General features: G+C 69.3%; 53 protein-coding genes and 2 pseudogenes (1 of these 55 cut by a window edge). 29 read left to right on the top strand and 26 right to left on the bottom strand.

The features are described 5' to 3' along the window. Positions 1–257: 257 nt before the first annotated feature. Complete coding sequence (locus ABT186_RS11350) at positions 258–851, bottom strand: hypothetical protein (RefSeq protein ID WP_351924681.1); 594 nt, start codon at positions 849–851, stop codon at positions 258–260. Positions 852–1,474: 623 nt separating this feature from the next. On the opposite strand from ABT186_RS11350, the gene ABT186_RS11345 reads away from it, so the two are divergent. The 4 genes from ABT186_RS11345 to ABT186_RS11330 all read left to right on the top strand — a co-directional run bounded on the left by ABT186_RS11345 (position 1,475) and on the right by ABT186_RS11330 (position 4,802). Beyond that, a complete protein-coding gene (locus ABT186_RS11345) occupies positions 1,475–1,738 on the top strand; it encodes a helix-turn-helix transcriptional regulator (RefSeq protein WP_310770139.1) in 264 nt (87 codons plus the stop codon). A gap of 158 nt (positions 1,739–1,896) precedes the next feature. Beyond that, positions 1,897–2,781, top strand: coding sequence for a DUF6083 domain-containing protein (locus ABT186_RS11340; RefSeq protein ID WP_351924679.1), 885 nt, complete (start codon positions 1,897–1,899; stop codon positions 2,779–2,781). Beyond that, entirely contained in the window at positions 2,778–3,308 is a 531-nt protein-coding gene (locus ABT186_RS11335) for a hypothetical protein (RefSeq protein WP_351924677.1), read from the top strand. The genes ABT186_RS11340 and ABT186_RS11335 overlap by 4 nt, the downstream gene beginning before the upstream one ends. 24 nt (positions 3,309–3,332) lie before the next feature. Further along, a complete protein-coding gene (locus ABT186_RS11330; protein WP_351924675.1) occupies positions 3,333–4,802 on the top strand; it encodes a UvrD-helicase domain-containing protein in 1,470 nt (489 codons plus the stop codon). 51 nt (positions 4,803–4,853) lie between these two features. On the opposite strand, the gene ABT186_RS11325 is transcribed toward ABT186_RS11330, so the two are convergent. The 7 genes from ABT186_RS11325 to ABT186_RS11295 form a co-directional block, all read right to left on the bottom strand. After that, positions 4,854–5,147: a helix-turn-helix domain-containing protein gene (locus ABT186_RS11325; protein ID WP_351924673.1), complete on the bottom strand. Its 294-nt coding sequence runs from the start codon at positions 5,145–5,147 to the stop codon at positions 4,854–4,856. A gap of 326 nt (positions 5,148–5,473) precedes the next feature. Further along, complete coding sequence (locus ABT186_RS11320) at positions 5,474–6,307, bottom strand: SDR family oxidoreductase (RefSeq protein ID WP_351924671.1); 834 nt, start codon at positions 6,305–6,307, stop codon at positions 5,474–5,476. Continuing rightward, positions 6,294–7,565 carry an NAD(P)/FAD-dependent oxidoreductase gene (locus ABT186_RS11315; RefSeq protein ID WP_351924670.1) on the bottom strand — a complete coding sequence of 424 codons (1,272 nt, stop codon included), beginning with the start codon at positions 7,563–7,565 and terminating at the stop codon, positions 6,294–6,296. Before ABT186_RS11315 ends, ABT186_RS11320 begins: the two co-directional genes overlap by 14 nt. After that, positions 7,562–7,780 carry a ferredoxin gene (locus ABT186_RS11310; RefSeq protein ID WP_351924669.1) on the bottom strand — a complete coding sequence of 73 codons (219 nt, stop codon included), beginning with the start codon at positions 7,778–7,780 and terminating at the stop codon, positions 7,562–7,564. Before ABT186_RS11310 ends, ABT186_RS11315 begins: the two co-directional genes overlap by 4 nt. Next, positions 7,777–8,316: an aromatic-ring-hydroxylating dioxygenase subunit beta gene (locus ABT186_RS11305; RefSeq protein ID WP_351924668.1), complete on the bottom strand. Its 540-nt coding sequence runs from the start codon at positions 8,314–8,316 to the stop codon at positions 7,777–7,779. Before ABT186_RS11305 ends, ABT186_RS11310 begins: the two co-directional genes overlap by 4 nt. Further along, the gene (locus ABT186_RS11300; RefSeq protein ID WP_351924667.1) at positions 8,313–9,695 is read right to left on the bottom strand and encodes an aromatic ring-hydroxylating oxygenase subunit alpha; all 1,383 of its coding nucleotides are present in this window, start codon (positions 9,693–9,695) and stop codon (positions 8,313–8,315) included. Before ABT186_RS11300 ends, ABT186_RS11305 begins: the two co-directional genes overlap by 4 nt. A 179-nt stretch (positions 9,696–9,874) precedes the next feature. Next, the gene (locus ABT186_RS11295) at positions 9,875–10,831 is read right to left on the bottom strand and encodes a LysR family transcriptional regulator (RefSeq protein WP_351924665.1); all 957 of its coding nucleotides are present in this window, start codon (positions 10,829–10,831) and stop codon (positions 9,875–9,877) included. A 207-nt stretch (positions 10,832–11,038) separates the two neighbouring features. On the opposite strand from ABT186_RS11295, the gene ABT186_RS11290 reads away from it, so the two are divergent. From ABT186_RS11290 to ABT186_RS11260, 7 genes are all read left to right on the top strand, one after another. After that, complete coding sequence (locus ABT186_RS11290) at positions 11,039–11,971, top strand: VOC family protein (RefSeq protein WP_351924663.1); 933 nt, start codon at positions 11,039–11,041, stop codon at positions 11,969–11,971. Between the two features lie 44 nt (positions 11,972–12,015). Then, complete coding sequence (locus ABT186_RS11285; protein WP_351924661.1) at positions 12,016–12,990, top strand: ornithine cyclodeaminase family protein; 975 nt, start codon at positions 12,016–12,018, stop codon at positions 12,988–12,990. Between the two features lie 16 nt (positions 12,991–13,006). Beyond that, positions 13,007–14,485, top strand: a complete 1,479-nt coding sequence (locus ABT186_RS11280; protein ID WP_351924723.1) for an NAD-dependent succinate-semialdehyde dehydrogenase — start codon at positions 13,007–13,009, stop codon at positions 14,483–14,485. Positions 14,486–14,589: 104 nt separating this feature from the next. Beyond that, on the top strand, positions 14,590–15,609 hold the full coding sequence (locus ABT186_RS11275; protein ID WP_351924659.1) for a dihydrodipicolinate synthase family protein: 1,020 nt from the start codon (positions 14,590–14,592) through the stop codon (positions 15,607–15,609). Beyond that, entirely contained in the window at positions 15,606–16,583 is a 978-nt protein-coding gene (locus ABT186_RS11270; protein WP_351924657.1) for a cyclase family protein, read from the top strand. Before ABT186_RS11275 ends, ABT186_RS11270 begins: the two co-directional genes overlap by 4 nt. Before the next feature lie 23 nt (positions 16,584–16,606). Next, positions 16,607–17,590 (top strand): fumarylacetoacetate hydrolase family protein, encoded by a 984-nt coding sequence (locus ABT186_RS11265; RefSeq protein ID WP_351924655.1) that lies wholly within the window; start codon positions 16,607–16,609, stop codon positions 17,588–17,590. 549 nt (positions 17,591–18,139) lie between these two features. Continuing rightward, entirely contained in the window at positions 18,140–18,766 is a 627-nt protein-coding gene (locus ABT186_RS11260) for a TetR/AcrR family transcriptional regulator (protein ID WP_351924653.1), read from the top strand. Positions 18,767–18,881: 115 nt separating this feature from the next. Here the strand turns inward: ABT186_RS11260 and ABT186_RS11255 are convergent, their stop codons facing one another. Together ABT186_RS11255 and ABT186_RS11250 are read right to left on the bottom strand one after the other, a co-directional pair. Next, positions 18,882–20,231, bottom strand: coding sequence for a ferredoxin reductase family protein (locus ABT186_RS11255; protein WP_351924651.1), 1,350 nt, complete (start codon positions 20,229–20,231; stop codon positions 18,882–18,884). A gap of 335 nt (positions 20,232–20,566) precedes the next feature. Further along, positions 20,567–20,911 carry a DoxX family protein gene (locus tag ABT186_RS11250; protein WP_351924649.1) on the bottom strand — a complete coding sequence of 115 codons (345 nt, stop codon included), beginning with the start codon at positions 20,909–20,911 and terminating at the stop codon, positions 20,567–20,569. 440 nt (positions 20,912–21,351) lie between these two features. Here ABT186_RS11250 and ABT186_RS11245 point away from each other — a divergent pair, with 440 nt between their 5' ends. Then, complete coding sequence (locus tag ABT186_RS11245) at positions 21,352–22,068, top strand: transposase (protein WP_351924648.1); 717 nt, start codon at positions 21,352–21,354, stop codon at positions 22,066–22,068. Positions 22,069–22,180: 112 nt separating this feature from the next. Here ABT186_RS11245 and ABT186_RS11240 read toward each other — a convergent pair whose 3' ends face one another. After that, on the bottom strand, positions 22,181–22,933 hold the full coding sequence (locus tag ABT186_RS11240) for an EthD domain-containing protein (protein WP_351924646.1): 753 nt from the start codon (positions 22,931–22,933) through the stop codon (positions 22,181–22,183). A gap of 265 nt (positions 22,934–23,198) precedes the next feature. Between ABT186_RS11240 and ABT186_RS11235 the strand changes: the two genes are divergently transcribed. Next, positions 23,199–24,116, top strand: coding sequence for a LysR family transcriptional regulator (locus ABT186_RS11235; protein WP_351924644.1), 918 nt, complete (start codon positions 23,199–23,201; stop codon positions 24,114–24,116). Positions 24,117–24,619: 503 nt separating this feature from the next. Here the strand turns inward: ABT186_RS11235 and ABT186_RS11230 are convergent. The 3 genes from ABT186_RS11230 to ABT186_RS11220 all read right to left on the bottom strand — a co-directional run bounded on the left by ABT186_RS11230 (position 24,620) and on the right by ABT186_RS11220 (position 27,488). After that, positions 24,620–25,525, bottom strand: a complete 906-nt coding sequence (locus ABT186_RS11230) for a LysR family transcriptional regulator (RefSeq protein ID WP_351924642.1) — start codon at positions 25,523–25,525, stop codon at positions 24,620–24,622. A 207-nt stretch (positions 25,526–25,732) separates the two neighbouring features. Beyond that, positions 25,733–26,668, bottom strand: coding sequence for a dihydrodipicolinate synthase family protein (locus ABT186_RS11225; protein WP_351924641.1), 936 nt, complete (start codon positions 26,666–26,668; stop codon positions 25,733–25,735). 34 nt (positions 26,669–26,702) lie between these two features. After that, positions 26,703–27,488, bottom strand: coding sequence for an SDR family oxidoreductase (locus tag ABT186_RS11220; protein ID WP_351924639.1), 786 nt, complete (start codon positions 27,486–27,488; stop codon positions 26,703–26,705). A 219-nt stretch (positions 27,489–27,707) separates the two neighbouring features. Here ABT186_RS11220 and ABT186_RS11215 point away from each other — a divergent pair, with 219 nt between their 5' ends. The 3 genes from ABT186_RS11215 (at position 27,708) to ABT186_RS11205 (ending at position 30,552) form a co-directional block, all read left to right on the top strand. Beyond that, complete coding sequence (locus ABT186_RS11215) at positions 27,708–28,811, top strand: zinc-dependent alcohol dehydrogenase (protein ID WP_351924637.1); 1,104 nt, start codon at positions 27,708–27,710, stop codon at positions 28,809–28,811. Then, on the top strand, positions 28,801–29,979 hold the full coding sequence (locus tag ABT186_RS11210) for a DUF3500 domain-containing protein (RefSeq protein ID WP_351924635.1): 1,179 nt from the start codon (positions 28,801–28,803) through the stop codon (positions 29,977–29,979). Before ABT186_RS11215 ends, ABT186_RS11210 begins: the two co-directional genes overlap by 11 nt. Positions 29,980–30,369: 390 nt before the next feature. After that, complete coding sequence (locus ABT186_RS11205) at positions 30,370–30,552, top strand: response regulator transcription factor (protein ID WP_351924721.1); 183 nt, start codon at positions 30,370–30,372, stop codon at positions 30,550–30,552. Here ABT186_RS11205 and ABT186_RS11200 read toward each other — a convergent pair. After that, the gene (locus ABT186_RS11200) at positions 30,518–30,778 is read right to left on the bottom strand and encodes a hypothetical protein (RefSeq protein ID WP_351924634.1); all 261 of its coding nucleotides are present in this window, start codon (positions 30,776–30,778) and stop codon (positions 30,518–30,520) included. The genes ABT186_RS11205 and ABT186_RS11200 overlap by 35 nt on opposite strands. A gap of 22 nt (positions 30,779–30,800) precedes the next feature. Here ABT186_RS11200 and ABT186_RS11195 point away from each other — a divergent pair, with 22 nt between their 5' ends. Next, positions 30,801–31,817 (top strand): alpha/beta hydrolase, encoded by a 1,017-nt coding sequence (locus ABT186_RS11195; RefSeq protein WP_351924632.1) that lies wholly within the window; start codon positions 30,801–30,803, stop codon positions 31,815–31,817. A 120-nt stretch (positions 31,818–31,937) separates the two neighbouring features. Here the strand turns inward: ABT186_RS11195 and ABT186_RS11190 are convergent, their stop codons facing one another. The 6 genes from ABT186_RS11190 to ABT186_RS11165 all read right to left on the bottom strand — a co-directional run bounded on the left by ABT186_RS11190 (position 31,938) and on the right by ABT186_RS11165 (position 37,212). Beyond that, entirely contained in the window at positions 31,938–32,168 is a 231-nt protein-coding gene (locus ABT186_RS11190) for a hypothetical protein (RefSeq protein ID WP_351924630.1), read from the bottom strand. Between the two features lie 548 nt (positions 32,169–32,716). Beyond that, the gene (locus ABT186_RS11185; protein WP_351924628.1) at positions 32,717–33,349 is read right to left on the bottom strand and encodes a TetR/AcrR family transcriptional regulator C-terminal domain-containing protein; all 633 of its coding nucleotides are present in this window, start codon (positions 33,347–33,349) and stop codon (positions 32,717–32,719) included. A 123-nt stretch (positions 33,350–33,472) separates the two neighbouring features. Next, positions 33,473–33,880, bottom strand: coding sequence for an amidohydrolase family protein (locus ABT186_RS11180; protein ID WP_351924626.1), 408 nt, complete (start codon positions 33,878–33,880; stop codon positions 33,473–33,475). Continuing rightward, positions 33,877–35,457, bottom strand: a complete 1,581-nt coding sequence (locus ABT186_RS11175) for an FAD-dependent oxidoreductase (protein ID WP_351924624.1) — start codon at positions 35,455–35,457, stop codon at positions 33,877–33,879. The genes ABT186_RS11180 and ABT186_RS11175 overlap by 4 nt, the downstream gene beginning before the upstream one ends. Further along, the gene (locus tag ABT186_RS11170; RefSeq protein WP_351924622.1) at positions 35,454–36,359 is read right to left on the bottom strand and encodes an alpha/beta fold hydrolase; all 906 of its coding nucleotides are present in this window, start codon (positions 36,357–36,359) and stop codon (positions 35,454–35,456) included. The genes ABT186_RS11175 and ABT186_RS11170 overlap by 4 nt, the downstream gene beginning before the upstream one ends. Before the next feature lie 19 nt (positions 36,360–36,378). Next, on the bottom strand, positions 36,379–37,212 hold the full coding sequence (locus ABT186_RS11165) for an alpha/beta fold hydrolase (RefSeq protein ID WP_351924620.1): 834 nt from the start codon (positions 37,210–37,212) through the stop codon (positions 36,379–36,381). 70 nt (positions 37,213–37,282) lie between these two features. Between ABT186_RS11165 and ABT186_RS11160 the strand changes: the two genes are divergently transcribed. Continuing rightward, a complete protein-coding gene (locus tag ABT186_RS11160) occupies positions 37,283–37,960 on the top strand; it encodes a TetR/AcrR family transcriptional regulator (RefSeq protein WP_351924618.1) in 678 nt (225 codons plus the stop codon). Between the two features lie 860 nt (positions 37,961–38,820). Here the strand turns inward: ABT186_RS11160 and ABT186_RS11155 are convergent. Beyond that, positions 38,821–40,614, bottom strand: coding sequence for a thiamine pyrophosphate-requiring protein (locus ABT186_RS11155; protein ID WP_351924616.1), 1,794 nt, complete (start codon positions 40,612–40,614; stop codon positions 38,821–38,823). Between the two features lie 257 nt (positions 40,615–40,871). Between ABT186_RS11155 and ABT186_RS11150 the strand changes: the two genes are divergently transcribed. After that, the gene (locus ABT186_RS11150; protein ID WP_351225847.1) at positions 40,872–41,666 is read left to right on the top strand and encodes an RNA polymerase sigma factor SigF; all 795 of its coding nucleotides are present in this window, start codon (positions 40,872–40,874) and stop codon (positions 41,664–41,666) included. Here ABT186_RS11150 and ABT186_RS11145 read toward each other — a convergent pair. Then, positions 41,614–42,783, bottom strand: coding sequence for a GAF domain-containing protein (locus tag ABT186_RS11145; protein ID WP_351225849.1), 1,170 nt, complete (start codon positions 42,781–42,783; stop codon positions 41,614–41,616). The two genes, ABT186_RS11150 and ABT186_RS11145, sit on opposite strands and share 53 nt — an antisense overlap. Before the next feature lie 110 nt (positions 42,784–42,893). On the opposite strand from ABT186_RS11145, the gene ABT186_RS11140 reads away from it, so the two are divergent. The 4 genes from ABT186_RS11140 (at position 42,894) to ABT186_RS11125 (ending at position 47,311) form a co-directional block, all read left to right on the top strand. Then, positions 42,894–43,610, top strand: coding sequence for an ANTAR domain-containing response regulator (locus tag ABT186_RS11140; RefSeq protein WP_351225851.1), 717 nt, complete (start codon positions 42,894–42,896; stop codon positions 43,608–43,610). A 155-nt stretch (positions 43,611–43,765) separates the two neighbouring features. Further along, the gene (locus tag ABT186_RS11135; RefSeq protein ID WP_351924614.1) at positions 43,766–44,803 is read left to right on the top strand and encodes a hypothetical protein; all 1,038 of its coding nucleotides are present in this window, start codon (positions 43,766–43,768) and stop codon (positions 44,801–44,803) included. Positions 44,804–44,987: 184 nt separating this feature from the next. Beyond that, positions 44,988–46,235, top strand: a complete 1,248-nt coding sequence (locus tag ABT186_RS11130) for an aminotransferase class I/II-fold pyridoxal phosphate-dependent enzyme (RefSeq protein ID WP_351225853.1) — start codon at positions 44,988–44,990, stop codon at positions 46,233–46,235. Continuing rightward, positions 46,232–47,311 (top strand): MBL fold metallo-hydrolase, encoded by a 1,080-nt coding sequence (locus ABT186_RS11125; RefSeq protein WP_351225855.1) that lies wholly within the window; start codon positions 46,232–46,234, stop codon positions 47,309–47,311. The genes ABT186_RS11130 and ABT186_RS11125 overlap by 4 nt, the downstream gene beginning before the upstream one ends. A 14-nt stretch (positions 47,312–47,325) precedes the next feature. On the opposite strand, the gene ABT186_RS11120 is transcribed toward ABT186_RS11125, so the two are convergent. Beyond that, positions 47,326–47,949, bottom strand: coding sequence for a DedA family protein (locus ABT186_RS11120; RefSeq protein ID WP_351225857.1), 624 nt, complete (start codon positions 47,947–47,949; stop codon positions 47,326–47,328). Positions 47,950–48,205: 256 nt separating this feature from the next. Next, positions 48,206–48,979 carry an MBL fold metallo-hydrolase gene (locus ABT186_RS11115; RefSeq protein WP_351225859.1) on the bottom strand — a complete coding sequence of 258 codons (774 nt, stop codon included), beginning with the start codon at positions 48,977–48,979 and terminating at the stop codon, positions 48,206–48,208. 84 nt (positions 48,980–49,063) lie between these two features. Here ABT186_RS11115 and ABT186_RS11110 point away from each other — a divergent pair, with 84 nt between their 5' ends. The 4 genes and pseudogenes from ABT186_RS11110 to ABT186_RS11095 all read left to right on the top strand — a co-directional run. Then, complete coding sequence (locus ABT186_RS11110) at positions 49,064–49,516, top strand: hypothetical protein (RefSeq protein ID WP_351225861.1); 453 nt, start codon at positions 49,064–49,066, stop codon at positions 49,514–49,516. 101 nt (positions 49,517–49,617) lie between these two features. After that, a complete protein-coding gene (locus tag ABT186_RS11105; protein ID WP_351924612.1) occupies positions 49,618–51,705 on the top strand; it encodes an alkaline phosphatase family protein in 2,088 nt (695 codons plus the stop codon). Between the two features lie 105 nt (positions 51,706–51,810). Then, positions 51,811–51,965, top strand: a pseudogene (locus ABT186_RS11100) (MoxR family ATPase); the annotation flags it as partial. Further along, a pseudogene (locus ABT186_RS11095) lies at positions 51,959–52,141 on the top strand (DUF2201 family putative metallopeptidase); the annotation flags it as partial. The pseudogenes ABT186_RS11100 and ABT186_RS11095, both read left to right, overlap by 7 nt. A 29-nt stretch (positions 52,142–52,170) precedes the next feature. On the opposite strand, the gene ABT186_RS11090 reads toward ABT186_RS11095, so the two are convergent. Beyond that, the gene (locus ABT186_RS11090; RefSeq protein WP_351924610.1) at positions 52,171–53,940 is read right to left on the bottom strand and encodes a VWA domain-containing protein; all 1,770 of its coding nucleotides are present in this window, start codon (positions 53,938–53,940) and stop codon (positions 52,171–52,173) included. Positions 53,941–55,155: 1,215 nt separating this feature from the next. Between ABT186_RS11090 and ABT186_RS11085 the strand changes: the two genes are divergently transcribed. Together ABT186_RS11085 and dnaK are read left to right on the top strand one after the other, a co-directional pair. After that, the gene (locus ABT186_RS11085; protein ID WP_351225867.1) at positions 55,156–55,581 is read left to right on the top strand and encodes an OsmC family protein; all 426 of its coding nucleotides are present in this window, start codon (positions 55,156–55,158) and stop codon (positions 55,579–55,581) included. Between the two features lie 172 nt (positions 55,582–55,753). Further along, a protein-coding gene (gene dnaK / locus ABT186_RS11080) for a molecular chaperone DnaK (RefSeq protein ID WP_351924608.1) crosses the window boundary here: on the top strand, positions 55,754–56,069 show its start. Its footprint extends 1,550 nt past the window's final position; 316 of the gene's 1,866 nt are visible here — the first part of the coding sequence; it begins with the start codon at positions 55,754–55,756; the stop codon falls past the right edge of the window.

Below are 56,069 nucleotides of genomic sequence, written 5' to 3'. Positions count from 1 at the left end.
AGCGCGCGTTCCGCCTCGTCGAGTGCGGCCTGCACCCGCTCGGCCTCATCCCGCAACCACGCGACCTCTTCCCGGACCTTCTTCTCCCGGGCCTCCAGCAGACCGAGCACCGACGGCACCAGCCACCTCCACAAGCGAGACGAACGGACGAACCACGCCCATCCCTCCCGCAGCCAGCCGGAGTCATGCCCACCCACCCCGAACCAAACGATCACGTTCGGAAAGCGGAAGGCGTCTCAGGTCGCCGTGGTCGGCGGTCAGCTGGTGCAGGGCGTTTGGGTGGTGTCCTCGTTGACGGAACACGGATGGAGCCCTTTCGGGCCCAGCTTCCACGACAGCTCTCCTGTGTCCAGTGCCGCTTGCCAGGTCGTGAGAACCCCTGCGATCACCAACTGCTCCAGTAGCGGGGGAAGGACGGCCGCAGGCACCCCGCACTCTCGCGCTACAAGGTCCATCTCGGCGACTCCATGATTGCTTCCGCGGGCGGTGCGGACGACGAAGGACAGGGCGGCAAGTCGTAGGAGTGGGGTCGAGGTACGAGCAGGGCAGGTGCCGCGCAATGCCCAGTCGGCGGCGCGCAGCCGGTCTGGCCGGGCCGGATACTGAGTGAGCAGACCCGCGTCGAGCATCTGGACGGCAACTGCGCGGTCCGGTGGAAGTGGACGAAGCAGCCCCGCTTCGATGAGCTCACGCCACGAATCCCTGGCGGGTTCGAGGCGAAGGCTGCGCACCACGCCGTGGGGCAACCTGACTTGAGCCGAGTTGTTCATGCGTAGTGCGCATTGAAGGGCGAGCATGCGGGCGCCAGCCCTTGTCTCCTCGGGCAGCACCGTGGCGAGATAGTTGAGCATCTCGCGCACCCGCGTCTGGCTGTCTGGCCCTCTCGGGCGTCGCCTGCGTCGAGCGCGCGTCTGCCCGGAAGGTGTGGCTGCGGCCAGGGTTGTTTCGGGGACGACGGCGGCCTGGGACGTGGCCGCCGCGCACGCTGTGCAGGCGTCGGAGAGACGCCAGCGGCGTCCGCCTCGTTCTCGGACGAGGAGGAGTCGGATCGGGCCGTTGCACCCGCGGTGGCGGGGATGCTGTCGACAACCCCGTTCGTGGCACTGGCAGGTCCGCAGATGCGCGGGGAGAGGATCTTGACGTGCATGCGCGGCCAGGTGGGCCAAGAGCTCGGTTCGAGCGGCGGTGCCGACGAGCGGCCGCCCGCCGTGCGTGCACTGATGGCACACGAGTACGGGTCCGCCGGGCTGGGGGCGCAGTTCGACCGTCCAGGTGCGCCGGACTCCCGGGCGTACGGAGCAGAGCCTCATGGCGCGCGTCTTCCTCCCGTCGTTCATTGCGCCGGCCCTCTGCCGGACTGGAGTCGGGCGCACACGCTAGTGCAGACCTCTGCCCTTCGCTGCGCCCCTGACGGGCGGAAATAGGGCAGAGGTCTGCACTGACAGGGCAGGTGTCTGCACCTTCCGATGGGTGGGTGACGATCTTCCCGCCCGACCCGGACTTCGAGGCTCTGCGTCTGGAGCTGGCCCGGCTGCGTGCGGTGCGGGGATGGACCTACGACGAGCTTGCCGCCCGCAGTGGCCTGGCCAGAAGGACCCTCATTGAGATCGAGCAGGGTCGCACGATCGGCACCCTCAAGTCATGGCACGCCCTCGCCCACGCCCTGGGCACCCCGCTCGATCAACTCTTCGGCGCCCTCTGCCGCGGGCATGAACCCCCGCAGTCGATGAACGGCTGACGAGCCGCCCGGGCGTGTCGAGTAATCAGCCGATCGAGCAGATCGTTGCGAACGTCTGAGCGTTAAGTCGAACGCGCGTTGCCCTAGATAGGGCTGATCGGTGGACGTCCACGGCCCGGACGTCGCTCTACGGCGTGTGGGCTGGCACCTTCGCGCCCATGCACCCCTCACCTGTACCCCGGCGCTGGGACAGCAGGCCGGTCCCGGCCCACCCGCGACGCTCGCTGTGTGTCGATCCCGACAGCCCGAGCAGACTTCTGCGCTGTGCCCAGCGTGACCGCTGCCGTGAATGCGGCAATCCAGTCGAGTGGTATCAGCGAGTCCGGGACCGTCCCGTCCGCCTGCATCCGCAGGAGTTGCCCGCGGCGGCGGTACCCGCCGACCACCGTTGGCACGTCAGTTCCGGCCTTGCGTACCCCTCCGGAGACGGCAGCGCCTGGTGTCGACTGACCCACGCCAGCGTCTGCCCGGCCCGTGACGCCGGTGCCGCCGCGGTGCCCGAGCTGGCGAGTCTCCGTCGGAGGTTGGCCGTGAACACGCGTCGCCTGGCGGACGCCGGAAGTTTCACCCCAGCGGTACCGGCGGGCCCTGCGGGCCGACAGCCGGATGACCTTTGCCGGCCCGCCAGACCCACCGTCCAGATCCTGTACGTCCGCTACCTCGCCGCACGCCCCCTGGACGAGATCCAGTGCGTGGCTCAGACCCGACGACGTGACCGATGCACCTTCACGTTGCTCGCTTCCGGCGACGCTGCGGGTGTCTGGAGACTCGTTCCCGCAACCGCCACGCAGGGGCAACTGGCTCTGCCTGCTGAGGTGATGGCCGTGTACGGCCTGAGTTCCCTGCCATACGGCGAACAGCTCCGCTGGCGAACGCAACGCTGCCCCCAGCACGCAGCCACTCCAACAGCCGCGGATTTGGCGTTGACGGACTGGGAACCCTTCGACCCGCTCGTCCACCTCGCGTACGTACACCGGCGACTTCCCACCCACAGCCGTCGACCCCATCCTGGCAGCGGGACGCAGAAGGCGGTCCGGCGATGAGAAGACCGCACGCGGTAGAAATCATCCTGACCAGGCCGGTCACCGGAGCAGAACTGCACAGAGCCTGCCGCAGGGTGCCGCTGGCGGCCAACATGGACCGCACCCGCCTGATGGCCGTGCACCGAGCCAAGTCTCCGGGACGCGCGCTGCGGTCCCTGCGCCACGAACTCGATCGGCTCCTGCCCATCGACGTCTTGATGACCCACTACCCCGACGCGGCAGGCCATGTCCTTCTCAATATCGCGTTCACCCGCGCCATGTGCTCCGCGATCAGCCGTGCCGCGACAGCTCGGGGTCAGAAGCCCGCAGGCTTCCTCTCCCGGACCATCGTCAATGCAGTTGAACGGGACGAGCGGGCTCGCACCCGGCACCTGACCGCGCAGCTCCAGGACCTCCTCGTCCAACACACCCCTGAAGCTGTACTCGCCTGTGCGGCACGCGTCCTGCTGGACGACCAGAGTCCACGGTCGGGATCCTGGCGCGACGCGGACGACCAGTGCCGAAGCGCCGCGCACACGAGAAACTGACCCTTCTGCACCACGGAGCCCCTGTTGCACACGCCCACCGATGAACAGGCCCACGCCGTCGACACTTTCCGGGACGGTCACCACATGGCGCTGCAGGCCGGTGCCGGCACCGGTAAGACCAGCACACTGGGTCTGCTGGCCGCGAGTACTCGACGCCGAGGCCGCTATCTCGCTTTCAATAAGGACATTGCCGATGATGCCGCCGCCCGGTTCCCGCGCTCCGTGCAGTGCAGGACCGCACATGCTACGGCCTTCGCCGCCCTTGGCCACCGGTTCGCTCGCCGGCTCAGCAGCCCGCGCCAGTCGGCCTGGCGGGTCGGGCACGCCCTCGGTGTCGGAGCCCCCTTGCGCATTGGTGATCACGAGATCAGCCACCGGACCCTCTCCCACACCGTCCTGCGTACGGTTACTCGCTTCTGCCAGTCCGCGGACAACACCCCGGCTCCCCACCACGTGCCGACACTGCGAAGGCTGAGTGCACCGAGCGAGCGGGACCAACTTGCGGAAGCTGTCCTGCCGTTCGTCGGAAAGGCGTGGAAGGATCTACAGAACCCCGACGACGGAGTGGTCCGCTTCGAGCACGACCACTACCTGAAGATGTGGGCCCTGACCGAGCCGAGAATCGAGGCCGATTTCCTTCTCCTCGACGAGGCCCAGGACACCAACCCTGTTCTGGAGCAGGTCTTCGCCGCGCAACGCGGACACGCCCAGCTGGTCATGGTCGGTGACTCCGCCCAAGCCATCTACGGGTGGCGAGGCGCCCGGGATGTAATGACGGGCTTCGACGCCACTCACCTCACCTTGACCCGCTCCTTCCGCTTCGGTCCGCTCCTGGCCGAACAGGCCAACAGATGGCTCGCGCTCACCGACGCGCCCATCAGGCTGACCGGCACCGACACCATTCCAACGAAGGTCGGCTTGGTCATCTGTCCGGACGCGGTGCTGTGCCGCACCAACATCGGCGCCATGACCGAAGTCATGAGGCAGTTGGAAAGCGGCCGGCGGGTGGCTCTGGCCCGGGGTGGGCAGACACTTCTTGCGCTGGCGCGCGCCGCCCGGGATCTCAAGGAGGGCCAGCGCACATCCCACCCCGAACTGGTTCTCTTCGCTTCATGGGGGGAGCTGCAGGAGTACGCGGAATACGATCCCGCCGGTCGCGATCTCCAGCCGTTCGTGGAGCTCGTCGACACCCACGGGCCCGAAGCCATTATTGCTGCTGTCGACGCGCTGACCGGTGAAGACAAAGCCGAGGTCACGATCTCCACCGCTCACAAGGCAAAAGGCCGGGAGTGGCTCAAGGTCAGGATCGCTGACGATTTTCCCCCGCCGCCGGACAGCGACCAATTGGACGACAGCGGCCACCCGATCCCGGAACCTGTGAGCGACACTGACGCCCGTCTCGCCTACGTCGCCGTCACTCGCGCCCGGACCCAACTTGACCTCGGAGGGCTTGCATGGATCGAGAACCAACCAGCCCCTGTCGACGGCGCCTGACGCGTATTGCAGGCCTGTCGAAAACCAGGCTGTGCCGCCTCGCCGCGAGATCTACGAGGAAGGTGCAGCTGCGATGACCAGTTCGCCCATGGCGGCCACGGCACCAGTCACGGGGATCTTCCACTCCAGATGGTCCGGCCACAGCATGACACCCAGCGCGCCCTCCAGATCCACCATGGTGAGCATGTCCGGCCAAACCGTCCCGTTGAGAACGTTCGCGATCACCTGACGATTGACTCCGCTCCTGCGCGACACCGCGTTCGAGCTCATCTGCTGATCCGTCATGGCCTCGGCGAGCCTGCGCGCGATGGCCTGAGCGACGAGGGCGTCGCGGTGCGGCTGCATCAGGGCATGCGGCCAGCCACCGCTGACCACTTGGTCTCTCGGCTTTTGCGCACGTCTCCTTCCTCCGGGCACCCGACAAGTGGCTGAGGCACCCTCCCAATGCGCGCCACCCCCACCACGCGGCTGATGTAGCGCCCCTTGGGCCGGCTATTCGTACGGCTGATTCGTCGGCACCTGCTTGCGGAGACGGCTTGGAATGTGGGTTCGGGACAGGTCAGCCAAGCGGCAACAGCACGCACGTCAACGGTCGTACGGTTGACGCACGCCCAGCAGGAAGACGGCATGCGCGCCTCTGCGACCCGGTGTGGTGCGCAGAGGCGCGGCACTCAGGCCGACGGGTAGCTGCTGACAAGCTGGCCCATGCTCATGAGGGCCCGGTTCAGGGTGCCGGAGTCGGCGATCACGGTCTGGCCTGTCATCACCTTGTTGTGCCGGGATGCGAGGAGTGCGTAGAAGGGCCCGTACTCCTCCGGGGTGGGCAGGTGCTGAAGGGGCGTGGACCATTCGAACGCCGCGCGGAAGGCGTCCGCGGGAATGTCCGACTGCTTGGACTCGTGCAGGTCGAGAGCGCCGGGTCCGCGGAGCTGACTGCCCGCGATGCCCGAAGGGGCGACGGCGTTGACCCGTACCCGCGGGGCGAACTCGAACGAGAGCTGGTTCACCAGGCTGCGCACCGCCCCCTTGCTGGCCGTGTAGGCCGCACCGCCGCCGTCGGCTGCGAACGCCGCCTGGGACGCGGTGAGCACGATCGCCCCTTCCTCGGCCTGCAGCAGGTCGTGCATGATCCGCGCGGTCAGGGCGTAGCCCTTGACGTTGATGGAGAAGACCTCGTCGAACAGTTCACCGACGCGCTCGACGGGGATGTCGGTCAGCCGGACGTTGCCGTCGAAGATGCCCTGCGCGCCGATGAGGGAGGTGAGCCGGCCGTAGCGGTCCTCGATCTGAGACCGGCAGGCACGAAGATCGTCGACGTCGCGTACGTCGCCGTGCACGACGAGGACGTCGTCGCCGAACTCCTTCTTCAGCCCGAGTACCTTGGCCTGGTCGTACTCGAGGATCGCGAGCTGCGCGCCCTGTTCGAGACAGTGGCGGGCAACCCCGAGACCGAGCCCCGAGCCGCCGCCGGTGATGAGAACGACGTGGTCGTCAAGCAGCTTCATGGGTGGTGCGTTCCTTCCGGTTGGCGCACGACACGGTGGTGTCGAGGGCGGGATTGTTCGTGTGGGCGAGCGCGAGTGCCTCGTCCCAGGTGCCGCCGCGGGCGAGCAGCTTGCGGTAGTCGCGCAGCGAGCGGACGCGCCCGCAGGCGAACGCGGCGTGGAGCTCGCCGGCGTGGCCGAACAGGACGAGAAACTCGCCCGCGTCGAGTGAACCCTCGACGACGAGGCTGCGGTCGCCCGCGCGGCGGCGGCCGTAGCACTGGAACCGCATGCCGTACTGGTCGGTCCAGAAGTACGGCACTCCCTGGTAGGGCGTGGTCTCGCCGCGGGCGATGTTCAAGCCGATGTGCCGGCCCTGCTCGACCGCATGGGTCCAGTGCTCCACACGTACGCGCTGGCCCAGCAGCGGGTGGTGGAACGCGGCCACGTCACCGGCGGCCCACACGCCGGGTACGTTGGTCCGGCCGGCGGCGTCGGTGACGATCCCGCCGGTCACCTCGATCCCGGAGCCCGCCAGCCAGTCGACGGCGGGTTCGGCGCCGATACCCGTCAGCACGAACGGGGTCCGGTGCACACTTCCGTCCGTGAGCCGGACCTCGTACGCCCCGGGTTGTCCCGTGACCGACGCCACCGCGACGGCACTGCGGAAGCGGACCCCGCGTGCGGTGTGCAGGTCGCGGAGATGGGTGGCCAGGTCGGGCCCCAGTACGGGCTCCAGCGGCAGCGGGAGCGCGTCGAGGACCGTGACCGTCACGCCCCGCGCGACGAGAGCGGCCGCGACCTCCAGTCCGATGAAGCCGGAGCCGATCAGGGTCATCTCGCCGTATCGCGCCGCGGCCTCGCGCAGCACCCGCAGGTCCTCGGGGGTGCGCAGGGCCGGCAGTACCTCGCCCGCGAGGCTCCTCATCTCGCGGGGGCGGCTGCCGCAGGCGATGACCACAGCGTCCCAGGGAAGCGCCTCGCCGTAGGTGGTCACCACATAGCGGCGGTCGACGTCGAGCCCCGCCGCGGTGTGCCCGAGACGCAGGTCGAGGCGGCTGGCCTCGATGCGTTCGGGAGAGCGGAGTTCGAGGAGTTGCGGGTCCTCCTCGGCGACAAGCAGAGCCTTCGACATCGTGGGCCGGTCGTACGGCTGGTGCAGCTCGGCGCCGAGGACGGTGATGGAGCCGGTGAACCCGGCCTCCCGAAGGCCGTCGGCGGCGCTGAGGCCGGCGGCGGAGGCTCCCACCACGACGACCCGCTCCAAGCCGCCGGTCACGGCTTGGGTCCCGAGGTGAGCGCGATGGCCTGTGCGGGGCAGACGCGGGCGGCCTCTTCGAGGTCCTCCCGCTCGTCGGCGTCGACGGTGTCGCGCAGGAGAACCGCTGTCGGGCTGCCGGGCGGGGTGTCGAAGACGTCGGGCATGACGCTGACGCAGATGCCGTAGGACTTGCAGCGGGTGCCGTCGAGGGAGACGGAGAGGCTGTCGCTCACAGGAAGACTCCAAGGTTCGGAGTGGCCAGCGCCGTTTCGGTCAGCACGATTTCGCGGGACAGCAGGCGTGGGCCCGACGGTGTGAGGCGGAGCTGGTCGTAGCGCCTGCACGGGATGAGATCGAAGTGCGGGTCGATGCCGCGCTGGCGGTAGACCAGCAGGGCGCTCGACACCTTGATGACGTCGGGGCGGTCGGTCTCCTCGACCTCGACGCTGCCCACGATGCGCAAGGTGCGGGACGGAGGTACCTCCGAGTACGCGTGGTCGGTGTTGAGCCGGTCCAGGCGCGTGCGTACGTGGGCCTTGGTGTCCCGGACGCGGAAGGCGTTGCGGTCGATCTCCTTGGAACGCGGTTCCGCTGCCTGCCGGATGGGCACGGTGTAGAGAAGCTCGTCGTCAAGGAGTCCGTACCACTCCTCCTCGCGGCCCTCGTCGAGCAGCCGGGCCTCCAGCGCCAGGAACTGGGTGGCCAAGGCCTGGAGTTCGGGGTTGGCGCTCACGGGCGGGACGACGCGGGGTGTGTCGGTCGTGGTCATGCTGACGCAGCTCCCTCGGTGCCGGCGCCGGTGTTCCCGCGCATCACCTTCAGCCAGTGGCGGTAGAAGTGGAGCTGCGCGTGCTCGCCGTAGCCGGTGTTGCGCTTACGGCCCGGGCCTGTCCACGAGGGGTCGTGCGACTGGTCGACCTGACTGTTGTTGCCCTGCTGGAAGTGGAACTCCATGCCGGCCTTGCGCATCCACGGACTTCGGGCGGCGCGCGGTGCGCCTTCCCAGGCGACGGTGTCGTCCTGCTCGAAGATGCCTGCCGAGCCGAAGGTGAACTGGCCGTTGAGATAGGAGTCGCGGGCCTCGTCCTCCGACATGAAGTCCCAGACGAACTGCCAGTTCCACAGTTCGATCTCGCCGGGGCCGATCGGCTGCCACTGCCGGAAGCTGGTGATCACCGACAGGGGACCGCCCGGCACGGACGGGGTGTTCAGCCGGATGAAGCTGAGGTTGGGGAAGATCGTTCCGACCGTCGGCGGCTCGTGGTTGACCACGTGGAGCTGTGCCTCGTCCAGACCCGACAGGTCGAAGTGCCGGGTGATCTCCGGCGCGTAGCCCCAGAGCACGTAGCCGGGATGGACCGCCTTGGTCCAGGCATGGCCGGCGAAGGCGTGGCCGTTCTCGAATTCGTAGACGCGCGCGATCTCGCACGTCATCTGCAGCCCCTGGGAGACCGCGACCTCTTCCGTGCTCCAGTGCAGCGTGTCGACGTGGTAACCGTCGCCGGCGAAGTTCTCGGCGGCCGTCTTCCAGTCGGCGTGCAGCCGGTAGCGCTCCGGAGGCCCGGCGACCCGCATGCCGCCGGGTGCCAGCCCGACGATCAGGTCGAGCATCCACCCTGCCCCGCCCAGGTACTCGTCCAGCGACGGTCCGTCCGGGTCCAGCGAGGCGAAGACGAAGCCCTGCCGGGTGGCCACCCGGGGCGCGTGTATCAGGCCCCATGCCTTGGGGTCGAGACGCTCGCCGTAGGCGTCGTGCAGGTGCGGGGTGCCGACCAGGTCTCCGTTGTTGCTGTAGGTCCACCCGTGGTAAGGACATTTGAAGAAACGGGAGTTGCCGGCATCGGTCTGGCACACCTGGGTGCCCCGGTGACGGCAGTAGTTCGACAGCACGTTGATGCCGCCCTTGCCGTCGCGCGTGACGATCACCGGATCGAGGCCGATTCTGCGCTGCACGAAGTCACCCGCCTTGGGGATCTCGCTCTCGTGCGCGACGAACACCCAGCACTTGGTGAATATCCGCTCGATTTCGGCGCGGAAAACCGCCTCGTCGTTGAAGATTTCCACCGGGACGAGATCGTTCTTCAGCGAGGCCTCGACGCGGTCCAGGATGGTAGCGGCATCGGCCGTTTCTGGAGAGATGGCAGTCATGGGGCTCCCTTGCCTCAGTCGTGCTCAGCAGGGGCGATCAGCGGAATTCCGTGGCCCTGCCTGCGGCTCGAGACGTCAGGCTATGGCTGCCATCACATGGTGAAAAGCAATTCCCGTCGATGCGACAGCATTGATCCAATCGATGGAACGCGGCCAGGCTCCTCTTGACCGGTCCTGTCTCAGCCGGCTGCCGGGGCGGGTGGCGTGTCCCGGATGTAGGCATTTGCGAAATGATGCATGCGCTGTCGCAGCCAGGCATGGGCCGGATCGTCGTCCATGCGTCTCGTCCAGACCATCGTTTCGGTGCCCGGCTGCAGCTCCATGGGAGGCTCGAGCAGCCGCAGGCCTGTCGCCGGGGCGATGCGGCGCCCGAGCGTTTCGGGGATCAAGGTGATGAGCCGGGTACCGCGGATCAGGAACGGGGCGAGTTCGAAACTCGTGGTGACCTCGACGTGGCGCGGGATGCCGAGCAGGTCGAGATTCAGTTCGGCCAGGGAGGGGCGCCGGTCGGGGCTCGTCGCGAGGTACGGCAGCTCGCTGAACTGCTCGACCGAGATGCTCTCGCCCACATCGGGGTGCTCCTGGTCGACCGCGAGCACGTAGCGGTCGGTGTACGCGGCCTCACTGCACAGGTCAGGGCCGCTGGGCACCAGCTCGCGCGGAACGATGACGAGGTCGATCTGGTGGCGGATCAGCTGTTCCGCGTACTCCTCCGCGAAGGGCTGGATGCGCAACCGCACGTTCGGAGCCTCGGTCGGCAGGTGCACCAGCAGCGGATGCAGTACGGCGACGGCCGCGTAGCTGCTCGCCATCACCGAGTACGTCCTGTGGTCGGTCGCGGGATCGAAGCGGTCGCGCTGTGACAGCAGCGACTTGATGTCGGTCAGCGTCTTCTGCACGGGCTGCACCAGCGACTCGGCAACCGGTGTGGCAACCATGGTCCGGCCCTGCCTGACGAGGATCGGGTCGTTCAGGAGCTTGCGGAGCCGAGCCAGCGTGGAGCTCATGGCCGACTGTCCGACGGACAGACGGGCCGCCGCCGCGGTCACGCTTCGTTCCGCCATCAGGGCGTCGAAGGCGACGAGCAAATTCAGATCCACCCGGTTGAGATCCAGGGGCGCATTGGTGGTGGGCATCGACCGGAATTCCTGTCTGTGCTGAAGGCATGCCGAAAGAAGTCGGCTGCCGCGGCTCGACGGTCGACTCCGACCACGGATTGATGTCATCAATCCGAACGCATCACTATCGATTGTTTGTATCGAGGAGTGCGTCTGTCTAGCGTCTTGCAGCGGGAAAGCGACGCGAACGATCTGTTCGGCGTCACTGAAGAGCAGGAGTCGACGATGACCGCAGCCTTCCGTCCGATCACCCATCTCAGGCATGTGGGTATCGGTGTGCCCGACTACGGCAAGGCTCTGGAGTTCTACAAGAACCTCTGGGGACTGCAACCGGTGGCCGACGACAGCGGTGTGACCTTCTTCGCCACTCCCGCGGACCCGGAGCAGTACGTCCTTCGCATCCGGCAGGACCAGGAGAAGCGACTGGACCTCATCGCCTTCGGTGTGAACTCTCCCGAAGAAGTCGACGAGTTGGCCTGTCGGCTGGCGGTCGGCGGGATCACGCTCGACCGGGAGCCCGGCAAGCTGGACACCCCGGGCGGCGGATACGGCGTCCGGTTCTTCGACCCCGACGGCCGACTCGTCGAGGTGTCCGCCGGGGTCGCGCAGAAGCCCTTCCGGGAGCTCGAGGAACGCGAATCCGTCCCCAAGAAGCTCAGCCACGTGGTGATCAACTCCACCGATGTGGCCGCGACCAAGGCGTTCTACGAGACGTACCTCGGCTTCCGCCTCTCGGACTGGCTCGGCGACCTGATGTGCTTCATGCGCAGCGGAACCCAGCATCACATCCTCGCCATCTCCCGAGCACCGCGCGTCTCGCTGAATCACATCTCCTTCGAGATGCGCGGCATCGACGAGTACATGCGCGGGTCCGGGCGTCTGATGCGCGCCGGTCACAGCCCGCTGTGGGGCCCAGGCCGGCACGGCCCGGGAGACAACACCTTCACCTACTTCCTCGACCCGAACGAGAACGTCGTCGAGTACACGACGGAGCTGGAGACGATCGAGGACGACGAGGCGTGGGAGCCCCGCGTCTTCGACAGCACCTCTCCTCAGTCGCAGGACCAGTGGGGGACCGGCGGGTCGATGACCGAAACCATGCTGCCGGTGCTGCTCAAGCAGACGGACGGCGGTCTGTGGACCCCCTCGCCGATCTGATCCCTCCCCCTCCTCCTGATCCCTCCTCCGCAAAGGCCACTGAAGTGACTCTTTTCCTCGATGACGCGGCGGTACAGGCGGCCTTCGACTGGGAGCTGGCAACCTCGGCGGTGCGCGAGGCATACGCGACGAGCGTGGACGGAGCACGCTATCCGGCCCGCGGCATGGCCCGCGGAGACCACGGCTGGCTGCGCACTCTCACCGGCGTACCGGCCGGACGCGAGCTGATGGGAGCGAAGATCATCGCGGCCGCGATGCCGACGCGCCGCGCCTCCTACCTCATCCCCCTGTTCGACCAGCGGACGGCCGAGCTGGTGGCCCTGCTCGACGGCCACTCCATCACCGGTTACCGGACGGCGGCCACCTCGGCCGTCGCGGCTGACCTGCTGTCGCTGCCCGGCGCCCTGACCGTCGCCGTGATCGGCTCCGGTTTCGAAGCGCGGAACCATGTGCGCGCCCTCGCCGTCGTACGCGACCTCAAGGACGTACGGGTGTACAGCCCACGACCGGAGAGCCGAGCCCGTTTCGTCGCCGAACTGTCCGACCTGCCGATCACGCAGGCGGCCGGCGCCGAGGAGGCCGTTGCGGGCGCCACGCTGGTGGTCTGCGCCGCCCGGTCCCGCGACGAGACCCCGACTCTGCTCGGGAGGTGGCTCCGACCAGGCATGACCGTCGTGTCCATCGGATCCACCCTGCCCGAGCAGCGTGAGGTGGACCCTGATGTGATCGCCCGTGCCGACGTGATCGTGGCGGACATGGTCGAGGAGGTGCTCGACGACACCGGTGACCTGATCGCCGCGCGGGCCGCCGGTCTCGACGTGGCGGGCGAGATCTGCTCGCTGGCCGACCTCGTCGGCGAGCGCGTCCCCGGGCGCACCCGCGCCGATCAGATCGCGCTGTACAAGTCGGTCGGCTCAGCGGTCCAGGACCTGGCGGTCGCCGGCATGTGCGCGCGCAACGCCGAGCGGCTGGGACTCGGCACCCGGATGCCGGCCACCATTCATCCCGTGCAGAAGTGAGAGAGCCGCCATGACCATGGAGACGACCGTTCCACTCGGTCTGTCCGACCCCACGCTGCTGCGCACGGCCGCCTACGTCGAGGGCAAGTGGCTGGAAGCCGGCGACGGCGGTCGGCTCACCGTCCGCAACCCGTCGACCGGTGACCTCATCGCGGACCTGCCGGCACTCGGCAGAGCGCAGACCGCCCAGGCCGTCGACGCCGCTCATCGTGCTCTGCCCGAGTGGCGGGCGCGGTCGGGCAAACAGCGCGCACAGGTGCTGCGGCGCTGGTTCGACCTTGTCACCGAGCACACGGAGGACCTGGCCCGGCTGATCGTCCTGGAGGAGGGCAAGCCACTCGCCGAGGCCTGCGGGGAAGTTGCTTATGCCGCCTCCTTCATCGAGTGGTTCGCCGAGGAGGCCAAACGGATCCGCGGCGACGTGTTCGCGGCACCGGAAGGTTCGCGCAGGGTGCTGGTGCTCAAGGAGCCGGTCGGGGTGTGCGTGGCCATCACCCCGTGGAACTTCCCCGCCGCGATGATCACCCGTAAGGCCGCTCCGGCACTGGCCGCGGGCTGCACGATGGTCGTCAAGCCCGCCGAGCAGACGCCCTTGACGGCGTTGGCCCTCGCCGAGCTTGCCGAGCGGGCCGGTGTACCGGCCGGGGTGCTCAACGTGGTGATCGGCGACCCGCGCGAGATCGGGCCCGAGCTGACCGGCAATCCGCTGGTCCGCAAGGTCAGCTTCACCGGCTCCACCGAGGTCGGCAGGCTGCTCCTGGCCCAGTCCGCCCAGACGGTGAAGAAGACCTCGATGGAACTGGGCGGCAACGCGCCGGTGCTCGTCTTCGACGACGCCGACATCGAGACCGCCGTCGCCGGTGTCGTCGCCACCAAGTACCGCAACACCGGCCAGGCCTGCATCAGCGCCAACCGTGTCTACGTGCAGGCGGGAATCCACGACCGCTTCGCGGAGGCGTTGACCCGCAGGGTCGAGGACCTTGTCGTCGGAGACGGCTTCGACGACGGCGTGCAGCAGGGACCGCTCATCGACGAGGCAGCGGTGGCGAAGGTCGAGGAACATCTCGCCGACGCCACGAGGCGGGGTGCCAGGATCCTGTGCGGCGGTTCGCGGCACCGGCGTGGAGGGCTCTTCTTCCAGCCCACCGTGCTGGCGGACGTGGCCCCCGGCATGCTCGTCACCCGCGAGGAGACCTTCGGCCCGCTCACCCCGCTCATCCGCTTCACCGACGAAGCCGAGGCCGTCCGCATGGCCAACGACACCGACTACGGTCTGGCCGCCTACCTCTTCACCCGCGACGCCGAGCGGACCTGGCGCGTCTCGGCCGCCCTGGAAGCGGGGATGGTGGGCATCAACACCGGCCTGATCTCCAACGAGGTCGCCCCCTTCGGCGGCGTCAAGCAGTCGGGGCTGGGGCGGGAGGGCTCCGTCTACGGCATCGACGAGTACCTGGAGATGAAGTACCTGGCCTGGGAAGGCGCCGGCGCGCCCTGAGCCGACTGCCGCGCCGGACACCGCACGAACGAGTCGCGCCGAGACCAACCCGCCCAGCGCTGAGTCACCGCCCCCATCACCCACGCACCGAGGCAAGGACGACCATGCCTGCATACACCCGCACAGAGGCCCGGGACTGGGCCCGCGAAAAGCTCGTCGGAGCCGTCAACTGCACGATCCCGTCGTTCACCGCCGACCTTCGCGGCATCAACGAGCAGGGCATCAGGCACGACATCCGGCTCGCCGAGCAGCACGGATTCCTCGGCACCCTGGGCGTCTCCGAGGTCAGCATCACCCTGCCCGAATACCTCGACTTCCTGCGCATCGTCCGCGATGAGGCAGGCGACGACTTCGTCGTGGTCCACCACGGCAGTTGGAGCACCCTGGAGCAGAACATCGAGGCGGTGCGCGGCGCCGAAGAGGCCGGTGCCGACCTGGTGCTCCTGTCCTACCCGCCGAACTTCTACCCGGAGTCGGAACAGGAGGTCTACGACTACACCAAGGCCGTCTGCGACGCCACGAACCTCGCGGTCATCCTGTTCCCGATGTACCTGTGGGGGTTCAGTCCCCGGGTGCACCCCTCGGACATCCCGACGCGGCTCATCCGCCGGCTCATCGACGACTGCCCCAACATCGCGGTCATCAAGGCCGAGGGCGGCTTCCCCAGCATTCAGAGCGCCATCGAGTGCCACCGGCTTTTCGGCGACGAGGTCGTCATCTCGGTGCCCATCGAGGGCGAGCTCATCCCGCTGGCCCAGGTCATGCCTGTTCAGCTGTCCGCCACGAGCGACCACGAATACTTCGGGCCCATGATCCCGCGTGTCATGCAGCTGCTGCGCGAGGGCAAGTACGACGACGCCACCGACATCTACTGGCAGCTGCATCCGGCCCGCAAGATCAAGGGCGGCCTCGCTCCCGTGCTGCACGGCGGTGCGTTCATCAACCGGCAGGCATGGAAGTTCCAGGGGTGGCTGCAGGGCTACAACGGCGGACCGCTGCGCCAGCCCACCCAGCGCATCCACGACGCCCAGATGCACGCTTTGCGCAAGGGACTCCTCGACGCCGGACTCGAGCCCAGCATGGACCCGTTCCGTGAGTTCTTCATCGGAAGGAACCCGGCGTGACCCCCAACGAACTGGACCGTGCCAACCCCGCCGGCGCGATCGCCGATGCCGCCAAGCGCTGCTCCAACTGGGGGCGTTGGGGACAGGACGACGTACTGGGCACCCTCAACTTCCTCGACGAGGGCAAACGGCGCGAGGGCGCGGCCCTGATCCGGCGCGGGGTCTCCTTCTCGCTCGCCCAGCGCTTCGACACGAACGGTCCGCAGAACGGCTGGCGCCGCAGGACCAATCCCGTGCACACCATGCTCTCCTCGGGCCTGGACGCCGAGTTCGGTCCGCCGGAGTTCCCGCACGGCCTGGGCGGTGCCGACGACGTGGTGTTCATGCCGTTGCAGGCGTCGACGCAGTGGGACGGCCTCGGCCACGTCTTCGACCACGGCATGGCCTACAACGGACGACGCGCCTCCGCGGTGGTGACCAGCGAAGGCGATCAGCTCACGGGTATCGAGACTGTGGCCGACCGGATAGCAGGCCGAGGAGTGCTGCTCGACGTCGGCCGAGCGATCGGCACCGACGGAGAACTGCCGGACGGCTTCGCCATCACCGCCGAGCACCTCGAAGCCACGATCGCGGCACAAGGCGAATCCTCCCGAGTGGGCCGGGGCGATCTGCTGCTGGTCCGTACGGGACAGCTGGCGCGGACGCGTCGCGACGGCTGGGGCGACTACGCGGGCGGGCCGGCACCCGGCCTCTCGTTCACCACCGCCGACTGGCTGCACACCCGCGAGATCGCCGGTATCGCCACTGACACCTGGGGCTTCGAGGTCCGGCCCAACGAATTCGACCAGGCCTTCCAGCCGCTGCACCAAGTGGCCATCCCGCACATGGGTCTCTTCATCGGCGAGATATGGGATCTCGACGCCCTCGCGGCCGACTGCGCTGCCGACGCAATCTACGACTTCTTCCTCACCGCCGCCCCCCTCCCCGTCACCGGTGCCGTCGGAGCCCCGGTCAACCCCATCGCCATCAAGTAGAGCCCCCGGAAAGGACACACACCATGCGCTTCGCCACCTGGGAAAGCGCCGGCCGCTGCGCCGCCGGGGTCGTCGGCGAGCACGGGCTGCACGCCTTCCCCGGTACGACGACGGTCCTGGACCTCGTACGGGCCGGACTGCCGGCCGCCCTTGAGGCCGGTGCCGCCGCCCTCGACAACTCCTCCCCGATACCGATCGATTCCGTACGGCTGTTGCCGCCGCTGGAACCGCCGACCGTGCGGGACTTTGCGGCATTCGAGGAGCACGTCGAGGGTGTTGTGCGGTCGGTCAGCGGAGGCGGCGTGGTCGTACCGGAGTGGTACGAGGCGCCGGCCTTCTACTTCACCAACCCCTATGCCTTGATCGGCGCGCACGACGAGGTCCCGGTCCCGCCGGGCTCACACGTGCTGGACTTCGAACTCGAAGTGGCGACCGTCATCGGCAAGGACGGCGCCTCACTCACCCCCGAAGAGGCACGGGACCACGTGTTCGGCTATACCGTCCTCAACGACTGGTCCGCGCGGGACCTGCAAGGCCGCGAGATGAAGGTGGGCCTCGGGCCCGCCAAGGGAAAGGACTTCGCCACCACCCTGGGACCGTGGCTGGTGACCGCCGACGAGCTGGACACCTACCGCGACGACGAGGGGTTCCTGCAGCTGGACATGCGGGTGTCGGTCAACGGCACCGAGGTCGGCCAGGATCTGCTGAGCAACATGAGCTGGACGTTCGAGGAGCTCATCTCGTACGCGTCCCGCGGCACCTGGGTGAAGGCCGGTGACGTCCTCGGCTCCGGGACCTGCGGCAACGGCGGCTGCCTCGGTGAGTTGTGGGGCCGCAGCGGGACGCGAACACCGCCTCCGCTCGAACCCGGAGACATCGTGGAAATGACAGTCGAGGGCATCGGTTCGATCCGCAACCGAGTCGTACCGGGCGAGCGGCCCACGCCGATCACCGCTGCACGCCGACGGCCGCGCCTGCGCAAGCGGACAGCCTCCGACAGGACCTGAATCAGGTCCAGGAAGGCCAGAACGACATGCGGGCGGCCGGCGACCTGGACCTCCTGAAGCTGCTTGGTCAACTTCTCGGCGAGGGCGTCCAGTTCACTCAGAGGAGCGTGATCCACTGCCGCTCCGGCATCCCGGACCCTCCCGCGATCTCGTGGCGTGCCGACCCGCCGACGGATCGTAGGCGGGGGTCGGTCACGGGCGCAGCCGAGCCCGGCAGACCGTCGGAACCGGACCTGCCCGATGATCTACGGCATAGACATCGGCCGCCGACCGGCACGAGTCCCCGTATCGTCGCTCACACCAGACCCGTGACCTGCGATTTCACGATGCACACCACTCAGTGGGATTGGCCGGTGCCGGAGTCCCCGATGAGCGGTCGTCGATGGGGGCTGATCGAAGGGGCGCTGCCGCTCCATACCGAACCGGCGAGCTCCATACTGGATACGGTGTTGCTGTTATGGTGCTGGCCGAGGAGGTGGACGTTCAGTGGCAGCAGCTGGTCCTGTGCGAGCGACCCCGGCATCGGCTCGGCGCCCGGGGCGTCCGCCCGTGCCGCTGGAGCGCATCGTCTCCACCGCACTGCAGATCGTGGACGATGAAGGGGCCGACGCTCTCTCGATGCGGACGCTGGCCCAGCGCCTGGGCTCGGGCACGGCGACGCTGTACCGGCATTTCGACAACCGGGCAGCGCTGGTCGCCCATGTCGTGGACCGCATGTTCGGCGCCGTGGAACTGAAGGGCGACGAACTCCTCGCGATGGGCTGGCAGCAAGCGCTGCGGACGGTCGCGCACACCATGTTCGAGGCCCTGGCCCGGCACCGGAACGCGGCGCGCCTGATGGTCGAGGAGATTCCCCTGGGGCCGAACGCCATGGCGCTGCGGGAGCACTGTGTCGCGGCGCTGCTCGACAGCGGCTTCCCGCCGCGACTGGCCGCGCATGCGTTTGCCACCTTCTCCCGCTACGTCCTCGGATTCGCCATACAGGTCAACGGTCATGGCGGTGGCGGGCAACTCGACGACGCGCAACTGTCCGCCGTCTTTCAGGGCGTCGATCCGGCCTTGTTTCCGGCAACGGTTACCGTCGCCGGGTCGATGCCCGTTCCGATCGAGGAGGAGTTCTCCTTCGGACTCGAACTCCTTCTCAGCGGGCTTGCCCACCTGCGCGACGACGCCTGACCAGCCAGGACGATGCGAACCTGAGGCTGCCCACCGACGGAGTCATCTCGGTCGGCATGAAGCGTCGCCACCGCTGCTGGTGCTGGGCGCGTGATCTCGTGTGGTCGGCGGCTCGTCAGCGGAAGGCGAAGTGCTCGGCGTGGAGATGCTGGCGGGGGACGCCCTGGCGATGGAGGGCGCGAGTGAGGTTTTCGATCATGGAGGCGGGGCCGCAGAGGAAGACGTGCGTGTCGGGGGTGATCGGTCCGGCCTCGGCCTGGATTCTTTCGGCGGTCAGACGGCCGTGGCTGCGGCTGAACGTCGGGTGGAGCCGGAACCCGGGGCGGTGGGCTGCCGCTGTGGTGAGTTCCGGGAGGAATGGCGCCTCGTCGGCGGTGGGGGCGCAGTAGAAGAGGTCGGTGCGGGGCGGCGCTGCACCGGGGTGGGTGAGCCAGCCGAGGAAGGGCGCGATGCCGATGCCTCCCGCGATCCATATCTGCCGGGGTCCGCCGAGGGTGTGGTCGAACATGCCGTAAGGACCCTTGAGGGTTGCGGGGTGTCCTTCACTTATGTCTGTGTAGAGGCCGCGTGTACCGCGGCCCAGGGCGCGGATGGTGAGGCGTACCGAGCCGTCGGCCTGCGTTCCTGCGACGCTGAAGGGGTGTTCGTGCCAGCCGCCGACCCGCAGGTAGACGAACTGGCCCCCTGTCACGGGAAGGGTCGTCTCGCCGGTGGGCGTGAGGGTGAGGTCGAGGATGTCGGGTGTCGGCCGCTCGACATGGTGGATGGTGTAGTCCGCCCGGGGTTCCCTGTGGCGTAGCACCAGTTCGTCGTAGGTGTAGGCGGTCATGCCGATGGTGGCCATGGTGACGTAGATCGCCAGGAGGGGCGTGGATCCGTTGATGATGAGATCGAGGAACCAGCCGTGCAGCAGCGCCGACAGGAGCAGCAGGCCGGTGAGGCGATGCAGGAACAGCCAGCGCTCGTAGGGCAGTCGGAGGATGCGGCCGACCTGGCCGAGTGAGATGAGGACGAGCAGTAGCAGGCCGATGGCGGAGACGGCACCGAGGAGATGGCCCATCCCTACCGACGCGGCCCGGTGGGCGTAGCCGTACGGGCTCCCGTCGAAACCGGAGAAGAAGTGGAGGAGCAGGTGGGGGGTGAGCAGGAGAATGGACCATACGGCGTACAGCTTGTGCTGTCGGTACATGCGGTCCAGGCCGCCGAACCACTGTTCCAACCACATCAGGCGGGTGGCCAGTACCAGGGTGCAGGACATCAGGTAGACGGACAGGACGCCGGCGAACTCGCCGACGAAATAGACAGCGCTGAGGCCCTCGGGCCTGAGCCAGTCCCAGGCCAGATAGAGCATGACCGCTCCGGTCGTGACCGACAGGGGTCCGACGTGGCGCTTCTTCAGGCGCGCGTCCAAGGGGGCGCGTGCGATCCGGATGGCGTAGATCGCTATCACGATCAGGACGGGCATCGTCTACCCCTCGGGGGTGGGCACTGTGGACGAAGGGGCGCTGGTGAAGGCAGGGCGGACCGTGCGGTCGCGGCTTGAGCGCCCTCGAGCCCAGGTGGCTGCGGTTCCTGCCACCTCTAATATTGGCTACAGCGTAGCCGTTTAGCTGGTTTTGGTCCAGTGGTGCCATCGGATGCCTGTTGGCCAGCCCAGGATCTGCCCTTCGGGAGCGTGGCGGGCTGAAGCCATCCCCGTCGGTCGGCTCTTCGAGGTGAAGTCACAGCTCGAGGCGGCATTGCTTTCAGGGTGACACTGCCGGAGCTGCCCTCCGTGGCGTGGGTGCGATCCGCAGCGCTTCAGGCGAACAAGGCCGCGAGGTATGAGGCGACAAGCGCCGCGCACACAGCGGCGGGCACAAATTTGGCAACCGGGTCGCCCATGCGCAGGTGTACGACCACAGCTCCGGCGAGCAGCAGGAGAAGCCCGGCCCCCGCGAGGCCGCCGAGCAGCGGCATGGCGAGGCCGAGCGCCACGCCGGCGGCTCCTGCCAGTTGCAGCACGCCGATGCGGCGATAGGCGGCGACGGAGAAGCCGGTCTCGGCGGCCAGCTCGCGCGCCTTCGGCAATGCGAGTGTGTTGAGCACTCCGATCCCCCCGAAGATCAGGGCGATGGCGCAGGCGAGGGTGATGGTGAGGATCATGAGGTATCTCCAGGTGCCGGCGTCGCGGCGGCGTGGGCGTCAAGGGTGACGGCCTGATGGCGGGCGGGGCGTCACGAGACCGTTATGGGATGTGTCGGGCGCGGTCGAGTTGCCGGCCGAGCGCATCGCTCGGCGCCCAGACGGGCGATTCGGTCGATCGATGCAGCGGCTCAGCCTAGCGAAATAACGGCAACAATGTAACCGTTATGGTAGGTCGGCTTCGGAGCGAGTTCGCGGGGGCGTGGGCGTAACGACGTTCACGCAGCCGGTGCCGCCAGGTTGTAGATGGTCCTGAGGGCAGGCCTTTGCTCAGCGAGTTGCCGAGGAAGTCATGGACGTCGCCCGCACGGGTTCACCGGTCGGCTGCCATAGGCATCCCGCATTCGCGAACTCCCCGACGGCCCCACTTCTTTACGGGCCCTTACTGAGCGTTTGGTCCGGTGATTCGTGTTTGGTCCCGGGTCAGGTTCCGCGCCAGTCGGAACGAAACGACTCCCGGGCGTCGAGGACGCGTCGACTGCCCCCACCTGGAACAAGCCGCCCGTGAACACCAGGTCACCGTCTCCGGGCCGCTGAAGAGCAACCCCACCCGCCAGCACCGCCGAAACGAGGGCTTCGCCCGCGACGACTTCCACATCGACTACGACAAGCAGCAGGTCACCTGCCCCCAGGGACAGGTCAGCGCGGGCTGGCACGGCCCCTACCCGACCTCCTCACCCACCGCCGCCCCGCTGATCGTGGCCAGGCTCACCAAGAGCCAGTGCCGCCCCTGCCCGACCCGCACCCAGTGCACCAGCACCGCCGACGACGCCCGCACCGTGGGATTTCCCCCACGAGAGCTCCGCGACCTGCAACTCCGCGTCCGCGCCGAGCAGCAGACCCCCGAGTGGAAGACCCGCTACGCGGTCCGCTCCGGAGTGGAGAGCACGGTCAACGAGTTCGCCCACGGGCACGGTATGCGGCGCTGCCGCTACCGAGGACAGGGAAAGGCCCACGTCCAGCACGTCCTGACAGCCATCGCCGTCAACATCGAACGCCTCAGCGGACTGCCACCGGCTGAGGAAGCCCCCACACCCCGTCGGCCCACTGCCTTCCAGAACTACCTCGACCAACGCGAGATCCCTCGCCTGAAGTCCTGGCGAACCCTGGGCACTTGACTCCGCCGGCACCAAGATCCCCGACAGAGTTAAGTTCGCTGTCCGATACGAGGCGGCCGTACTGGTCGCAGTCCTCAACGAGTGGCTGTGACCAGCACTTTCGCAACGGGCCCTAGGCGTGATACGGGTAATGTTCCAGTTCCTGCACGATCAGGAACATGGACTGAGAGGCATCGACCAGGCTGTCCGATGCCGAGACCATGATTTCGTCGAAGAGCTCGCGGTAGCGGGCGACGCCGGAAAGGTCGTCTGCCCTGTCCAGCCAGATGCTTGTGGCGCCGGCATGGACATTTATGGGGGCGCCGCCCAAAAGATCGCGCGTCGCTTCCTCGGGCACCGGCAGTGCATGACTGCGGGTGTAGCCACACAGCGCGGGCGACAATGAAGGATCAGCCACAATCGCCTGCGAGGCCGCACGCCATGCGGTGAAGAATTGTTCCCGGTCGACACCTTCGCGCGTGGCTATGAAATGGACAAGCTTGACGGCACCGCGCCGGGGCACGGCAACCTGCTCACGCTCCTCGGCTGTCACCAGCACCTTCAGGGCCGACCCGTCGGCGAAGAGGTGTTCGTCCGGCTGGATAACCGAAAGGTAATAGGGGTGCGACGTCAGGAGACCTACCGCTTCCGGCGAGGGGTTATAGATTTCGCTTACGACATCTATTTCGGCCGGCGCCACTCGTGCCGCATCCGGTGCGCCATAGGCAGCGTCGATCACAAAGTTTTGTACATACCTTGAGAGGTGGGCCAGCATATCGGCGGGGCCCGCCAGGATCTTGGCCGCATGGACGTTCTGATAATGCTGCCAATGCTTCTGACGTGTCATGCCCGGCAGGCGACGGGCCGCGACAATAAGTTTGATCATGATTCACTCCGATACGTTGCACCCAGGGAGAATCCTGGAGGTGGGGCGACCTGAAGCGGCCGATTGGAAGCGGTGGCGAGGAAACGCCGTTGTTGCTGGGCGGTTCAGCCCCCTGGGTCTTTCCGACTTGCTCGCGAATGGTCGATCCGTTGCGGCGGCGCGTGCTCGGCGCGGCCGCTGCTTTAGTCTCATCACACCCCATTCCATCTGTACAGTGGAACTTTGTTATGGGTTTCATTCACCGCATGGATGAAGTTGGAACGTGATGGGTCTCGATCTGAATCTGCTCGTGCCGCTGAACGCGCTGCTCCAAGAGCGCAGTGTGACGGCCGCGGCGCACCGTATCGGCCTCTCCCAGCCGGCCTGCAGCGCGGCGCTCAAGCGACTGCGCAGGCACTTCGGCGATGAACTGCTGGTCCGAGTCCCCGGCCAGGGAACCCAGCTCACGCTGCTGGCCGAGCGCCTGCGCGATCGGGTCTCACTGCTGACCGCGGAACTCGACGGCGTCTTCGGGGCCAACGCCGGCCTGCAACCAGGTTCGCTCGACCGCGAGTTCTCCCTGCTGCTCTCCGACTACGATTGCAGCACGCTCGCCACGTCACTGGTGCGCGAGGTCACGGCGCACGGCACTGGTGCACGTATCCGCCTGGATCTGCTCACGAACGACATGCGGGCAGGGATCGTCGAGGAGATCGACAGGCATGATGCAGTGATCGTGCCCCGGGCCGCGCTCCCGGACGGGACTCCGTCGCTCGACCTCTACGAGGACCAGTGGGTGCGCATCGTCAGCGCGACTCGGCAGTCCGAGGGCGACGATCTCGCGCAGGCACGGTGGGCCGTCTGCTACGACACACCGTTGATGCCGTGGTCGCCGGGCCAGCTGCTGGAGAGGGAGGGCCTCGCCGGGTCGATCACCGTGCGGGTGGAGAGCTTCGCGATACTGTTCCCGCTGGTGGCGGGTACGGATCTCACCGCGCTCGTGCCCAGGCGGCTGGCGGACACGTGGTGCGGGCCGACGGGAACGCGCCCTGCCCCGGTCCCCGCGTCCCTCGCCCGGCCCTACGTCATGGCGATGGCGTGGTCTCCGCGCTGGGCGTACGACCCGGCCCACTGCTGGTTCCGGGACCGGGTGTCCGCCGCCGCGCAGTGTGACGACGTGAGCCGGTTGCCCCGGCCGTTGTGATCGACCGCGCTGGAGCGAGAACCTCTCCGAAGGCTGAAGGCCGCGAATAGGGTCTTCTGGCGAACGGTCAATGGGCCTGGCTGGAGGCGTTGTTGCCGCAGCGCGTCAAGCCGGGTCGTCCGGCGGTGCGGGACCCGGCGGCAGCTGCTCGACGGATACGGTGGCGGATGCGGATCGGTGTCACCCACCGCAGCGGAATGATGCGGAGCCCGCAATCTCTTTCAGGGCCTCGACGGGCCAGGGTGCGCCTGGCGGTGCCCCGCATCACTGCTCATGACGGGTGGGCCCCCGAGGGAAAGGCCCCCTCCTCAACTCTCCTTCTTAGCCCCGAACATCACCCTCCGCAGCGTCGCCAGCAGCCCCTTCCCCTCGCCCCCCGCCTCCCGGACCGGTTCGGGGTGCCGAAGCTTCACCCCCGGTGCCAGTTCGTACCGTACGGGCAGTACTGCCCGTCGATCTTGCTGCGGCACCGGGAAACTCCAAGATCCCCGACAGAGTCAAGCTTAGAAGCGTAGTGCTCCTTCTGGTAGATCCCGCTCCGCGGTCAGCGGCAACTCCACAGTGGTGAGCATGTCCCGGTACCGCTCGGCCAGTTGGGAGGGGAGCTTCCTGCTGAACACCACCAGCTCCCGGAAATAGCCGGGCCCGATCCGCCGGGCGTGCCTCGACCAGCGCAGCGGTACCGCGTTCTCCGGTGTCACCGTCACACCGATCCCCTCGACCGCGAACAGGAGCGCCGCGGAGACCTGGCCCGTGCGTGCGACGGCGCGCGGCGTGAACCCGAGGTGCCCTGCCAGGCGGTCCACCACTTCGCTCATGCCCTGTTCCTGCTCGTAGAGCACCCAGTCGGCAGCGGCCAGTTCGGCCGGATCGGCCGCTGTCCCCGCCGGGTATTCGGCCGAGCCGGTCACCACCATCTCCTCGTATCCCAGGGAGATGACGGGTCCCTCCCACGGTTCGGGCCGTGGACCGACCGCGATGTCGCCCTGGCCACTGCGCATGGCCTCTTCGAGGTCCCGGCGGTGGGAGTAGTCGTGCAGTCTCAGCACGGTGGAGGGGTACGTCGAGTGCCAGCGCGCCGCGGACGGCGGCAGGATCCCCGAGGCGACGGACCGTACGGTCAGGACGTGGACGTCGCCCTGACGGCCCTCCACCACCTCGCGCACCGAGTCCTGCGCGTCCTGAACCGCGCGGACGACGTTCTGTGCTCGGGGCAGAAAGACACGGCCCGCGGGAGTCAGCGTCACCCCTTGCCGGCCGCGCTCCAGCAGGACCGCGCCCAGCTCCTTCTCCAGGGCCCCGATCTGCTGGGACAGCGAAGGCTGCGTGACATAGAGCCGCGCAGCCGCTCTGCTGAAGGAGCCCGCCTCCCAGACCGCGAGGAAGTACTCCAGCTGACGTAGCTGCATGTGATCAAGTTACGCGGCCGAGCGTTGCCCAGTACTCGTGCTGTCGGCATGGCACGCAGCTCGCGTTGGCGGGGATGCGTGAGGGCAGCGCGTGTCGGAGACAGGAGACGGGAGTTCCTGAATGGGCAGAGTCCTGGTCTGCTGGTGGGGCGGGGCCAGGTGACGTGGTGCCGTACTGCTGTGCTGCTGAGGGGTGGTATCTGCGCGTCATGCCGTGAGTGCGACCCTGCTGTCCTTGAGGGTGAGTCGGGACAGCAGGTAGTCGATCTCGGTGCGGGCACGCGCCGACAGCGCGGCCCCGGGCTTGCGCTGGGTGTCGGAGGCCAGGATTCCGCGGCGTTTCATGACGTACTTGCGTACGGCCAGGCCGATGCCCGGCTGCTGTTCGTAGCGCAGCAGGGGTAGGTGGGTGTCGAAGACGTCATGGGCGGCGTCACGGTCGCCGGCGGCGGTGTGGCGCACCACGTCGACGAGGAGTTCGGGAACGCAGTAGCCCGTCATCGCTCCGTCGGCTCCGCGTTCGGTCTCGAAGTCCAGGAAGAGGCCGCCGTTTCCGCACAGGATCGACAGGCGGGGCATCGCTCCGTCGGCTTCGAGTTGCCGGAGTGCGCTGATCTTCTCCAGGCCCGGCCAGTCCTCGTGCTTGAGCATCACGCACCCGGGCGCGGCGTTCGCGATGCGGGCGATGACGGCAGGGGACATGACGACGGAGAAGGACAGCGGATAGTCCTGGATCACGAACGGCACGTCCGCGCCGATGGCGCCCGCCGCTCCCTCGTAATAACTCACGATCTGGTCGTCGGTACGCAGCGTGTTCGGCGGGGCGATCATGACGCCGCCGGCACCGGCTGACATGACGTCGACCGTGAGAGCCCGCATGGCGGCGTAGCCGGGTGCGGAGACACCCACGACGATCGGCAGATCGGTGCGCTTGAGGACGTGCTGGACGATACGCATGCTTTCCTCGTGGGACAGCTTGGGTGCTTCGCCCATCTGGCCCAGGAGGGTCAGTCCGGTGACGCCGGCGTCTGCGTAGAAGTCGACGAGTCGGCTGAGTGAGTCGAAATCGATTGCGCCTTCCTCGTCGAAGGGCGTTGGTGCGATGGCGAAAACACCATTGGTGTTGCGGTCCAGGGGTGCCATTTTTTTCTGCCTCCTCAGAAGTCCGATGTCTTTTTCAGAGGCTGGCGATGAGTCCGCCGTCGACTCGGATGACCGAGCCTGTGATGTAAGAGGCCTGGACGCTTGCGAGGAAGGTGACGGCGGCTGCGTATTCCCGCGGTTCGCCGTAGCGGCCCACAGGGATCGACGCGACGCTCTCGGCGGACGTCTCCGCGACGGACTTGCCCTCCCGATCGGCCTTGGCCTGGTCGAGGAACTTGGTCCGCTGGGTGCCGATCCGTCCAGGAACGACCACGTTGCAGGTGACACCCTCGGCCGCGACTTCCCGGGCCAGCGTCTTGGACCAGCCGAGCAGGCTGCCCCGCAAGGCGTTCGACAGCCCCAGGTTGGGGATGGGGGCGATCACCCCCGAGCTGGCACTGGTGATGATCCTGCCCCAGCCGCGGCTCCGCATCAGCGGCACGACCCTGTCCGTGATCGCGATGACGGACAGCACCATGGACTGGAAGTGCTTCTGCCAGAGTTCAGGGTCCTGCCCCGCAACCGGCGAGGGCGGCGGCCCTCCCGTGTTGTTGACCAGGATGTCCACGGGACCGAGCGCCCCTTCGACTGCCGCGATGTGCTGGTCGATCGCGCCCAGGTCCGCGAGATCCCATTCCAGGGGCACGGCTTTCCCGCCCGCGTCGGCCACCGCCTCGGCGGTGCTCTCTGCGGCCTGTGGGCTGATGTCCGCGACGGCGACAGCGGCGCCTTCAGCGGCGAGGGCCTGGGCGATCGCGCCGCCGAGACCCCCACCTCCGCCCAGTACGAGCGCGGTCTTGCCCGAAATTCCCAGATCCACAGCTTTGCTCCTTGGGCGGTGGCCCCGTTCGTCGTTTCCAAATGACACTGCCACGAGGTCGTGATGGGTCTCCAATAGGAATCTCTCGCGACATGCATAAGGGATGCCTATGCGCCGCGAATAGGGAATAGGCGTTGCCGGCGTGCAAGATGAGGTGGGGAACAGGGCCGTTTCGGTTCGATTTCCGACGCATGTTCATGGCCGTAACTGGAGGCCCCTATGTCCTTGCCGGAAACCATGCAGGCCGCGGTGCTGGGTGAGCCCGGCACCCTTGCCGTCGCGACGCTGCCCGTGCCGCAGGTGGGACCGGAAGACGTTCTGGTACACGTCCGCAGGGCGTCCCTGTGCGGAACGGACCTGAAGATCCGCAGTCGCCACTTCTTCAAGGACGGCGGCCCGGCCGCGGGCGAGTTCGTACCCGGCCACGAGTACGCCGGCGTCGTCGCCGCGGTGGGCCGCGCCGTGGACGAGTTCCGGGTCGGCGACCGGGTGGTGACGGAAGCCCACCGCGGCTGCATGCGCTGCGCCAACTGCCTGGCCGGGGCCTACACGGACTGCCTCAACTACGGCCTGCGGCACACCGGGCACCGTGTGCAGGGGATGACCGTCAACGGGGGCTTCGCGGAGTACGCGCTCAACCACGTGGCGACCCTCCACCGGTTGCCGGACACCGTGGACTTCGACGCCGCGGTCGTCCTCACCACCGTGGGCACCGTGATGCACGCCTTCGACGTGCTCGACACCCTGCTCGTCGGATCCACGGTCGCGGTGATCGGCCCCGGACCGATAGGGCTGCTCGCGGTACAGGTCGCACGTGAACTCGGGGCCAGGACCGTAGCCCTGGCCGGCACGCGGGAAGCCAGGCTCGCCATCGGCAAGTCCTTCGGCGCGGACCTGATCGTCAACTCCCGGGAGGAGGACGCCGTAGCGGCGGTTCGGGAGGCGACCGACGGGATCGGCGCCGACATCGTCCTGGAGTGCTCCGGCGCCCCGAGTGCGGTGGACGACGCGCTGCGCATGGCCAAGCGGTCCGGGAAGGTCGTCCTCGTCGGCTTCTTCGAAGGGCCCGTACGGGCCGACCTCAACCACGCCGTGATGAACGGCATCTCGATCCAGACGGTCCGCGGCGAGGGCACCGGTTCGCTGGCCCGCGCCGTCGGCCTGGCCGCCCGGGGTCGGCTGCGCACCGCGGAACTGGTCACCCACCATTTCGGGCTGCCCGACGTAGCCGAGGCGTTCGACACCTACGCCGAGCGCCGGGGCAACGCCATCAAGGTCATGCTTGACATCTCCGAGGCCCCGGAGTCCGCCGGTGACCGGTGACCGGGAGGGCACCGTGCCCGACGCCCTGGCAGCCGGGCGGGAGAAGGCAGCGGCCGCCATGGCCGATGCTGCCACCGCCTGGCTGAACAGCCTGAGCGAGGACCAACTCCCGCTCGCCGCCTACGACTCCCCGCTCCACCCGGATGCGGAGGCCGAGCGCCTGCGCTGGTTCTACACTCCCACCGAACACGGCGGGCTCGCCGTCCGAGACCAGAACGCTCGCCAACAGAGCCTGGCCATGCAGTTGGTGGCCACCGGACTGTCCATTCCGGGCTACGCCACGGTCACCACCGTGATGGGGTTGGAGAACGTCCTGGACCAGTTGGAAGGGTGGCGGGTCCACTGGGGCAGGCAGCGCGGACGCGACCCCGGCCTCTACTGGCTGAGGATCTTCGGCCGCCCCGGCGACCGTGTCTGGGCGTGGCGGTTCGGCGGCCACCACATCTCCCTGAACAACCTCGTCGTCGCCGGCCGGCTCGTCTCCACGACCCCCTGCTTCATCGGTGCCGACCCGGCCACGACCGAGCTGATCGGAGGCACCCTGCGGCCCTTGGAAGGCCCTGAGGAGACGGCCCGTCAACTGGTCCGCAGTCTGGACACGGGCCAACTCCAAAGCGCCCTGCTCCACCCGTCCGCAGTCTCGGACATCGTCTCCGGCAACCGCCCACGCGTCGAACACGGCGACACGATGATGCACATGCAGGACCTGTGGCGGGGCCGGTTCGCCGACCCTGAGCTGGACCGGCTTGTCGACGACATCGACCGCCGGGCGGAAGCGGGCAGCGGATACACCGAGAACGATCACGCGCGCGTGGCCATCACGATTCCCCCCAAAGGCATCAGCGGTCGCGACCTGAACAAGGAGCAGCGGCACCTGTTGCGCCGGCTCGTCAGCCTTTACACCGGACGGGCACCCGAGTTCCTCGCAGACGCCTACGACACCCACTACGCCTCTGACATCGTCCTCGACGCGGTGCATTTCGGCTGGGCGGGCAGCACGGACGCCGGGGAACCGCACTACTACCGGGTGCAGGACCCTCGCGTCCTCATCGAGTACGACAACACACAGCGGTACGCCAACCACGCCCACTCGGTGTGGCGTGACCTGACCTCCGACTTCGGACTGGACGTGCTCGCCGAACACCGCGCACACATCGCACACGAGTAGGGCCTACCCGGGCAGCGCCGTAGACGCCCGTACCGCTGGCCCCCACGAAAGAACCAGCACCATGATGACCCTGCTGATCGTCGACGAAGAGCCCCTGCCACGTCTTGCCGCGCGCGTAATCCTCGAACGACAACCTGGACTGACCGTCGTCGGCGAGGCCGACACCGGCTCCGAGAGGGTCCGTATGGCCTCTGCACCACAGCCCGACAACGTTCTGATCGCCGCAGTCCACGCAGTGGCCAGAGGCGACGCCGTCATCGCGCCGAGTGTGACCCACAGACTCCTCGACACCTTCGCTCACCGTCTGAAACGTTCCGTCCCAGACCAGGATCGGGACGACAGCGGCCGCTCCACCACCTCGCCGGACGCGAGCGTGAGGTTTCCGCCCGCATCGCATCGGGTCGGAGCAACGGAGAGATCGCCGAGGACCTGCATCCGGCCGAAACCACGGTCAAGTCACACGTCAGCAGCATCCTCGCCAGGATCGGTGCCGGGACCCGCGACCGGGCGGTGGCTTTCGCCTCCGAAGTAGGGCTCGTCAGAGCGGGAACGGACTGGCCCTGGCCGGCGTGAACAGGGACATGGCCTCGCGGACGCGGCGCTCTGCCGCGGCCAACTCCTGCACGACAACCCCGAACGCGACGACGCCGAAGCGGCCGACCAGGTCATCGAGGATCTGCTGCCGATGTTCGGCCTTACCAGAGACGAGGCCCACGAGATCTGCCGGCAACCACTGCCCGGACTGGAAACCGCGGCCGACCGTCAAGGCGCCACCCTGGAACCCGAGAACCGTGACCACCCGAACGAAAGGTGCGCAGTACATGACGCTCCGACGAGTCCTCGCCGAACTGGGCGCCGCAGCAACCCTCGGCGTTGCTGCGGCGATCAGCACACGTCGCCGCGCCCTGGCGGCAGTCCCTCGCGAGCTGCGGCACCCAGTGCTCTTCCTCCCGCTGAACTTCGGCAACCCGGTCACTCTGGCCATCGCTCGCCGCCTCGTGCCCTTGGCGGGAGCCGCCTCCAGGCCAGGCGTCCGCATCGAGCAGCGCACGCTGCCGGCCACGACCGGCGACCTCCCCGTCGAGGTGCTCACCTACCAGGCAGAAGGCCAAGCACCGCGCTCAGCGCTGCTTTGGATCCACGGCGGAGGAACCGTCATGGGTGCCGCTCGGCAGGAAAACACCTGGTGCAGCCGCGTTGCCGACGAACTGGGCGCTCTGGTCGTCAGCGTCGACTACCGCCTCGCACCCGAAAATCCGTACCCCGCAGCTTTGGACGATTGCTTCGGTGCGCTTAGCTGGCTTCACGCCAACGCCGCCGCCCTCGGCATCGATCCCGCCCGCATCGCCGTCGGCGGCGAAAGCGCCGGAGGCGGGCTCGCCGCCGCCGTAGTCCAGCGCGCCCACGATGCAGGAGTGCCGGTCCGGTTCCAACTCCTCATCTACCCCATGCTCGACGACCGCACGGCTCTACGCGTCGACCCTCCCGACAGTGCCATCTATACGTGGACCCCGGACTCCAACCGCTTCGCCTGGACCTCCTACCTCGGCCGCCCGCCACAGGACCTCGACGATCGCCCCTATGCTGCGGCGGCGAGGCGCAAGAACCTCGACGGGCTGCCGCCCGCGTGGATCGGCGTGGGCGACATCGACCTGTTCCACGACGAAGACGTCGACTACGCCCGACGCCTGAGCGAGGCCGGCGTCGCCTGCGAGCTGCGGGTCGAATCAGGCATGTACCACGGTGCTGATGCCTTGCTCGACGGCAAAGCACCTTCGATGACCGCTTTCCGCGCTGCCGCCCTCGACGCTCTGCGAACTGCCCTGGCAAAGCCCTGACCGCCCCGGACATGCCGAACCGGCCTCGACGGCCAGGCCGGCTCGATCAGTCGAGAGCGGGAAAGGGGCGCCGGGCGACTTCGCGTGCTTCCTCGAGGGGGAGACCGAGCATGCACAGGATCATTTCCGCCATGTCAGCCGCGCTTCGTCGGCGCTGACATCGGGGCGTGCGGACCTCAGTTCCCAGAGGGCCAGCTGGCCTTCACCGAGCGCCGAGAGGGCGACGAGTGGATCGGGCACGTCGAAGCGGCCGGACGCAACGCCTTCCTCCACGTCCCGCAGGGCGCGGGGGGCGAGTCCGATCTCAGAATGGATGTGCTGCAGGCCACGACGGTTCAGGATCCGGGTCACTTCCGGATGGGCCCTGGCCAGCTGGGGCGGCGATCCGAAAAGAGGCGGCCATGACTTCAGCTGGGTCCCGGATGCCGTGCAGGTGCTCGTCGACAGCCATGTGTCGGTGAAGTCGGATCCGACCAACGTGGCCCCAATGAGCTTGCGTACCTCGCTGTTGGCGCCGTCACACCCCAAGACGATACTTGCTCGCGCATGTCCGAGTTCGCCGCGTGCATCAAGGAACGTGACAGCGTGGTTGAGGCGTACGTCCGTCGCTCCGCACTCTGCAAGCGCCGAGCGCAGGTGCCGACGGATGACACTGAGGCTTCTCGGCCGGAAGGCTTGTGACCACCACCTTGCCACGCGGCGACATCCACTGCGCACCGGTGCCTGGGAGCATGTCAACGATTGCGCGCTCGTACACTCCAGCCTTTGCAGCGTCCGCGTTGCCTCGCCGTCCAGGACGCCGACGCGAGGTTCCGGGTCGGCCGATCACGTCGACGTCGAAGTCGGACCGGTTCATTAGTCCGTGCTTGCGCAGGTGAGACGCGCTCCGATACCGAAGATCAGAATCCACGCGGTGGATCCAGGTGGTTCAGAGGACGGCGGTCGAGCTGAGCGTCTGCCTCGTCTGCTGTGTCGACTCGGGTGCGGGCGGCAAGCCTGGCTTCGACGCCGTCGAGAAGTGACTGCAGGCCGAAGGACACATGCGGGCGAGGAGTGGCTGCGAGGGCGGCGCCGATCGCGAACGTGACGACGCTCTGGGCGGCCTGCTCGGCATCCCGTCTGGTGAGGCCGGACGCCTGGCAGACCGCCAGCAGGTGCTCGTCATGGCGGTCCCTGGCAGGGCCGTCGAGAGGCTGGACGGTCATGGTGGCCAGCAGCCAGGGGTGCCTGAGGAGCATCGAACGCAGGTTGTCCGCCATGGCCAGGAGGGCCGGACGCCATTCGAGACCGTCGAGAGCGGAGAGAGGTGTCTGCCCCCAGACGGTGTCAGCAGCCATCAGGAGCACATCGTGTCGGCTCTTGACGTGCCAGTAGAGGGCTGCCGCGGTGATACCGAGACGGCTGCCGAGTCTTCGCATGGTCAGACTCTCGATGCCGCCCTCGTCCAGAAGGGCGATGGCCGCCTGGACGATCTGCTCCTGGTGCAGAGCGTCGCGGGGCATCCCCGCGGTAGTCGGGATGGGGCTGCTCACGGCACCTTCTTGCTGTGGGAACGAGGCCGCGGCGTGCGGCTCTGGGAGGCGCGTGGCCGTCGCGCCGACGAGGACGCGGTGCCGTGCCCGTCGGCGCGGTTCATCTGGGGTCGTTGCGCTGTGTCAGCCGGGAGAGCCCGCGGGCCTGATGCTGTGCAGCAGCCGTTCTCCGGACTCACGTAGCTGGTCCTTGACCTTGTCGAGGCCGGATGCGAGCAGAACGTGATCGCGTTTGCGCCAGGTGCCCGCCACCATCACGGCCTCGATGTTGGCGATGTCGGCGTGCAGAGCCGTGGCGACGGGGTCGTGTGCCGGCCACAGGTTGAGTGCGCGGGCGTCGACGGCGACCAGGTCGGCCTGCATGCCCGCCTCGATACTTCCCACCCAGTCGGCCAGGCCCAGTGCCTTGGCCCCATCGACCGTGGCCCAGGCAATGCGGTCGCCGTTGACGAGGACATCGGTGTGCTCGGAGTCCGGCCGGTCCGGCGTCATCGTGATGACCTGCGCCCCGCGCAGCAGTATGCGGCTCATTCAGTGGCCCCCGAACCGGGGGAGGTGTGGCTCGGCTGGGACATGGTGCGGCTCCTTGCCTCGGGCGTCATCGCCTGCACGGCGGCTTGCGTGGTCGTGAGGAAGTCCCGGGTGGCGATGTGTCCGATGTAGCCGTCGGGACGGATCAGCAGCAGCGTGTCGCCGGTCAGGCCGTAGGCACTGCGCAGCGTGTTCTGGGGGTCGGAGAAGCCCGCGGTCGATCCGATCGTGAGCCGCTTGAGCTGGGCGCCCGTCGTCGGCCAGTCGAGGAGTTCGAGGTCCCGGGTGGCGCCGGGGCCGTAGGCGATGGCGGTGAAGTGCGGTCCCTGGAAGAGGGTGAACAGGCGGGTCTCGGCGCCGTCGGCGCCGAGCAGTCGGGCGTCCGGGGCGCGGTCGCCCACGCGCAGGGTCTCGGTGCGCATGCCGTCGGCGGGGGCGAGCGGGCCGCCGTAGTAGGTCAGGGAGAGCTGCTGCTCGTCGTTGCCGCGCTTCATGCTGGAGGGGTCGAGCTTGGCGATGCCGCCCCATTTCTCCGTGGACAGGCCCAGGACCCCGGCGGCGATCGGCTGCCGCTCGGCCTCGTAGGTGGCAAGGAGGGCCGGGTCGGCTCCGGCGAGGACCTGGGCGAGCTTCCAGCCGAGGTTGTAGCCGTCCTGCATACCGGTGTTCAGGCCCTGGGCACCGGCCGGGGTGTGGACGTGCGCGGCGTCGCCGACGAGGAAGACACGTCCGCGGCCGTAGTGCTTCGCGAGACGGATGTTGGGCCTGAACACGGACGTCCAGTGGATCTCGTGCAGTTGGATGTGCCGGTTGCGGGTGTGGGAGTGGATCCGGTCGATGATGGCGCCGATCTCCTGGGGCGGCTTCTCGTCGGGCGTGAGCCGGATCATCCACTGGAACATGTCGCTGTGGGGGATCGGGCAGGCGCCGATGAGCTTGCCGCCGAGGCCGGGCCACATGTGCCACCGGTTACGGGCCAGGCCACTGACGGAGGCGTCCACGATCAGCACACGGTCGGCCTCGTCCGTCGTCCCCACGAAACCGATGTCGAGCTGCTTGCGCACCGCACTGGAGCCGCCGTCGGCCCCCACGGCATGGCGGGCGACGATCTCCTCGACCCCGTCCGCGCCCACCACCTTGGCGACCACCGTGTCCTCGTCCTGCGTCAGCTCGGTCAGTTCCTTGCCGAACTCGACCTGACGGCCGAGCTCACCGAGCCGGGCGTGCAGGGCGCGGTCCGTGCGGAACTGCGGGATCAGCCAGGTGTTCGGGTACGGGACGTCCGGGGTCGCCTCCTTGTGGGGGAACATCTTCCACGGCACACCGATGGGTCCTGCATGAAGCCCGAGCTTGGGATAGATGTCGCCGCCGGCCAGCACGTCGTCGAGAGCGCCCAGGTCTTCGAGGACTTCGAGGCTGCGGGGCTGAATGCCCTTGGCACGCGAGCCGTCGAAAGCGTGCGGGGATTTGTCGACGATCCGGACGTCGAGTCCGCGGCGTACGAGGTCGATCGCCAAGGCGGAGCCCGAGGGGCCGGCGCCAATGATCAGTACGTCGATGGCCTGCGGACGGTTCATGAGTCGAGCCTTTCGGTGCGTGCGGACACGAACGGGACGAGCTGATCGGCGACGTCAAGAGGCCGTTCGAAGGGGGCCATGTGCCCGCAACTGTTAATGACGTGATGTTTCTGGGGCTTCAGCAGAGCGCGCGCCGTGTCGAACTGCGCCAGCGGCGTGACGTGGTCCTCGTCGCCCCACAGCAGCAGCGTCGGAATGCCCAGTGCCCCCGTCCGCCGGAAGAGGTCCTCACGGCCGGTGAGAGGCAGGTGCTGCAGGGTGTCGAAGGCCGCGTACATCGAGCCCTCGAAGCGGAGGCAGTCGAGGACCATCTCGGTCAGTTTCGTGCCGAGCTCGGGATCGCGGACGTTGTGCCCGAGGTGCCCCTGGAGCAGCTGAAGGCCACGGCGGCCGGCGACCAGTCCGGCCAGCAGATCACTGCGCAGCAGCCGGTGGGGGGAGGTCAACTGCGGTTTCGCGAGACCGGCCGGCCCGACGATGGTGAGAGTGGACACCGACGAGCGGTACTGGGCGGCGTACGTCATGCTGACCAGCGCGCCCATGGAGGTGCCGACCAGGTGCAGGGGCCGCGCCGTCAGGCCGAGCCGGTCCGTCAGCTCGGCCAGCTGTCGCGTGAACAGCGTCTCGTCGTATCGCGCCTGTACCCGGTCGGAGTAGCCGCGGCCGTAGGCGCTGCAGGTCAGCGTGCGCAACCCGCGGGCGTGCAGCTCGCCGACGAGGCCGTCCCAGTAGAACAGCGGTATGGTCAGAGCGCCCGCCATCAGGACCACTTCTCCGTCCTCGGGCCCCGTCAACTCGTAGTGGGTGACACCGTCGGACAGCTCGATGAAACTGCCGCGCAGCGCCTTGCGCGAGTCGGCGGTGAGCTTGCGGTCCTCGCCCGAGGCGACGAAGTACTTCATGGAACGGGCCTCCTTGCCCTCAGTTCGCGGGGGTGTCGGCGCAGGAGCCGAGGAACTTCGCGATCGCGTCCGCGACCCACTCCGGTTCCTCCTCCGGCAGCAGATGTCCGCCGTGGGGGTGGACGAGCTCCTGGGCGCCGGGGATGTCGCGGGCGAAGTGCTGGCCGTCGATGCTCGCGCTGCGCAGCACCAGCGTCGGCATCGTGATGCGGGGGATCTGAGCGCTGCGGTCCGGCTGGTCGGTGTTGCAGAAGTCGACGAAGGCCGAGCGGTTACCGGGGCGGCTCATGAGCTGATAGGCGCGGTCCACCATGGCGTCGTCCACGATCTGCGAATACGGCCCGACGCTCTCGCGCAGGCTGCGCTCGATGGCCCCGCGCGGCATCACCCGCCTCAGCAGGGGCCGCACCAGCGGGTTGCGGGTCAGGCGCATCCCCGCGGGCACCGTCTTCTCCGGGTAGCCGGTGGCATTGACCAGAACCAGGCCCGTCAGCCGCTCCGGATGATCCAGCGCGACGTTCCAGGCGATGTTGCCGCCCAGGGAATTGCCGGCCAACGCGTAGCGCGGCACGCCCAGCGCCTCCAGGAAGCCCGCCACCGTCGCGGCGTATGCCGGAACGCGGTAGTCGCGGTCCTTGCGCGGGCCAGTCAGTCCGAACGCCGGCAGGTCGGGACGGATGACATCGAACGAATCCGACAGCAGATCCGTCGCGCGGTCGAAGTGCTGCAGCGATGAGGCACTGCCGTGCAGCAGCACGAGTGCCGGGCCGTGCCCAGCACGCTTGTAGTGGATCCGCAGGCCGTCCACCTCGACGAACCGGGAATCGGGCTGGGGCTCAGACCAGGTACTCATAATGGCTACACTGTTACCGATATAGTTTCGTGTCAAGTGGAAGCCCCCGCGTGTTACGGCCACGGTGGTCTTGAGCGAGGAGATGGATCAGTTCGTGCGCCGCCCTGCAGGTCGTCCGGCGGTCCCACCGGACCGGATCGTCGCCATGGCGCTGCAGATCGTCGACGAGGAGGGAGCGGAGGCGCTGTCGATGAGGGCCCTGGCCGAGCGCCTGGGCTCGGTTACGGCGACGCTGTACCGGCATTTCGGCAACCGGGCAGAGCTCGTGGCGCAGGTCGTGGACCACATGTTCGGCCTCGTCGAACTGGACGATCGAGAACTGGCGTCGGCGAGTTGGCAGTGGTCTCTGACAGTGGTGGCACACGCCATGTTCCGCGCCTTGGGTCGGCACGGGAACGCTGCCAGGCTGCTGGCCGAGCAGATTCCCGTCGGCCCCAACGCGATGGCGCTGCGGGAGCGCTGTGTCGCGTTTTTGCTCAAGGCGGGATTCGAGGCCTCACTGGCCACATGCGCGTATGTGACGCTGGCTCGCCACGTATGTGGCCTGGCGATACAGCTCAACCATGAGAACGGCGCCGGTGGGCGGCGCAACGAGGTGCCGGTCGCTGCCCTCCGGGGCGTGGATCCGGCACGGTTCCCCGCTGTCCACTCGATCGCGGAGGCGTTGCCGGTGCTTGTCGAAGAGGTCTTCCCCTTTGGGTTGGATCCCATCCTCAGCGGGCTGGGGGACTTCCGTGATGGCGGCTGACCAGGGCAACAGCTGCGTCGAGCGTCAGGTCGTGCCCGGTGGCGGCGTCTGTCGGCGCGATCTTGTCCATCTCGGGAGTGCGGCTGGAGCGTGCCACATGCACTGGGCCACCAGGCACTCATCCCGGCCCGACGTCCCCGGCGCCCGGTGCGCGACCCCGCCCGACTTCCACGATGCCCGTGGCCGGCTTTCGCAGGTCCCCTGCCCGGCCGCCTCGTGCCACCCCACGGCCTCAAAAGACCGAGAGGCCGCACTCCGTGAGCCCGACCCCATCCATCATCATGTCGCCAGACAACCATCAAGCCGTCTGCGCACCGAGATAAGGCTGGGCCAGCCACGCACCACACTGCCCAGACGGACTTGACCCGGCCCCTCCAACAGATAAGGGGACGGCGTGCGTCTGACGGTTACACGTGTTCCCGAGATCGGCATTCTCGCACGAAGGGCCGTCACCTCATCCCTGCGTGATCCGATCCACGCGGCGCCTCATCGACCAAGTCCTGCTGCCGCTGCTCACGCCCGACGGACCGGACAGACGTCCCCGGCCAATGCCTCCATCCGCCTTGAGCTCAGGCACAGCGGTGAGCCCTCATCGTGGCCCCGTCACCGTCACGGGAGGGGACCCGGCCGGCCGAGAAGGCCAGCGCTGCTCCTGCCCGCACGGTGCGCCGATGGCGCCGATGGCCGCTGGGTGCCCAGCGTATTCCGCAAGCCCCGTGGCGTGACGTCCGGGAGTATCAGCCGCACCACGATGTCAAGTACGGCAGTTCCGCACTGAACAGTTCACCGCGCTACTGAACTGACCACTGAACTGTTTCGTGCGCAACTGAACTCTTCAGCGCCGTTCAACAAACCGGTGGCTACTTGTGGCCGTGCCCGGGCAGGAACTCCTGCACCTTCGCCCTGAAGCCGTGGCGGACCATCGCGCCGCGATCCGCGTCGCCCTTCAGGAACGCGGCCGCCGTGGACTCCAGCTGCTTCCAGGTGGCGTGCGGCGGGATCGGCGGCACCGCCGGGTCCGTGAGGAACTCGATCACCGCCGGACCGTCCGCCTCCAGGCCCGCACGCCAACCCTCCTCCACGTCCCGCGGCTTCTCCACCCGCACACCGGTCAGCCCGAGGGAGCGGGCGAACGCCGCGTACTGCACGTCGGGGATCTCCTGGGAGGGCAGGAACGACGGAGCGCCCTCCATGGCCCGCATCTCCCACGTCACCTGGTTGAGGTCGTGGTTGTTCCAGACCCCCACCACCAGCCTCGGGTCGGTCCAGCGGTCCTGGTACTTCGCCGCCGTGATCAGCTCCGCGAGTCCGTTCATCTGCATCGCCCCGTCACCGACCAGCGCGATCGCAGGCCGGTCCGGGTGGGCGAACTTCGCGCCGATCGCGTACGGGACCCCACAGCCCATCGTCGCCAGCGTCCCCGACAGCGACCCCCGCATCCCCGACCGCATGGTCAGATGCCGCGCGTACCAGTTCGCCACCGAGCCCGAGTCCGACGTCACGATCGCGTTCCCCGGCAGCAGCGGGTCCAGCGCCCGGGCAACATACTCGGGGTTGATCGGGTCCGCGGACAGCTCCGCCCGCTTCTGCATCACCTCGCGCCAGTGCGCCACATTCGCGCAGACGGTCTCGTACCACTCGCGCCCGCGGTCGGCGTCCAGCAGCGGGATCAGCCGCTGAAGGGACGCCCTCGCGTCGCCGACCAGGTTCACCTCGTACGGATAGCGCATCCCGACCATGTGCGGGTCGATGTCGATCTGTACGCCCCGCGCCTTGCCGAAGTCCGGCAGGAACTGGGTGTACGGGAACGAGGAACCGATCGTCAGCAGAGTGTCGCAGTCCCGCATCAGCTCGTACGAAGGGCGCGTGCCCAGCAGCCCGATCGCCCCGGTGACATACGGCAGTTCGTCGCTCAGCACGTCCTTGCCGAGCAGGGCCTTCGCCACTCCCGCTCCCAGCAGCAGCGCGATCCGTTGCACCTCCGCCTGTGCATCCGCCGCGCCCTGGCCGATCAGGATCGCGGCCCTGTCGCCGGCGTTGAGGACCTCGGCGGCCCGCTCCAGCGACTCCTGGGTGGGGATCGCCGTCCATGCGCTGCGGTCCAGGCTGGAGGGCACCATCTTGAACGCGTGCGTCGGCGGTGTGTAGCCCAGTTCCTGCACGTCACCGGGGATGATCACCGCCGTGGGGGCGCGGCGGGCGTACGCGGTGCGGATCGCTCGGTCGAGGACGTTCGGCAGTTGCTCGGGGACGTTCACCGTCTCGACGAAGTCGGAGGCCACGTCCTTGAACAAGGTGTGCAGGTCCACCTCCTGCTGGTACGAGCCGCCCATCGCCGTGCGGTCCGTCTGGCCGACGAGCGCAAGGACCGGCATATGGTCGAGCTTGGCGTCGTACAGGCCGTTGAGCAGGTGGATCGCGCCCGCTCCGGACGTGGCCGCGCACACTCCGAGACGGCCGCTGAACTTGGCGTAGCCGACCGCTTCGAACGCGGCCATCTCCTCATGCCGCGCCTGGAGGAACCGCGGCCGGTCCTCGGCGCGTCCCCAGGCGGCCAGCAGACCGTTGATGCCGTCGCCGGGATACCCGAAGACATGCTCCACACCCCACTCACGCAGACGCTCCAGGACGTGGTCGGCGACCTTGGTGGTCATCGGGGACCTCCTGTGGGAAGAGAGGGACGTACGGATCGCACTTGTCGAGTCACCCGGGCTGTGCCGGGAAAACCTGGGGCTTGGCAGGGCGTCCGGTGTTTGCCGCGCATACGGCGGGGCAGGCGCGTCTCAGTGCTTCGGACAGGAGGCACGTCCGTGGGAGCGGCGAAGACCCGCCACGGGTGTGCCCGTCCGGCGCGGCGCGCTCCCACGGTGACCGTCCACCCAAGGCACCATCAAGGGAGTTGCGACGCACCATGCGAAACACAGCGAGCGCGAAGCACCACCCCCACGACGACGCCCCCGACACCGCGAAGGCCTTCCGCAGGCTCGCCACGCTCCCCCCGGGCCGACAGCGCGACATGCTCCGCGACGAGATCGTCGAGGCCTGGCTGCCCATGGCCGAACGGCTGGCGGGGCGCTTCCGCAGCCGCGGCGAGAGCTTCGACGACCTGCGTCAGGTCGCGGCGCTCGGCCTGGTCAAGGCCGTCGACCGGTACGACCCCGAGCGCGGCCACGCCTTCGAGAGCTACGCCGTCCCGACCGTCACCGGAGAGATCAAACGGCACTTCCGCGATCACATGTGGACCCTGCACGTGCCGCGCCGTGTCCAGGACCTGCGCAACCGGGTGCGGTTCGCCCGCCAGGACCTGGCGCAGACCGTCTCGGGCCGGGGGCCCACCGTGGCCGAGATCGCCGAGTGCGCCCGGATGAGCGAGGAGGACGTCCTGGTGGGCCTCGAGGCCCTGGAGAGCTTCACGGCCCTCTCACTGGACGCCGAACTGCCGGGCAGCGAGGACGGGTTCTCGATCGGTGACGCCCTCGGCTCACCCGACCCCGCGCTCGACACCGTCGTCGACCGCGAGGCCGTCAAGCCCAGGCTGCGGGCCCTGCCCGAACGCGAACGAGCCATCCTCTACATGCGGTTCTTCGACGACATGACCCAGAGCAGCATCGCCGAACGGCTCGGCATCTCCCAGATGCACGTCTCCCGGCTGATCAGCCGCTGCTGCAACCGGCTGCGGGACCAGGTGATGCAGGACGCCGCCTAGGTTCCGTCCGGACCGACGCGCCGAGCGCCAATGCCATGTGACGGGAGATCATGTCCATCGCCTGGGCTTCCGCCATCGAGAATGCCAGCCGGGCACCGCTGCGGAACAGAGTGAGCACCCCGTGCACGGTGCCCCCTGTGGTGAGCGGTACGCACAGCAGCGAGGTGACGTTCGCGCGGACGAGGACCGGGGCGCCCGAGGCGTCACGGCCGAAGGCCTCCGGGTCCTCGGGCCGCACCTGCAGGGAGGCGGAGCCGCCCCGCGCCGCCTCCGCGACCAGGGGGCACTCGGCCGGATCCTGCGCGGCCAGCGCGGCAGCCTCCTCGCCGGAGGGGCCGAGGACAACCGTACGGGTGAGGCGCGCCGCCCCCGCGTCGGCCACCACCCAGTCCGCGAACCGGCCGTGCAGCACCCGGGCCGCCCGCTCCAGGACCGTGTCGGCGGGCGCGGTCAGCAGGGTCGTGGTCATCGCGTCCAGCAGGTCCATCAGTGCCGCGTGCCGGGTGGTCTCGGTCAGGCTCGGGATGCCGCCGGGAGGCGTGTGCTCCCCGGCCGGCACCCGGGCGTCCGCCGGCTGCAGTACCACCAGGACCGCCGTGCGCGGCTCACCGCTCGGCCGCAGCGCGGCCAGCGTCGCCCGCACCGGCACTCCGGGGCGCTGCTGGAGGCGCACGCTCAGACTGCGGTCGCCCTCGCCGCGCGCGACGGCGGCCGTCTGCGAACGGAACGCGGCCCGGTCGGCGTGGGCCAGGAACCCGGTCAGCGGACGGCCCGTCGCATAGCCCGCACGGACTCCGGTGAACGCGGTGCCCGCGAAGTTCAGCCGGCGCACCACCGTCTCGCGGTCCACCAGCGCGACGGGCAGCGGAAGACGCTGGAAGAGCGCCTTGAGCAGCTGCTGCTCCTCGCGCTCACCGGAGTCGGCCACGGCCTGGGCGCCCGTGGCCAGCCGCTGGTACCACGGCCACAACCGACCGGCCACATGGTCGAGTTCGAAGATCGCCGCGTCGAGAACGGTGGGCAGGTCGCCCGCCGGTATCGAACGGGCCGCCTTGAGTTCCGCCACCCGGCGTACGAAATCCGCGAGCTCTTCACCGAATTCGTCCGTCTGCGCCATCCGACGAACGTATCCCGAGAGGGTCATGTCCAGGGGCTTCACTGACGGAACCGGCGCATTCCGTTTTCCCCGGCGGCGAGCGGGCACGCGCACGCGAGTGGAGGTGGAGAATGCCGGAGACCCAACATCTCGATCACCTGGGAACCGACTCCCCGGAATCGGCCCTTCCGGGGCGGCGGCTGTCGGAACTCGCCGAACAGGCCGCGCGCTGCACCAGCGACTGCTGCGGTGCCAGCAGCATGGTCGCCGGGGACGGCGCGGACCGGCCCGCCGCGGTCACCCACCCCGACCTCGCCGCACTCGTCGCGGTCCAGCTCCGGGCCGGCGACGGGCCGATCCCGGCGGCGCTGGAGTCGGGCGAGCCGGTCGACGCGGCGGACCTGCTGCGGGACGAGCGCTGGCCCGCGTACCGGGCCGTCGCACTCGACGCGGGCGTACGGTCCAGCGTCACGATCCCCTTCCGGCGCTCGGGGCTGACCGTCACCCTCAGCCTCTACAGCTTCCGGCCCGGCACCCTGGAGGACGCCCTGCACGGCCCCGCCCGGGCGCTCGGCGACCTCGCCGCCAGCTGCCTCGTGCGCGACCGCTCCTACCGTGCCGCGCTCACCGAGCTCGACCAGCTTGGCACCGCCCTGCGCTCGCGGCCCGTCGTCGACCAGGCGTGCGGGATCGTGATGCACGTCCTCGGCTGCGACGCCGACGCGGCCTTCGGCGTGCTGCGCCGTATCTCCCAGGGCACCAACCGCAAGCTCTCCGATGTCGCCGCGGCCGTGGTGGACAAGCGCGGCCGAGGGCTGGAACGGCAGCTTGTGTCGCTGTCCGACTGAACCGCGGGGCCCCGGCCCGCCGTCGTCACCCACCCGGCGGCGCCGGTAGCGCGAATGGGGCAGGGCCGCGCGCGGCCCTGCCCCGGGCGGGCTGTCATGGGTTTGGGAGGTACGACCGCCGTGCCCCGGAGGAACCCGGCCTAAGGAGCCCCCGCATGCGCCGCAGCGCCCGTGTCCTGTCCGCCGCCGCACTGGCCGGTGCCGCCCTGGGCGCCGTCGCCCCGCCCGCCTTCGCCGATCCGTCCGCGGATGTCAGCCCGCGCTCAGCGGCACCCGGCGGTGAGGTCACGGTCTCGGTGACCTGCGATGCGGTCAGTGGCGCCCTTCCCGAGTTCATCGAGGCCGTCTCTCAGGGCTTCGAGGGGGGAAAGGTCCGGCTGAACCGGGCCGATGGCAACGGGGGCCGGGGTGAGGGCACGGCAGGCCGCGCCGGCGGAGTGGCAGGTCGCAGGGGGGCCACGACCGGCGTCCGGTACAGCGGGACGGCACGCATTCCGGCCGACGGGCCCGTCGATACCGTCGCCGGCCTGGCCGGGCGCGAGGCGGAGTGGGGTGTCGAGGGACGGTGCCCGGTGGCCCCGGGCAGCCGTGAGATGCCGTGGAAGGCCTCGTTCAGCGTGAGCCGGGACGGCTCCACGCGGCCGGGGGAAAGCCCGGGGAAGCTGCAAGGGGAAGCTGAAGGCAGGCAGGAGACTCCGGGTAGGGAGGATGCTCCGGGCAAGTCGGATGCTCCGGGCAAGTCGGATGCTCCGGGTAGGGAGGATGCTCCGGGCAAGTCGGATGCTCCGGGTAGGCAGGATGCTCAGGACAAGCCGGATGGTCCGGGTAAGCAGGATGCTCAGGGCAGGCTGGATGCTCCCGGTAAGCAGGATGCCCAAGGCAAGGCGGATGTTCCGGGCAGGCCCGATGCTCAGGGCAAGCCAGATGCCCAGGGCAGGCCCGATGCCCAGGGCAAGCCCGATGCCCAGGGCAAGCAGGAGGAGAAACAGCAGGGCGAGAGTCAGAGCGCGCGCCCGGGGCAGAAGGAGGACGACGAGCCGCCCGTGGGAGCCCAGCACGGGGTGCAGGCGGGCGAGGGCGGAGCTTTCACCGAGTCCGTGCCCGCGCTCGTCATGGGCTGTCTTCTGATCGCGGCAGCGCTCGGCGCCGCGGTTCACCGGGTGTGGAGAGGGGGGTGGTCCGTGCGCGGCTGACGCCCTGACCGGGGCAGCCCCGGCGGACGCCCATGGCGGGGCACAGCACTGGGTACTCAGAGCCCGAGGGCCGTCAACGAGACCGTAACGGAACAGGAGTACGAAAACAGGCGGCGGCCAGGGACCGAGGGCCCGGAGCGAGCCGGGGGCCGGTCAGGTCACCACGGACTGCGCGGAGGCACGCATGCGGCGGACGGATCCCGAAGGGCACGGCCCCGTCCGTTACGGCCCGCACCTTCCCGACCAGGGACTGCCCGTCCTGCCGGGCCTTTCCATGACGCTCGCCGCGACCGCGGACCACGACGCCGCCGAACCCTCCGGCGAACTGCCCACCCTCCTCCAGGCCGCCTGCGGCTACTTCGGCCGACGCGGACTGCCCGCCGAGCCCGGCGCGGTGGCGGCCGCCCCCGGCGCCCCCGCCCTGCTCGTCGCGGTCACCGCCGCGCTCGGCGGTGACGTGCTGATCCCGCGGCCGTGCCCCGCCTGGTGGGCGCCCCAGGTCCGGGCGCTGGGGCGGTCCGTCTACCACGTGGCGACACCCGCGGAGTGCGGTGGCGTCCCGGACCCGTACGCCCTCCTGGAGACCGTCCGCAGGATCCGTACCGAAGGCGGCGACCCGCGCCTGCTCGTGCTCGCGGTCGCCGACGACCCGACCGCCACCGTCGCACCGCCCGAAGTGGTGCACGAGACCGTCGAGGCCGCCGTTGGCGAGGGGCTCCACCTGGTGAGCGACGAGACCTGGCGCGACACCGTGCACCGGCCGCACGACACCGTGCTGCTCAGCCCCGCCGAGATGTACCCCGACCGGGTCACCGTCGTCACCGACCTCGCCGGAGCCTTTCTGCCGGCCGGCTGGCCCGCGGCCGTCGCCCGCTTCCCGGCCACCGCCGACGGCGCCGGGCTGCGCGCCCGCGTCCTCGACGTGCTCACCGCGCTCGGCGCCCGTGTCGCCGACCCGGTCGCCGCCGCGGCCGCGTACGCCCTCGACGAGCCCCCCGACGTCGCCCAGCGCCTCACCGCCGGTATCGCGCTGCACGCGCGCGTGGCCGCCGCCCTGCACCATGCAGTCGTCTCTGCGGGCGCCCTCGCCCGGCCCCCGCAGGCCGGGCGCCACCTCTACGCCGACCTGGAGCCGCTGCGCTCCGCGCTCGACGCGCACGGCGTCGGCGACGCACAGGAACTGGAGGATTTCCTCAGCGCCCGGCTCGGTATGCCCGCGCCCGGCGGCCATCGCTTCGGGGACGACCTCGCGGCTCTCCGCGTCCGTCTGTCGACCGGTCCCCTCCTCGGCACGACGGCTGAGGAACGGGCCCAGGGCCTCATCTCCTCCGCGCCGCTGGAACTGCCACACGTGCGACGCGCGTTGAGTCACCTGGGATCGGTCTTCGACGATCTACGCGACGACGCTCAGCGATGGGAGCATCCTCGATGACGCAGCAGTCCGAGTCGACCACGAGTTCCGTTCCGGCGCACCAGGACGCCGGTGAGCCGGCCTCCATGCCCCTGCTGAGCCCGGACCCCAAGCCGCTGACCCCGTTCCCTCCGCTCGCCGAGCCCCGAACGCTCGGCGAGCGCCGTATCTGGCCGCGTTCCTTCATGGACCGGCTGACCGCGCCTCTGCCCGGCCTCAAGGCCTTCGCCCGCTTCGCCCGCGAGGGTGCGGTGCGTCCCGGGCCAGAGGGGCTCAAGGACATCCCGCTGCTGCCGTACGAGCCGGGCCCGCTCCCGCGGGTCGACGCCCACACGGTCGCCGTCTCCTGGGCGGGGCACGCCAGTTGGGTGGTACGGATCGGCGGACTGACCGTCCTCACCGACCCGGTCTGGTCACGGCGCATCCTCGGTACACCGGCCCGGATCACCCCCGTGGGCATCGCCTGGAGTGCCTTGCCGCGCATCGACGCGGTCGTCATCAGCCACAACCACTACGACCACCTGGACGCCCCGACCCTGCGTGAACTCCCGTGCCATACACCGGTGTTCGTACCGGCCGGCCTCGCCCCGTGGTTCCGGCGGCGCCGGTTCACCCTCGTCACCGAGCTGGACTGGTGGGAGGGCGCCGAACTCGACGGTGTCCGCTTCGACTTCGTCCCCTCGCACCACTGGTCCAAGCGCACCATGACCGACACCTGCCGTTCGCTGTGGGGCGGCTGGGTGCTGACGGCGCGCAACGGACAGCGCGTGTACTTCGCGGGCGACACGGGATACGGCCACTGGTTCGAAAGAATCGGCCGCCGCTATCCGGGGATCGACCTGGCGCTCATGCCGATCGGTGCCTACAACCCGCGATGGTGGCTCAGCGACGTCCACTGCGACCCGGAGGAGGCGGTGCGGGCGACGGCCGACCTCGGCGCACGGCGGATGGCGCCCATGCACTGGGGCACGTTCGTGCTGTCGGCCGAGCCGGTCCTGGAACCGCTGGCGCGGGTACGGGCCGCCTGGGAGAAGGCGGGGCTGGCCCGCGAGGACCTGTGGGACCTGCCGGTGGGGGCGTCACGGGTGCTGGATTGAGCGGCGCCCGGTGTTCAGGGGGCGGCGGTCCGGCGCATCCGGCGCCATACGCCGGGCGCCGCGCTGATCGCCAGTGTCAGCGCGACCGCCGCCACCACGCCCTCCCACGGCTCCGGGAACAGGGAGCCGCCCAGAATGCCGATCAGCTGGTAGGCCGCGGCCCAGGCGAGGCAGGCCGGGGCGTCTCCCCGCGCGAAGTCCCGCAGTGGCATCCCGGCCAGCAGACAGGCGAGCATCACCGGGATACGGCCCGCCGGCACGAGCCGCGAAAGGGTGAGCACCGCGATGCCGTGGTCGCTCAGCCTCTCCTGAGCCTGGGCCAGGCGATCCTCCGGGGCGCGGTCGCGGATCGTCTCCAGCCAGCGGGAACCGTTCTTCGACGACATGCCGCGCCGCCCGAGCCAGTACAGCGCGATGTCGCCGAGGAAGGCCGCGAACGCCGACACGACGAAGACCAGTGCGAGCGAGAAGGGCGCGGTCTGGTGGAAGGCCACGACCGCCGCCGAGCTGACCAGCGCACCTGTCGGCACGACCGGCACGAGCGCACCGATCAGCACGAGCAGGAACAGAGACGGATAACCGACCGCCTGCTGAGTGGACTCCGCGGGCACGGTGGTACTCGCGGCGGCGAGGAACATCACCGGGTTACCTCCGGGAGCGTGAGGGCCGAGAGGCGGGACGCGCCGGAGCGAGCGCTCGGCGGCGATATGGAGACCCCCTGTCCGGCCGCGGGTCCGCCGACTGCTGCCGGGTCGGGGCCTGTTCGGGGCACAGAGGCGTGCAGCGGGCGGCGGGCTGCCGTGTGGGGCGCGGGGTCGGGCTTCGGGCGGCGGGCTGCGGTGCGGGGCGTGTGGGTGGTCGCGGGCCGGCGGACCGCGCGGAGCGCCACGGTGGTCATCGGGCCGCCTCCAGGCGCACGCTCTCGCCGTGGGACAGGAGGTGCACCGCCACCTCCGGCGCGCGCTCCGCCGCGAGGCGCGCGAACTCGTCGCCCGGCGCGTGGAATTCATGGGGGCGCACGGCGTCCATCCCGATCGGCCAGTACGTGCCGTAGTGCACCGGTACCGCGCTGCGCGGCATCAGCCGGGCCAGCGCCTGCGCCGCGCGCCCCGCATCAAGATGTCCCTCCCCGAGGTACGGGCCCCAGCCGCCGACCGGCAGCAGCGCCACGTCGACCGGCCCGACTTCCTCCGCCATCGACTCGAACAGACCGGTGTCCCCGGCGAAGTACGTCCGGGCGTCGCCCTCGACGACGAACCCGAGCGCGGGGGAGCGATGGGGCCCCATCGGCAGCCGACGCCCGTCGTGCCGCGCCGGAACGACCCGTACGACCAGGTCACCGACCTGGACCCGGTCGCCGGGCACGACCTCCGTGAACCGCAGCCGGGTGAGGCGGCGCAGCCCCGGCACCTGGCCCGACGCGCCGCGCGGCACCAGCAGGCGGGTGCCCGCGGCCAGTTGCGCCAGCGACGGCACGTGCAGATGGTCGGCGTGCAGATGCGAGACCAGCGCCACGTCCGCCACCGCGGCCTCGGCCGGCGGCGGAGCACCACGCCGCCGCCGCAGATGCGCAAGGCGGCGGGCGAACACCGGGTCGGTCAGGACGCGCACACCGGAGTCCTCGACCGTGCAGGTGGCATGACCCCACCAAGTGATCTGCACCGGCACTCCTTTGCCTCCTTCGCGCGACTCCCCTCGAGCCTACGGGCAGGAGTAGGGTCGGCGGCGAAACCCTGAGGTGAGGGGGACACCATGGGAGATGCGCGCGGCACCTCCGGCATGCGCGACGCCACCGGCCGGCCTGCCCCGGTCCGGGTCACGGCGATCGCCAGCCTGACGCCGTTGGAGGAGCTGGACGCGGACCCCTTCCTCGTCGACTCCCGCAGCCAGTACGCAATGTGTGCGCGCTGGGCGGCGGAACGGGGATACGTGGTGACGCGGGAACTGCTCGTGCGAGGCCTGCGCCCCGACCACTGCGCGTTGTGGGCCGATGTGGAGGCCGGCCTCGTCGACCTGTTCGTGGCGCCCAGCCGCCGCGTCCTGGAGCGGGCCCTGTCCTCCGTGGACGAGTTCACCGCGGAGTGCGCGCGCCGGGGCGTCCGCGTCGAGACCGTCGGCCGCGCGGAACCGTCGTACGACGCCCAGATGAAGGCCCGGGTCCACCGCCGTCTGTCCATGCCGACGGCGGGCTACGACGGCCGTTGACCTGACGGTACCGTCCCGATGAGCGAGCGCCCCGGGCCGTTGTGACAAGGTGGGGCGGATCCCCGAGGACCGCGTGGACCGGGACGTGAGGTGAGCAGGGCGTGGGTCACGGGCGTTGGCGAAGCCTGGTCAGCGGAGTGTGGCGCAGTATCGCCGTATGGGCCGCGTCGACCGTCACCATGCTCGTCCTCGCCGCGATCCTCCCGGACTTCCGGCTGGAGTCGGCGGCCGGCGACAGCGTGACCCGCGTCGCCGTCACCGCCGCGGCCGGCGCCGGTGTCTTCGGTCTGCTGTCGTCGCTCGTGTGGCCCCTGCTGGTCCGGCTGCTGCTGCTCGTGCCCGCCCTCGTCCTCGGGCTGCTCGTCTTCTTCCTCAACGGTTCCCTGCTGCTGGTCGCCCTCCGCATCAACCCCTCCGGGCGCGGCGACGCCGCACCCGAGACCGCCGTGGTCGTCGCCGCCGTGATGTCCGCCGTCGCCTCGGCCACCGGCGCCGCCCTGGCCGTACGGGACGACGACGCCTACAGACGGCGGCTGTACCGGCTCGCCGACAGACGCCGCAAGGGCGGTGACGGGCAGGCAGGGCCTGTCACCCCGGGCGCCGTCTTCGTCCAGCTCGACGGCGTCGGACACGACGTGCTGCGGGCGGCCGTCGACAAGGGACTCATGCCGACCGTGGCCTCCTGGCTCGGCACCGGGAACGGCTGGGGCCCCACCCACCGCCTGACGGCCTGGCGCACCGACTGGTCCAGCCAGACCGGCGCCAGCCAGCTCGGCATCCTGCACGGCTCCAACCATGACATCCCGGCCTTTCGTTGGTACGAGAAGGACCAGCGCGAGGTCATGGTCTGCAACCGGCCCACCAGCGCCGCCGAACTCCAGCGCCGCGCCATCGAACGGACCGGCGACGGCGGCCTCCTCACCGTCGACGGCGCCAGCCGCGGCAACCTGTTCAGCGGTGGCGCCGACCAGCTCGCCCTTGTTCTCTCGGTATCCGCGCGGCGGGGGAAGGAGAACCGCTCCCGCGCGGGATACTTCGCCTACTTCAGCGATCCCGCCAACGCCGTTCGCACCGCCATGGCGTTCGTCGCGGAGGTCGTCCGTGAGATCGGGCAGTCCACTCGGGCCCGTATCGGCAAGCAGCGGCCCCGCGTCGCCCGCGGCGGGCTCTACCCCCTCGTCCGCGCCTTCGCCACCGTCGTCGAACGGGATGTCGTCGTCGCCGCGGTGATCGGCGACATGCTCGCCGGACGCAACGCGGTCTACGCCGACCTGGTGGCGTACGACGAAGTGGCCCACCACTCCGGCCCGCACAGCCGCGACGCCGAGAAGGTCCTGCAGAAGCTGGACCGCGCACTGGCGCTGCTCGCGCAGGTCGCCGAGCACGCCCCGCGCCCGTACCGGATCGTCGTCCTGTCCGACCACGGTCAGAGCCCCGGCGAGACCTTCCAGACGCGTTACGGACTCAGCCTCGGCAATCTGGTGCGAGCCGGGTGCGGACTGCCCGTGCCACGCAGGGTGGAGCGTACCCACAGCGAAGCCGAGGCCCGCGCGGCGGTACGCGCCGCGCTGCGCAGGCCCGTCGAGGAGAGCGGCGACCGGCACCGTCCCGGGCGCCGCCACTTCGAGCCCGTCGTGCTGGCCTCCGGCAACCTCGGTCTCGTCTCCTTCCCGGCTGTGCCGGACCGGATGAGCAAGGAGGAGATCGACCGTCGCCACCCCGCGCTGCTGTCGACGCTCGCCCACCACCCCGGCATCGGCTTCGTGCTCGTCCGCAGCGAGGAACACGGCGGGGTGGTACTGGGGGCGCACGGCGCAGAGGTCCCGGTCGACCGGCTGGCCGACGGAACCGGACCGCTCGCCGGTTTCGGCCCCGGCGCCGCCGACGCCGTGCGCCGCACACACTCCTTCCCGCACACCGCCGACATCATGATCAACTCCTGGTACGACCCGGAGGCGGGCGAAGTACTCGCGTTCGAGGAGCAGATCGGCTCGCACGGCGGGCTCGGCGGCGCCCAGGGGCGGCCCTTCCTGCTGTCGCCGGTGGCGCTGTCCGCCCCGGCGGAGGACGGCGCCGAACTCGTCGGCGCCGAGCGGCTCCACCACGTCTTCCGCCGCTGGCTGCGCGAGTGCAACGGGCCCCAGGTACCGCTGACCGCAGGCGAGAACGAGAACGAACGCGCCGCCTGAGCGGGACGATTCCGCCGGCGGACGCGCGAGAAATTCAACTGACGACGCAACCGTCAATTGAGAACCTCGACGGCGAGCAACCACATCCGCGAGAGCGGCGCCGGCTCCAAGCCGCCCAAGACGGAGGAGCCGTTCTCCACGCCCGCTCCTGGCACATGCTCTCCGACGCGCTGCACTCTTTCGGACGCGACCTCGACGAGGACACGCTGAAGGTGCTCGCGCACGGCACGCTGACGCCCGCGCACGCCACGGCCTTCTGCAGCCCGGCATCGACCTGCTGCACCGGGTGGACGACTTCGCGCCCGGCGCGCCGCTCCTCGTCATCACGGACGGCGGGTGCGACGCGCTGCGGGTGCGTCGCGAGCACGCGTACCTGATCCCGCAGGGGACACGGCTGCCCTTTACGGCGCGTGGGCCGGTGTTCCGGGTGCGGTGAGTCCGGCGGCGTGTCCGTTGTGCGGGGTGTCAGTAGTGCGGTACGAAACCCGACCGGACCCTGCCGAAGTCGTTCATCGTCTTCACGGTGTGCACGAAGCCGCCGCCAGCCGACGCGTCGCTGAAGGCGACCATGGTGCCCAGTGTGCCGGTCAGCGTGATGAACTTGCGGAGCGTGACCTGGTCGTCGCGGAACTCCTCGGCCGGGAGGTGGTGGTGGGCGGCCTCCAGGGCATGCAGATGCCGCTCCAGCCGGTTCTTCGCGGCCTCCTTGTCGCGGTCGTAGAGGTCGTCCAGCGCGTAGAAGGTGACCTCGCTCGTCCACAGACCGATCGCGTGCACCGCGACGGTCTCCTCGGAGAGCGTCGGGCTCCCGGCGAGGTCGATCTCGAGGCGGCGGCTCTCACGGGCCGCGGTGTCCACGTACTGCACGGTGGCGGTCCCCAGCCCCGACAGGTCGCGGCCCGGTGGCACCCTCACCTCGAGGACGACCCAGTACGTCTCCTCGTAGGCGAGGTCGGGCGCGAAGATCCGGATGCCCTTCTCCTCGGTGATGAGATCGGGCAGCGCCTCGGTGCCGTAGTCCTCGCGGGCCCGTTGCGCGGCCCGGACCGCATCGCGGAGCACGGCGGCGCGGGCCCTGGGGTCGCTGACCAGGTCGTGGCCGTACAGGTGGCGGATCTCCACCTCGGGGTCGATGTCGAGTCTGAGCTGGATGTCGATGGCGGCCAGGTGGTCGCGTCGGCTGAGGTCGCCGTGCAGATCCGCCGTGACCTGCTCGGGGCGCGTCACAAACGTCGAGTGACCACCGGCCAGCCCCGCGAGTGCCGCCAGTTCGGGCATGCGGGCGTCGGAGCCGAAGCCGAAGCACGACAGGGTGAGGTCGCCGCGGAGCTTGGCCGCGAGGTTCGTACGGATCGTGAGCCAGTCGCGCTCGCCGGACGTCGGATCGCCGTCGGAGAAGAGATAGAGGCAGTTGACGGTGCGTCCGCTGCGCGAGTGGCGGCTGATCTCGTCAATTCCGTACTGCACCCCGAGGTTGATGTCCGTCGCGCCGGTTGCGGTCATCCCGGCGACCGCCTGCGCGAAGTGGTCGATGGTCAGGTCCTTCTTGGCGACGGCGGGCAGCACCGTGCTCACGGTGTGGTTGAAGGCGATGATGCCCAGGCAGTCCATGGGCCGCAGCTCGGCGTAGAGGGCGTGCAGCGCGGACTTGACGGTGGCGAGCTTCTCACCTGTCATGGAACTGCTGATGTCCACGACGAAGACGAAGTTCACGGGCAGCGGTTCGGTCGCGGGGACATCTGCGGGTGGGGTGTCACCCGCCTTGAGTGTGACCTCCACGAAGTGAGTCGTCGCCTCGTTCGCCTTGAACGTGCCCGGCACGGCGGCGAGTCCATGGCTGACGGCGACGGCCTCGCCGGGGCGGGGGCCGGGCACCTGATCGGTGCGGGCCACCACGAAGTCGTCGAACCGGATCTGGTCCTGCCCGACGATGACGCCCTGCTCGATGAGGTCCTTCACCCCGAGAACGGACCGGGTGCCGAAGGCGTTGTTGCGGCGGATGTAGAGGCCGTCGTGGGGGAGGGGCTGGTCGGGGTCGCGCGGGGTGCGGCCGGGGCCGTGCGGGGAGCCGTAGAAGTTGAGGGAACCGATGGAGGAAGCCTGGACGATGTTGCCGCTGACACCACCCGAGACGGTGTTGGCTGTCCTGGGCCTGTGCGCCAAACCCAGGCGGTCGTGGGGCTCGCGGACCTCGCGGGCCGACTTGGCCGACCTGCGACGTACAGCGCGCTCCACCTCGTCAGGGGAAGGCGCGGCGGAAGGGCGAGATGCTGCGGCGCGGCGAGACGCAGACGCAGGGGGAGGCGCGCTGAAACGGCGAGGCGAAGACAAAGGAAGAGACCCGGGGTCACGGCGAGACGCAGCGGCAGCGTCGGAGCCGGACCAAGGGCCAGGTTGCTGCGGATACCCAGGGGAAGATGCCGGGGGAGACGCGGGGGCGCCGTCGCGACCGGTGCTGAAGCTCACCGGACGTTCGTCCAGGGTGGGCATCGGCACATCCTCGGGAGGCCGGACTTGACCCTGCGCCCCCAGGTGACCGGTGTGGACGACCCGGCCCTGACGCACCCATCGCCAGAGCAGAGCGTCCGGCGTCCCGGCCCGAGGGTCCCGGATCTCCGGGTGAACGACCACGACCAGTGGCGGTCCTGGCGGTCGCCGGAGCGACACCGCACCGTCCCACGTCGCCCGATGGCCCGTCAGCACCGCCAGGACCCGTAAATCGCGCGCCTGTGCGAAGGCCCGGCAGTCCGCCTCCCGACTCCGGCTGCCGCGCGCGTCACGTACCACGGGCGCGGACCGGCGCATCTGGTCGACCACCAAGAACGCCGGGCTCCCGGGCCATGGCCTGTGCGCCGTCTCCGCGCCGTCCCTGGCGTCGCACGGCCACAGCACTGCGCCGCTGTGCAGCAGATACCAGAGAGCGGCACCGGGTTTCGGCCCCGACGGGACCTGGAGTGTGCCGGGATGGACCACGATCTCCGCGTCGGGGTGTGCCGCGAGCAACGCGTCCGCCTCCTCGGTCGACCGTGCGACCGGTTCCAGCGGGGACAGCCCTTCGGTGACGGCCCTCAGGCGTGCCTCGGCGGCCGCCCGGTCCGGAGCGCTGCCTCCTTCACCGCCGTCGGGCCACGGGTGGACATAGATCACTGCCCGTCGTCCGGAAACCCCGTTGTTCGTGTGACTCGTCATGCGCACTCCCCGTCGTGCGGGCGGTGATCGGCCACCGTCCGCCCCCGTTGTTCCACGGCCCGGCCCCGATGCCCCTGCCCTCCCGCGGAACTTGGCGGAGCCCGTCCACGGAAGTGACTGTAGGGCCTGACTGTGACGCCCGTCATGGGATTCTCCCCAGGGTCCGGCTCGCCGACCCGTCCGGCGGGTCAGCCGGGCGCAGTTGTGATCGGATGGTGCCCACGGAGCCCGGCAACGGGATCACACGCGAAAGGAAGAACCGTGGCAACCACGCGCACCGCACACACCGTCTGGGAAGGCAGCCTGCTCGAGGGCAACGGCGTCGTCACCTTCGACTCCTCCGGCATCGGCCAACAGCCGGTCACGTGGGCTTCGCGCGCCCAGGACGCGAACGGCAAGACCAGCCCCGAGGAGCTGATCGCCGCCGCCCACACCAGCTGCTTCTCCATGGCGCTGTCACACGGCCTGACCGGTGCCGGCACCCCGCCCACCAAGCTCGTCACCTCCGCCGACGTCACCTTCCAGCCGGGTGAGGGCATCACCGGCATCCATCTCACCGTCGAGGGCACAGTCCCCGGCCTCGACAACGACGCGTTCGTCGCCGCCGCCGAGGACGCCAAGAAGAACTGCCCGGTCAGCAAGGCCCTGGCCGGTACGACCATCACGCTGTCGGCCAAGCTCGCCTGACGCCCGTACGTCCGCAAGGTGCCGCGCCCGCCGCCAAGGGGGCGCGGCACCGCCGTTCCGGGGTACCCGCCGGCAGTCGGAAAGGCCCCCCATGTCGAGCCGAGGCATTGACAAGGGGCCACTCAAGTTTTGTGATGGAGTGCGGGAAGCGCCCTGGCGGAAGGGGACGGCGATGGCACGTGCGGTCGGGATCGATCTCGGTACGACGAACTCGGTGGTGGCCGTCCTGGAGGGGGGTGAGCCCACCGTCGTGAGCAATGCCGAGGGTGCGCGGACCACTCCGTCCGTCGTCGCCTTCGCCAAGAACGGGGAGGTGCTCGTCGGCGAGGTCGCCAAGCGGCAGGCCGTGACGAACGTCGAGCGCACCGCGCGCTCGGTGAAGCGGCACATGGGCGACGCGAGCTGGCGCTTCCCGGAGAAGGGGTCCGTCGACGGCACCCGCTACCGGGCGCAGGAGCTGTCCGCCCGCGTCCTGCAGAAGCTCAAAC

Source organism: Streptomyces sp. NPDC001634 (assembly GCF_040298185.1).
Lineage (GTDB): Bacteria > Actinomycetota > Actinomycetes > Streptomycetales > Streptomycetaceae > Streptomyces.
Note: the sequence above shows the minus strand (reverse complement) of the source record. Positions and strands in the feature narration are given on the sequence as shown.

What these genes read in the sequence shown, in the direction of transcription:
- ABT186_RS11350 (WP_351924681.1), bottom strand. Translation starts at nt 851, where the DNA reads ATGCTCAACTATCTCGCCACGGTGCTGCCCGAGGAGACAAGGGCTGGC.
- ABT186_RS11340 (WP_351924679.1), top strand. Translation starts at nt 1,897, where the DNA reads ATGCACCCCTCACCTGTACCCCGGCGCTGGGACAGCAGGCCGGTCCCG.
- ABT186_RS11335 (WP_351924677.1), top strand. Translation starts at nt 2,778, where the DNA reads ATGAGAAGACCGCACGCGGTAGAAATCATCCTGACCAGGCCGGTCACC.
- ABT186_RS11325 (WP_351924673.1), bottom strand. Translation starts at nt 5,147, where the DNA reads ATGCAGCCGCACCGCGACGCCCTCGTCGCTCAGGCCATCGCGCGCAGG.
- ABT186_RS11320 (WP_351924671.1), bottom strand. Translation starts at nt 6,307, where the DNA reads ATGAAGCTGCTTGACGACCACGTCGTTCTCATCACCGGCGGCGGCTCG.
- ABT186_RS11305 (WP_351924668.1), bottom strand. Translation starts at nt 8,316, where the DNA reads ATGACCACGACCGACACACCCCGCGTCGTCCCGCCCGTGAGCGCCAAC.
- ABT186_RS11300 (WP_351924667.1), bottom strand. Translation starts at nt 9,695, where the DNA reads ATGACTGCCATCTCTCCAGAAACGGCCGATGCCGCTACCATCCTGGAC.
- ABT186_RS11295 (WP_351924665.1), bottom strand. Translation starts at nt 10,831, where the DNA reads ATGCCCACCACCAATGCGCCCCTGGATCTCAACCGGGTGGATCTGAAT.
- ABT186_RS11290 (WP_351924663.1), top strand. Translation starts at nt 11,039, where the DNA reads ATGACCGCAGCCTTCCGTCCGATCACCCATCTCAGGCATGTGGGTATC.
- ABT186_RS11280 (WP_351924723.1), top strand. Translation starts at nt 13,007, where the DNA reads ATGGAGACGACCGTTCCACTCGGTCTGTCCGACCCCACGCTGCTGCGC.
- ABT186_RS11275 (WP_351924659.1), top strand. Translation starts at nt 14,590, where the DNA reads ATGCCTGCATACACCCGCACAGAGGCCCGGGACTGGGCCCGCGAAAAG.
- ABT186_RS11265 (WP_351924655.1), top strand. Translation starts at nt 16,607, where the DNA reads ATGCGCTTCGCCACCTGGGAAAGCGCCGGCCGCTGCGCCGCCGGGGTC.
- ABT186_RS11255 (WP_351924651.1), bottom strand. Translation starts at nt 20,231, where the DNA reads ATGCCCGTCCTGATCGTGATAGCGATCTACGCCATCCGGATCGCACGC.
- ABT186_RS11250 (WP_351924649.1), bottom strand. Translation starts at nt 20,911, where the DNA reads ATGATCCTCACCATCACCCTCGCCTGCGCCATCGCCCTGATCTTCGGG.
- ABT186_RS11240 (WP_351924646.1), bottom strand. Translation starts at nt 22,933, where the DNA reads ATGATCAAACTTATTGTCGCGGCCCGTCGCCTGCCGGGCATGACACGT.
- ABT186_RS11235 (WP_351924644.1), top strand. Translation starts at nt 23,199, where the DNA reads ATGGGTCTCGATCTGAATCTGCTCGTGCCGCTGAACGCGCTGCTCCAA.
- ABT186_RS11230 (WP_351924642.1), bottom strand. Translation starts at nt 25,525, where the DNA reads ATGCAGCTACGTCAGCTGGAGTACTTCCTCGCGGTCTGGGAGGCGGGC.
- ABT186_RS11225 (WP_351924641.1), bottom strand. Translation starts at nt 26,668, where the DNA reads ATGGCACCCCTGGACCGCAACACCAATGGTGTTTTCGCCATCGCACCA.
- ABT186_RS11215 (WP_351924637.1), top strand. Translation starts at nt 27,708, where the DNA reads ATGTCCTTGCCGGAAACCATGCAGGCCGCGGTGCTGGGTGAGCCCGGC.
- ABT186_RS11195 (WP_351924632.1), top strand. Translation starts at nt 30,801, where the DNA reads ATGACGCTCCGACGAGTCCTCGCCGAACTGGGCGCCGCAGCAACCCTC.
- ABT186_RS11180 (WP_351924626.1), bottom strand. Translation starts at nt 33,880, where the DNA reads ATGAGCCGCATACTGCTGCGCGGGGCGCAGGTCATCACGATGACGCCG.
- ABT186_RS11175 (WP_351924624.1), bottom strand. Translation starts at nt 35,457, where the DNA reads ATGAACCGTCCGCAGGCCATCGACGTACTGATCATTGGCGCCGGCCCC.
- ABT186_RS11170 (WP_351924622.1), bottom strand. Translation starts at nt 36,359, where the DNA reads ATGAAGTACTTCGTCGCCTCGGGCGAGGACCGCAAGCTCACCGCCGAC.
- ABT186_RS11165 (WP_351924620.1), bottom strand. Translation starts at nt 37,212, where the DNA reads ATGAGTACCTGGTCTGAGCCCCAGCCCGATTCCCGGTTCGTCGAGGTG.
- ABT186_RS11155 (WP_351924616.1), bottom strand. Translation starts at nt 40,614, where the DNA reads ATGACCACCAAGGTCGCCGACCACGTCCTGGAGCGTCTGCGTGAGTGG.
- ABT186_RS11150 (WP_351225847.1), top strand. Translation starts at nt 40,872, where the DNA reads ATGCGAAACACAGCGAGCGCGAAGCACCACCCCCACGACGACGCCCCC.
- ABT186_RS11145 (WP_351225849.1), bottom strand. Translation starts at nt 42,783, where the DNA reads ATGGCGCAGACGGACGAATTCGGTGAAGAGCTCGCGGATTTCGTACGC.
- ABT186_RS11140 (WP_351225851.1), top strand. Translation starts at nt 42,894, where the DNA reads ATGCCGGAGACCCAACATCTCGATCACCTGGGAACCGACTCCCCGGAA.
- ABT186_RS11135 (WP_351924614.1), top strand. Translation starts at nt 43,766, where the DNA reads ATGCGCCGCAGCGCCCGTGTCCTGTCCGCCGCCGCACTGGCCGGTGCC.
- ABT186_RS11130 (WP_351225853.1), top strand. Translation starts at nt 44,988, where the DNA reads ATGCGGCGGACGGATCCCGAAGGGCACGGCCCCGTCCGTTACGGCCCG.
- ABT186_RS11125 (WP_351225855.1), top strand. Translation starts at nt 46,232, where the DNA reads ATGACGCAGCAGTCCGAGTCGACCACGAGTTCCGTTCCGGCGCACCAG.
- ABT186_RS11120 (WP_351225857.1), bottom strand. Translation starts at nt 47,949, where the DNA reads ATGTTCCTCGCCGCCGCGAGTACCACCGTGCCCGCGGAGTCCACTCAG.
- ABT186_RS11110 (WP_351225861.1), top strand. Translation starts at nt 49,064, where the DNA reads ATGGGAGATGCGCGCGGCACCTCCGGCATGCGCGACGCCACCGGCCGG.